Source organism: Pseudomonas sp. A (assembly GCF_056270345.1).
In genome coordinates this window covers 3,638,271-3,695,941 of the sequence record NZ_CM149873.1, presented here as the reverse complement: position 1 = coordinate 3,695,941, position 57,671 = coordinate 3,638,271, and the positions used below count along the sequence as shown (strand labels likewise).

The 57,671-nt window shown below is 62.1% G+C and carries 43 protein-coding genes and 1 pseudogene (1 of these 44 only partly in view); 23 read left to right on the top strand and 21 right to left on the bottom strand.

Annotation, left to right across the window (positions count from 1 at the left end; all coding sequences use genetic code 11):
* The first annotated feature begins 7 nt into the window (after nucleotides 1-7).
* The 4 genes from AC0MAZ_RS16525 (at nucleotide 8) to AC0MAZ_RS16510 (ending at nucleotide 2,948) form a co-directional block, all read left to right on the top strand.
* Entirely contained in the window at nucleotides 8-1,015 is a 1,008-nt protein-coding gene (locus AC0MAZ_RS16525; RefSeq protein ID WP_475858593.1) for a zinc-binding alcohol dehydrogenase family protein, read from the top strand.
* 409 nt (nucleotides 1,016-1,424) lie between these two features.
* Nucleotides 1,425-1,751 (top strand): putative quinol monooxygenase, encoded by a 327-nt coding sequence (locus AC0MAZ_RS16520; RefSeq protein WP_475858591.1) that lies wholly within the window; start codon nucleotides 1,425-1,427, stop codon nucleotides 1,749-1,751.
* 115 nt (nucleotides 1,752-1,866) lie between these two features.
* The gene (locus AC0MAZ_RS16515; protein ID WP_475858590.1) at nucleotides 1,867-2,409 is read left to right on the top strand and encodes a chalcone isomerase family protein; all 543 of its coding nucleotides are present in this window, start codon (nucleotides 1,867-1,869) and stop codon (nucleotides 2,407-2,409) included.
* Nucleotides 2,410-2,411: 2 nt separating this feature from the next.
* A complete protein-coding gene (locus tag AC0MAZ_RS16510; protein WP_475858588.1) occupies nucleotides 2,412-2,948 on the top strand; it encodes a DUF3833 domain-containing protein in 537 nt (178 codons plus the stop codon).
* A gap of 21 nt (nucleotides 2,949-2,969) precedes the next feature.
* Here AC0MAZ_RS16510 and AC0MAZ_RS16505 read toward each other — a convergent pair whose 3' ends face one another.
* Nucleotides 2,970-3,188 (bottom strand): hypothetical protein, encoded by a 219-nt coding sequence (locus AC0MAZ_RS16505; RefSeq protein WP_050705559.1) that lies wholly within the window; start codon nucleotides 3,186-3,188, stop codon nucleotides 2,970-2,972.
* Nucleotides 3,189-3,485: 297 nt separating this feature from the next.
* Here AC0MAZ_RS16505 and AC0MAZ_RS16500 point away from each other — a divergent pair, with 297 nt between their 5' ends.
* The 3 genes from AC0MAZ_RS16500 (at nucleotide 3,486) to AC0MAZ_RS16490 (ending at nucleotide 6,371) form a co-directional block, all read left to right on the top strand.
* A complete protein-coding gene (locus AC0MAZ_RS16500; RefSeq protein ID WP_475858586.1) occupies nucleotides 3,486-4,346 on the top strand; it encodes an RNA ligase family protein in 861 nt (286 codons plus the stop codon).
* Between the two features lie 14 nt (nucleotides 4,347-4,360).
* The gene (locus tag AC0MAZ_RS16495) at nucleotides 4,361-5,506 is read left to right on the top strand and encodes an AAA family ATPase (RefSeq protein WP_475858585.1); all 1,146 of its coding nucleotides are present in this window, start codon (nucleotides 4,361-4,363) and stop codon (nucleotides 5,504-5,506) included.
* Between the two features lie 115 nt (nucleotides 5,507-5,621).
* Nucleotides 5,622-6,371: a hypothetical protein gene (locus tag AC0MAZ_RS16490; protein ID WP_232856238.1), complete on the top strand. Its 750-nt coding sequence runs from the start codon at nucleotides 5,622-5,624 to the stop codon at nucleotides 6,369-6,371.
* A 155-nt stretch (nucleotides 6,372-6,526) separates the two neighbouring features.
* Here the strand turns inward: AC0MAZ_RS16490 and AC0MAZ_RS16485 are convergent, their stop codons facing one another.
* Entirely contained in the window at nucleotides 6,527-7,462 is a 936-nt protein-coding gene (locus AC0MAZ_RS16485; RefSeq protein WP_475858583.1) for a cyclase family protein, read from the bottom strand.
* 313 nt (nucleotides 7,463-7,775) lie between these two features.
* Here AC0MAZ_RS16485 and AC0MAZ_RS16480 point away from each other — a divergent pair, with 313 nt between their 5' ends.
* The 6 genes from AC0MAZ_RS16480 to AC0MAZ_RS16455 all read left to right on the top strand — a co-directional run bounded on the left by AC0MAZ_RS16480 (nucleotide 7,776) and on the right by AC0MAZ_RS16455 (nucleotide 18,693).
* The gene (locus AC0MAZ_RS16480) at nucleotides 7,776-14,402 is read left to right on the top strand and encodes a DUF3320 domain-containing protein (RefSeq protein ID WP_475858581.1); all 6,627 of its coding nucleotides are present in this window, start codon (nucleotides 7,776-7,778) and stop codon (nucleotides 14,400-14,402) included.
* 333 nt (nucleotides 14,403-14,735) lie between these two features.
* Nucleotides 14,736-15,740, top strand: coding sequence for a hypothetical protein (locus AC0MAZ_RS16475; protein WP_475858580.1), 1,005 nt, complete (start codon nucleotides 14,736-14,738; stop codon nucleotides 15,738-15,740).
* Between the two features lie 425 nt (nucleotides 15,741-16,165).
* The gene (locus AC0MAZ_RS16470) at nucleotides 16,166-17,299 is read left to right on the top strand and encodes a pyridoxal-phosphate-dependent aminotransferase family protein (RefSeq protein ID WP_475858578.1); all 1,134 of its coding nucleotides are present in this window, start codon (nucleotides 16,166-16,168) and stop codon (nucleotides 17,297-17,299) included.
* 22 nt (nucleotides 17,300-17,321) lie between these two features.
* Nucleotides 17,322-17,873, top strand: a complete 552-nt coding sequence (locus AC0MAZ_RS16465; RefSeq protein ID WP_475858577.1) for a YdeI/OmpD-associated family protein — start codon at nucleotides 17,322-17,324, stop codon at nucleotides 17,871-17,873.
* A gap of 378 nt (nucleotides 17,874-18,251) precedes the next feature.
* Entirely contained in the window at nucleotides 18,252-18,488 is a 237-nt protein-coding gene (locus AC0MAZ_RS16460) for a hypothetical protein (protein WP_110737103.1), read from the top strand.
* A 76-nt stretch (nucleotides 18,489-18,564) separates the two neighbouring features.
* A complete protein-coding gene (locus AC0MAZ_RS16455) occupies nucleotides 18,565-18,693 on the top strand; it encodes a hypothetical protein (protein ID WP_475858575.1) in 129 nt (42 codons plus the stop codon).
* 118 nt (nucleotides 18,694-18,811) lie between these two features.
* Here AC0MAZ_RS16455 and AC0MAZ_RS16450 read toward each other — a convergent pair whose 3' ends face one another.
* From AC0MAZ_RS16450 to AC0MAZ_RS16420, 7 genes and pseudogenes are all read right to left on the bottom strand, one after another.
* On the bottom strand, nucleotides 18,812-20,860 hold the full coding sequence (locus AC0MAZ_RS16450; protein ID WP_475858574.1) for a patatin-like phospholipase family protein: 2,049 nt from the start codon (nucleotides 20,858-20,860) through the stop codon (nucleotides 18,812-18,814).
* 169 nt (nucleotides 20,861-21,029) lie between these two features.
* A complete protein-coding gene (locus tag AC0MAZ_RS16445; RefSeq protein ID WP_475858572.1) occupies nucleotides 21,030-21,332 on the bottom strand; it encodes a hypothetical protein in 303 nt (100 codons plus the stop codon).
* Complete coding sequence (locus AC0MAZ_RS16440) at nucleotides 21,329-21,994, bottom strand: hypothetical protein (protein ID WP_475858571.1); 666 nt, start codon at nucleotides 21,992-21,994, stop codon at nucleotides 21,329-21,331. The genes AC0MAZ_RS16445 and AC0MAZ_RS16440 overlap by 4 nt, the downstream gene beginning before the upstream one ends.
* A gap of 349 nt (nucleotides 21,995-22,343) precedes the next feature.
* Nucleotides 22,344-22,595 (bottom strand): annotated as a pseudogene (locus tag AC0MAZ_RS16435) (hypothetical protein); the annotation flags it as partial.
* 133 nt (nucleotides 22,596-22,728) lie between these two features.
* The gene (tnpC, locus tag AC0MAZ_RS16430) at nucleotides 22,729-24,261 is read right to left on the bottom strand and encodes an IS66 family transposase (protein ID WP_475858570.1); all 1,533 of its coding nucleotides are present in this window, start codon (nucleotides 24,259-24,261) and stop codon (nucleotides 22,729-22,731) included.
* An 18-nt stretch (nucleotides 24,262-24,279) separates the two neighbouring features.
* Nucleotides 24,280-24,639: an IS66 family insertion sequence element accessory protein TnpB gene (tnpB, locus tag AC0MAZ_RS16425; RefSeq protein ID WP_009687920.1), complete on the bottom strand. Its 360-nt coding sequence runs from the start codon at nucleotides 24,637-24,639 to the stop codon at nucleotides 24,280-24,282.
* Between the two features lie 224 nt (nucleotides 24,640-24,863).
* On the bottom strand, nucleotides 24,864-25,601 hold the full coding sequence (locus AC0MAZ_RS16420; RefSeq protein ID WP_232856224.1) for a PA3715 family protein: 738 nt from the start codon (nucleotides 25,599-25,601) through the stop codon (nucleotides 24,864-24,866).
* A gap of 757 nt (nucleotides 25,602-26,358) precedes the next feature.
* Between AC0MAZ_RS16420 and AC0MAZ_RS16415 the strand changes: the two genes are divergently transcribed.
* The 6 genes from AC0MAZ_RS16415 (at nucleotide 26,359) to AC0MAZ_RS16390 (ending at nucleotide 34,830) form a co-directional block, all read left to right on the top strand.
* Complete coding sequence (locus AC0MAZ_RS16415; protein ID WP_232856223.1) at nucleotides 26,359-28,056, top strand: FliH/SctL family protein; 1,698 nt, start codon at nucleotides 26,359-26,361, stop codon at nucleotides 28,054-28,056.
* 63 nt (nucleotides 28,057-28,119) lie between these two features.
* Nucleotides 28,120-29,124 carry a hypothetical protein gene (locus AC0MAZ_RS16410; RefSeq protein WP_232856222.1) on the top strand — a complete coding sequence of 335 codons (1,005 nt, stop codon included), beginning with the start codon at nucleotides 28,120-28,122 and terminating at the stop codon, nucleotides 29,122-29,124.
* A gap of 71 nt (nucleotides 29,125-29,195) precedes the next feature.
* Nucleotides 29,196-31,955: a phage tail tape measure family protein gene (locus AC0MAZ_RS16405; RefSeq protein ID WP_232856221.1), complete on the top strand. Its 2,760-nt coding sequence runs from the start codon at nucleotides 29,196-29,198 to the stop codon at nucleotides 31,953-31,955.
* A gap of 17 nt (nucleotides 31,956-31,972) precedes the next feature.
* On the top strand, nucleotides 31,973-32,242 hold the full coding sequence (locus AC0MAZ_RS16400) for a hypothetical protein (protein WP_232856220.1): 270 nt from the start codon (nucleotides 31,973-31,975) through the stop codon (nucleotides 32,240-32,242).
* A 14-nt stretch (nucleotides 32,243-32,256) separates the two neighbouring features.
* Nucleotides 32,257-33,093: a hypothetical protein gene (locus AC0MAZ_RS16395; RefSeq protein ID WP_475858567.1), complete on the top strand. Its 837-nt coding sequence runs from the start codon at nucleotides 32,257-32,259 to the stop codon at nucleotides 33,091-33,093.
* A gap of 129 nt (nucleotides 33,094-33,222) precedes the next feature.
* Nucleotides 33,223-34,830 (top strand): methyl-accepting chemotaxis protein, encoded by a 1,608-nt coding sequence (locus AC0MAZ_RS16390; protein WP_475861450.1) that lies wholly within the window; start codon nucleotides 33,223-33,225, stop codon nucleotides 34,828-34,830.
* Between the two features lie 151 nt (nucleotides 34,831-34,981).
* On the opposite strand, the gene AC0MAZ_RS16385 is transcribed toward AC0MAZ_RS16390, so the two are convergent.
* The 10 genes from AC0MAZ_RS16385 to AC0MAZ_RS16340 all read right to left on the bottom strand — a co-directional run bounded on the left by AC0MAZ_RS16385 (nucleotide 34,982) and on the right by AC0MAZ_RS16340 (nucleotide 46,012).
* Complete coding sequence (locus tag AC0MAZ_RS16385) at nucleotides 34,982-35,257, bottom strand: type II toxin-antitoxin system RelE/ParE family toxin (RefSeq protein ID WP_050705773.1); 276 nt, start codon at nucleotides 35,255-35,257, stop codon at nucleotides 34,982-34,984.
* Nucleotides 35,257-35,529, bottom strand: a complete 273-nt coding sequence (locus AC0MAZ_RS16380) for a CopG family ribbon-helix-helix protein (RefSeq protein WP_110737084.1) — start codon at nucleotides 35,527-35,529, stop codon at nucleotides 35,257-35,259. The genes AC0MAZ_RS16385 and AC0MAZ_RS16380 overlap by 1 nt, the downstream gene beginning before the upstream one ends.
* 198 nt (nucleotides 35,530-35,727) lie before the next feature.
* Nucleotides 35,728-37,965 carry a TonB-dependent receptor gene (locus AC0MAZ_RS16375; RefSeq protein ID WP_475858566.1) on the bottom strand — a complete coding sequence of 746 codons (2,238 nt, stop codon included), beginning with the start codon at nucleotides 37,963-37,965 and terminating at the stop codon, nucleotides 35,728-35,730.
* Between the two features lie 240 nt (nucleotides 37,966-38,205).
* Entirely contained in the window at nucleotides 38,206-39,168 is a 963-nt protein-coding gene (locus AC0MAZ_RS16370; protein ID WP_475858564.1) for a siderophore ABC transporter substrate-binding protein, read from the bottom strand.
* Nucleotides 39,165-39,947, bottom strand: coding sequence for an iron ABC transporter ATP-binding protein (locus tag AC0MAZ_RS16365; RefSeq protein ID WP_475858562.1), 783 nt, complete (start codon nucleotides 39,945-39,947; stop codon nucleotides 39,165-39,167). The genes AC0MAZ_RS16370 and AC0MAZ_RS16365 overlap by 4 nt, the downstream gene beginning before the upstream one ends.
* Nucleotides 39,944-40,879 carry an iron chelate uptake ABC transporter family permease subunit gene (locus tag AC0MAZ_RS16360; protein ID WP_475861448.1) on the bottom strand — a complete coding sequence of 312 codons (936 nt, stop codon included), beginning with the start codon at nucleotides 40,877-40,879 and terminating at the stop codon, nucleotides 39,944-39,946. The genes AC0MAZ_RS16365 and AC0MAZ_RS16360 overlap by 4 nt, the downstream gene beginning before the upstream one ends.
* A complete protein-coding gene (locus AC0MAZ_RS16355) occupies nucleotides 40,879-41,769 on the bottom strand; it encodes an ABC transporter permease (protein WP_232856261.1) in 891 nt (296 codons plus the stop codon). Before AC0MAZ_RS16355 ends, AC0MAZ_RS16360 begins: the two co-directional genes overlap by 1 nt.
* Before the next feature lie 50 nt (nucleotides 41,770-41,819).
* Complete coding sequence (locus AC0MAZ_RS16350; protein ID WP_475858560.1) at nucleotides 41,820-43,589, bottom strand: ABC transporter ATP-binding protein; 1,770 nt, start codon at nucleotides 43,587-43,589, stop codon at nucleotides 41,820-41,822.
* A gap of 2 nt (nucleotides 43,590-43,591) precedes the next feature.
* Complete coding sequence (locus tag AC0MAZ_RS16345) at nucleotides 43,592-45,376, bottom strand: ABC transporter ATP-binding protein (RefSeq protein ID WP_475858558.1); 1,785 nt, start codon at nucleotides 45,374-45,376, stop codon at nucleotides 43,592-43,594.
* Between the two features lie 120 nt (nucleotides 45,377-45,496).
* The gene (locus AC0MAZ_RS16340; RefSeq protein ID WP_232856213.1) at nucleotides 45,497-46,012 is read right to left on the bottom strand and encodes a sigma-70 family RNA polymerase sigma factor; all 516 of its coding nucleotides are present in this window, start codon (nucleotides 46,010-46,012) and stop codon (nucleotides 45,497-45,499) included.
* Nucleotides 46,013-46,229: 217 nt separating this feature from the next.
* Here AC0MAZ_RS16340 and AC0MAZ_RS16335 point away from each other — a divergent pair, with 217 nt between their 5' ends.
* Entirely contained in the window at nucleotides 46,230-48,335 is a 2,106-nt protein-coding gene (locus tag AC0MAZ_RS16335; RefSeq protein ID WP_475858556.1) for a condensation domain-containing protein, read from the top strand.
* Between the two features lie 119 nt (nucleotides 48,336-48,454).
* Here AC0MAZ_RS16335 and basC read toward each other — a convergent pair whose 3' ends face one another.
* Together basC and AC0MAZ_RS16325 are read right to left on the bottom strand one after the other, a co-directional pair.
* Nucleotides 48,455-49,774, bottom strand: coding sequence for a putative histamine N-monooxygenase (gene basC, locus AC0MAZ_RS16330; RefSeq protein WP_234561656.1), 1,320 nt, complete (start codon nucleotides 49,772-49,774; stop codon nucleotides 48,455-48,457).
* 61 nt (nucleotides 49,775-49,835) lie between these two features.
* Complete coding sequence (locus tag AC0MAZ_RS16325) at nucleotides 49,836-54,122, bottom strand: amino acid adenylation domain-containing protein (RefSeq protein ID WP_475858554.1); 4,287 nt, start codon at nucleotides 54,120-54,122, stop codon at nucleotides 49,836-49,838.
* Between the two features lie 128 nt (nucleotides 54,123-54,250).
* Between AC0MAZ_RS16325 and AC0MAZ_RS16320 the strand changes: the two genes are divergently transcribed.
* The 3 genes in view from AC0MAZ_RS16320 to AC0MAZ_RS16310 are tightly spaced (at most 26 nt apart) and all read left to right on the top strand, a layout consistent with a single transcriptional unit that may run on beyond the window.
* Nucleotides 54,251-55,423 carry an isochorismate synthase gene (locus tag AC0MAZ_RS16320; RefSeq protein WP_475858553.1) on the top strand — a complete coding sequence of 391 codons (1,173 nt, stop codon included), beginning with the start codon at nucleotides 54,251-54,253 and terminating at the stop codon, nucleotides 55,421-55,423.
* 26 nt (nucleotides 55,424-55,449) lie between these two features.
* Nucleotides 55,450-57,051, top strand: a complete 1,602-nt coding sequence (locus tag AC0MAZ_RS16315; RefSeq protein WP_475858551.1) for a (2,3-dihydroxybenzoyl)adenylate synthase — start codon at nucleotides 55,450-55,452, stop codon at nucleotides 57,049-57,051.
* A gap of 17 nt (nucleotides 57,052-57,068) precedes the next feature.
* A protein-coding gene (locus AC0MAZ_RS16310) for an isochorismatase (RefSeq protein WP_232856207.1) crosses the window boundary here: on the top strand, nucleotides 57,069-57,671 show its 5' portion. It continues 264 nt past the right edge of the window; the window shows 603 of its 867 coding nt (coding positions 1-603); the start codon lies at nucleotides 57,069-57,071; the stop codon falls past the right edge of the window.

The following is a 57,671-nucleotide window of genomic DNA, read 5'->3' as shown; positions in this document are numbered from 1 at the left end:
AGTGCCTATGAAAGCGATCGGTTATACCCAGAACGGCCTGCCCATCGAAGACCCTGCGTCCCTTCAGGACATCGACATGCCCAGGCCGAGTCCAGGGCCCAGGGACATCCTGGTGGAGGTCAAGGCCGTGTCGGTCAACCCCGTCGATACCAAGGTGCGTGCCGGTACTTTCACGCGCGAGCCGAAAATACTCGGCTGGGACGCGGCCGGTATCGTCCGTGAAGTCGGCCCTCAGGTGACCCTGTTCAAGCCCGGCGACCAGGTGTACTACGCCGGCTCCATCGCCAGGCCCGGCAGCTACAGCGAATACCACCTGGTCGACGAACGCATCGTCGGGCACCAACCGCGCAGCCTGGGTGCGGCGCAAGCGGCAGCGCTGCCGCTGACGGCCATCACCGCCTGGGAGCTGCTGTTCGATCGCTTGGGAGTAGTCGAAGGCGGCGGCGAGGGCGATGCCCTGCTGATCGTCGGCGCCGCCGGCGGCGTCGGCTCGATGCTGGTGCAACTGGCCCGGCAACTGACCCGTCTGACGGTCATCGGCACCGCCTCCCGCGCCGAGACCGCCGACTGGGTGCGCGAACTGGGCGCCCATCATGTCATCGACCACAGCGCGCCACTGCACGGGCAACTGCAGGCCCTGGGGATCGAGTCGGTGAGCCATGTCGCCAGCCTCACCCATACCGAGCAGCACTTCGCGCAACTGGTCGAGGTGCTGCGGCCACAAGGTCGCCTGGGGGTGATCGACGACCCGCAGACCCTGGATGTCATCCCGCTCAAGCGCAAGTCGCTGTCGCTGCACTGGGAGCTGATGTTCACCCGCTCGCTGTACCAGACCGACGACATGGTGCGCCAGCACGAGCTGCTCGAGCGCGTAGCCGGGCTGATCGACCAGGGCATCCTGCGCACCACCCTGGGCGAGCATTTCGGTGCCATCAATGCCGCCAACATGCGCCGTGCCCATGCGCTGGTCGAGAGCGGCAAGTCGCGCGGCAAGATTGTTTTGGAAGGGTTCTGAAGCCCATCTTTTCAGGGCGTTCAACGTTGGATTTGCAGCGCTCTTGAGATCGAGCGCCGCCCGCGCGGCGCATCGCGGGACAAGCCCGCTCCTACATCTGTTTCGGGCCAATTTTTCCTGTGAATGAGGCGACGCCCGCCTTGGTGCATACCTAAAATCGTGCGGGGCGGCAGTGGTGCCCATGCAGAAATTTCGTCGGTCCAACAAGGCGGACCCGGTAATGGCACAGGATTGACTGGCCCGAAACAGATGTAGGAGCGGGCTTGTCCCGCGATGCGCCGCGCGGGCGGCGCTCGATCTCATAGGCGCTGCAAGAATCGCGGCGGACACCCAACGGCCCACACACGGTCAATAGCCCATGCACAAACAACCGCAGGCCAGTCGATCCGCAACTGACCAGGAGCCAGATATGAACCAACAAGACCATCCCCTCGTTTCCCTTGCCATCCTCAAGGCCAAGCCAGGCCACGCAGCCTCGCTGAAAGCCGCCTTGCTGGCCTTGATCGAACCAACCCGGGCGGAACCCGGCAACCGCGACTACATGCTCTTCGAGCGCAGCGATGAGCCCGGGACGTTCTACATGCGTGAGGCGTTCGACCACCAGCAGGCCCTGGACACGCACCTGGCCACCGGCCACTTCCAGCGCTTTGCCGAACAGGCCGACCTGCTGTTGGCGGAGCCGCTGCAACTGGTCTTCCTTGATCCGATATCCACTACCGTTGCGCCTCACCCGTGAGGCACAACGGGCAACCGGCATCGCGCAGTGGTGCACCCGCTGATCTATACATGATTTGATTTTATCTATACAAAATCCTAGTATTGTATAGGTTTTCTCTCCTTGCAGATTCGCCATGGCATTCCTTGCGCGCTGGGCCTGTCTCTGCCTGCTGCTGATGTCGATGCCAGTGGCCAATGCGGACTGGCGTGCAGCGCTGCCGGCGGCCCAGCAACTGGGCGGTGGCGACTTCACCTGGTTCGGCCTGCGGCTGTACAGCGCCCGCTTGTGGACCGAGGGTTCGCGCCATGACTGGAACCAACCTTTCGCCCTGGAACTGACCTACCACCGCTCATTGTCCCGGGACACGCTGGTGCAAGCCAGCCTTGAAGAGATGCGTCGACTAGGCGCCGGCCGTGTGACGCCGCAACAGCTTGCAGCCTGGGCCAAGGCACTGCAGGAGGCATTCGTGGATGTGCGCCCCGGCATGCGCATCACAGGCTTGTACCTGCCGGGGCAGGGCGGCCGCTTCTATGTCGATGACCAGCCCACCCGCACCCTTGCCGACCCGGCCTTTGCCCGGGCGTTCTTCGCCATCTGGCTGGACCCGCGGGCTCGGGACGCCCAGTTGCGCCTGCAACTGCTCGGCCTGGCCGGCAAGCCTCGAGGAGGATCCTGAACATGTACAGAATGCTGTTGCTGGCGGCCTGCCTGGTACTGGGCAGTTGCGGCAATGTCGAAGTCGAGCGCTACGCCGAGGAGCAACCCCGTTTCGACCTGGCGGCCTTCTTCTCGCGCCCGGTGCAGGCCTGGGGCATGTTCCAGAAGCGCTCCGGGGAAGTGGTAAAGCGCTTTCACGTTCGCATCGACAGCCGCCGGGAAGGCGAACGGCTGATCCTCGACGAGCAGTTTCTCTACAGCGATGGCACACGCCAGCGGCGCACCTGGACGCTGGTGCCGGACGGCCCCGATCGCTGGCGCGGCACGGCGGGGGATGTGATCGGCGAGGCGCGCGGTGAAGTGGCCGGTAACGCACTGCGCTGGCGCTACACGCTGGATCTGCCCGTGGACGGGCGGCACTGGCAGGTGGACCTGGACGACTGGATGTACCTGATGGACGAGGACACCCTGATCAACCGCTCGCGCATGAGCAAGCTGGGCGTGGAGGTTGGCCAGATCACCCTGTTCTTCCGACGCTTGCCGGAAGGCGCGCCATGAGCGCGCGTACCGAGCAGAGCGTCAGTCTTTGCTGGCGTTGAGCTTGCGCAGCTCTTCGTAGGTGGCGGACTGGACGAACCAGAAGCCGGAAACGATGCACCAGCCGAGGCTGCCGGCCACGAACACACCCAGGGCTGGCAGGAATCCGCCGGTGAACAGGGTGATGAGCGCGAAGAGCCAGATAACGGCCAGGGAGATGTAGAGGACGATGTTGTTGACGCTGATGACGAAGTCTTTCACGAAGCATGTTCCTTGCGGGGTTTCAAAAGATTGCCCCTCCAGGGGCACGCGGATGCTATCACATTGATGCTATTGAAGGCTTGACCCGCTACCGGTACCTGCTGTTGAATATGCGCCCTCGAATCCCCGCAACCTTTTGCCAAGTGGTGAAGCCAGTGCCCTGCGCCATCAAACACGCCTGATACCGACGACGGTCCATCGTGCCTGATGGCTGCCCGTGCTTGCGCGCGGCGGCGCTTCATCCTCGTACCTGCCTGATCCTGTCGTCGGTTTTTCCCTATTTCCAAGGAGAAACCCATGAACATGGATTTTCGTGCCGACGCGCATTCCCTCGAACTGCTCAAATACCCCCGCACACCCCATCTGCAAGGCTCGCGCCTGCAGGACGGCGACAGCGATGCTGGCCAGGTGGCCTATGGCTCGTTGGCCGGCCAATGGCTGGTGGTGGAAGAGAAACTCGACGGCGCCAACGCCGGCATCAGCTTTACCAACGGTGGCGAACTACGCCTGCAATCGCGCGGCCACTACCTCAGCGGCGGTGGCCGCGAGCGCCAGTTCAACCTGTTCAAGCAATGGGCCGTGGCCCACGAGCACTGGTTGCTGGAGCGTCTTGAAGACCGCTTCGTGCTGTATGGCGAGTGGCTGCACAAGAAGCACTCGGTGTTCTACGACCACCTGCCGCATTTCTTCTGCGAGTTCGACGTGTGGGACCGCGCCACGGGGCTGTTCCTGTCCACCGCGGCGCGTCGACGCCTGCTCGCCGACGGGCCGGTGCTGTCGGTGCCGGTGCTGTACGAAGGCCCGGCACCGCGTCGTTACACCGAGCTGATGGCGTTGCTCGGCGACTCGCTGGCCAAGACTGCGCGATGGCGTGAAGTGTTCGAGCAGGTGGTACGCCGCGAAGGCCTCGACCTGGCCCGTGCCTGGCGCCAGTGCGACCGCTCGAGCCGCATGGAGGGGCTGTACCTGAAGCTCGAAGACGAGCGCCAGACCCTGGGCCGGCTCAAGTGGGTGCGCCAGGACTTCGTCCAGGCCATCCTCGACGCCGACCAGCACCATGCCAACCAACCGTACATACCCAATCAACTGGCCGCCGGCGTCGATCTCTACGCACCGCGCCTGTCCCTGGACTGGCACGGCCAACGCCGCGGCGACTGAAGGAGCTTCCTGAAATGGATATTCGACAACTGCAACAACTGGTGCCCGACCCCGGGCACGACATGGACAGCGCCGCTTGCCTCGCGGCCATTCCGGCCCTGGCACGCCTGGCCGACACCCCGCAGGATCCGACCTATCACGCCGAGGGCGATGTATGGGTCCATACCCGCCTGGTGGTCGAGGCGCTGCTGGCGCAGCGCGCCTACCGCGACGCCAGCGCCGAGCAGCGCTTCGTGCTGTTCTTCGCTGCCTTGCTGCATGACATCGCCAAGCCCGACACCACGGTGATCGACCCGCAGACCGGGCGCATCGGCCAACCCGGCCACTCGCGCCGAGGCGCGGTGGATGCGCGCCTGCTGCTGTGGCGCGCCGGCGTGCCGTTCGCGCTGCGCGAACAGATCTGCCGGATCATCACTGTGCATCAACTGCCGTTCTTTGCCTTGCAGGGCGACCGCAGCGGGCGCAGCGCGGAGTTCCTGCTGCACAAGCTGTCCTGGGAGCTGCCGGTGTGGATGCTCTGCGCGGTGGCCGAGGCCGACATGCAGGGTCGCCACTATGCCGGCAAGGCCGATGTGCTGACCGCTATCGAACTGTGGCGCGAGCTGGCGGCAGAGGAGGGGTGCCTGTACGGCCCACGGGCGTTTGCCGACGAGTACACGCGCATTCAATACCTGCGTGGCGCCCGCGTGCATCCGGACTATGCGCTGCACGAGCCCCAGGGCTCCCAGGTGGTGATGCTCTCGGGCCTTCCGGCCAGCGGCAAGGACACCTGGACCGCCCTACAGCACCCGGACCTGCCGGTGGTGTCGTTCGACGACGCACGCCAGGCCCTGGGCCTGCGCCACGGCCAGAACGAAGGCGCCGCCGCCCACTACGCCATCGACCGGGCCAAGGCGCTGCTGCGCGAGCGCAGGCCCTTCGTGTGGAACTCGACGCACCTGTCGGCGCAGATGCGCAGCCGTACGCTGGACTTGCTGTATGGCTATGGTGCGCAGGTGGAGATCGTCTACCTGGAGCGGCCGGAGGGCGAGATCATGCGGCGTAACCAGCGACGCGACACGTCGCTGCGCAATGACGATATACGGCGGATGCTGTTCAAGTGGGAGGTGCCGCTGCCGACCGAGGCGCATCGGGTGAGGTATGAGGTGGTGACGGGGTGAAGCACCAAGGGCACTGTGCCAGTACGGCTGCTAGGCTCTGTAAATGCCTCTCCTGCCTATCGAGGAGGGCAAGGCCGAAGTAGCAGCGGTTCATACATGTTCCACGGAGGGTCACATGCTTATCCGACTCCTGTTCTCAATGCTGTTCCTCGTAGCGGCGGTGCCGGCCAGCCAGGCAGAGGTCAAAAAACTCACGATCTACGACGATGGGGTTTCTTGTCCCGCCAACTGCGACGCACATGTCGTCTTCTCCAAAGCCATGAATGGAACAGCGTTCGCTCACAAGGAAGGTACCAAGTACAGCAAGTGTGTGAAGGGAGAAGAGTGTCGCATCTGCTTCGAGTCCGGTGAAAAGCAGTGCTTGAAGGTCATGTATCGGGGGAGCGGCCCGCACCCTGATACGTTCGACTTCACCCCGGCGTTCTATCAGCAAGCCTGCGCCAGCACACCGGCGCAGCCTGTGCTGGCAAAGGAGTGCGTAAGCTTGAGGGAAAGAGCCAAGGCATTGAGTGGGCGAATCAACTGCCTCGCTACACCTGGTGACCCCAAATGCACCGCAATCATTGCAGAGGCGAAGGCCAAACGCGAACTGGATCTCCCCAAGTACAAGCAATGTCTCCAGCTGGGGGAAGCAGCCTATAACCAACAGGTGCCGAATGCAGAAAAGCGTAAGCATGACTGCACCTACGAGCTCAATGGCACGGGCAGAAACGACGCAGGGACTAAAACCTGGAGGAAGCTGCTGCCGGCAGCCTGTAGGGCGGAGACCTACGTGGGGCGTGACGGCTTGGACTGCTGCAGCGGCAACACTTTTGCAGACGGCCCCTTAGGACGTGAATGCAGAGGCTTCTACCCGGCTCCGTAAACAGTGCGGCCAGCGATTTACTCCGGCCGCAAGCTGTCTCCCACAGGATCGCCCAATTTCTGGAGTTGGCGCTATACCTGTGGGAGCGGGTTCACCCGCGAAGGGCTGCAAAGCAGCCCCAGGGAGGCGAGGTACAACACCTCAAGGCCTGATGATCAATAGATGGCCACCGGGTTGATATTTACCTGCGTCGAACCCTTGTACAGCGGCTGGCCCAGCACGAACAGGAACTCGAAGGCCTTGTCACGCGCCAGGGCGCGGGTGTCGATCAGCTCCAGGTTGTAGATGCCACGCTTGGCCAGCATGAACTGGTTGACCGGGAACTCCTCACCGGTAGGGTTCGGGTAGACCTCAGAGGCCCAGGTGTCGCCGCCAAAGGCGACGATGCCCTGGTCGGCCAGCCACTCGGCCGCCGGCAGGTCGATGCCTGGCTCGGTAGCGAGGAACTGTGCGTTGTCCTTGCCGATCAGCTCCAGCCAGCCGGTGTTGAACAGCACCACGTCGCCCTTGCGCAGGGTGATGCCTTGCCGCTTCAGCACCGCCTTGATGTCGTTGACGGTGAACGACGTCCCGCCCGGCACGATGGCCTTGCCGTAGTAGGCGGTCATGTCCAGCACCACGCCACGGGTGACCATCGGCGGCACTTTCTCCAAGCCAAGCTTGGTCACGCCTTCGACGGTGACGAAGTCGGCGGCCTTGTTGCCGTTGTAGTAGACGTTGTCGATACCGATATGGCCGATGCCGTTAAGCTGGGTGCCGACGCCGGTCCAGCCGTTGACCAGCTCGTCGTTGAAGCTGAACTTGTTCTTGCCCAGGGTCTGGCCGGCCTGTTCGCCGGGCTGGATGTTGTAGAGGTGGAAGCTGCGGTGGCGGAAGGCGGGCAGGTCCTTGCTGACGGGGACGGCGAGGGGATAGGTCTTGCCGGTCTTGACCAGGGTGACGGCTTGCTTGACCACCTCGGGGGTGAGGAGGTTGGCGGCGCCGATTTCGTCGTTTGGGCCGTAGGGGGAGGATTGCCAGTTGGCGGCCAGGGTGGATTGGGCGGTGGTGGCCAGGGCTAGGGTGAGTAGCAGGGGGTTGAAGTAGCGCAAGTTGCGGGCTCCTGAACGGGGAATGGTGTCAGGAGCGGATTCTGGGTGGAGGCGGGGATGGGAAAAAGGGGTTGGTGGGACAAGGAGTTTTGCGTGTGGGTCAAGGGAGAGAGTCGTTTCTCGGCATCTGCAGATTTCTCTCAGATGTTCAAGGAATGCAGATAACCCCAACAGTTTTTGCATGGTGTTCAACGACCAAAGGATCATTACTCCTGAACTTGGAAGCGCTATCATCCCGCCATCAGCTCAAGAGGAGCCCCTTGGCCGGCCGCATCCGGCACTCCCTTGGGTATAACGACAAGGAAGGTTGTGCATGGACGAGATCGTTCAGTCACTCACGTCACTAGAAGATATTCCGCCAAAAGAGGTGAAGATCCTCGCCACTTTGGTTGCCAAGCTGAACCTTGCGGATTTCCAGAACGCCATCCCGGTAATTCGAGAACTTCGAATCTCGAACGAGACCGATGATCGCTTTGTCAATGCGACGCTCACGCTGTCGTCAGAGCCCGAGGTCTTTAAATCCAAAATCTGGCGGATAGACGAAATAACAGCGGACAGTTTCCGAGTCATTCCGGGGCTAGACCTTGTCTTAGACGGCCCCTTGCTGAATCGCCTCACAGAGGCAGAGTTATCTACTTTCACCTTCGTGCTTGAGGCCGATGACAAAGCGTCCGAGAGTGGTCGGAAGGAAGTCGCTCGTTTGGAGCAGGTTGTTGACCTTCTGCCACGCAACCAGTGGGGAGGGCTTCATCATATCCCTGATATGACAGCCGCATTCGTACAGCCCAATGATCCAGCTGTTGACCGGTTGTTGAAGCAGACGGCTGAATTGCTACGACTCAGCGAGAAATCTTCGGCGCTCGATGGCTACGAGGGCGGCGCGAAGCGTGCCTGGCAACTGGCGTCGGCGGTCTGGGGCGCCGTGGCACGGATGAAGCTTGATTACGCTTTGCCGCCGGCGAGCTTCGAGCAGACAGGGCAAAAGGTGCGCAGTCCAAGCCAGATCGCCGACACCGGTTTGGCGACCTGTATGGATCTTACCCTGCTTTTCTGTGCTGCTCTTGAGCAAATTGGCCTGAACCCCGTGATCGTCTTCACCCGAGGGCATGCCTTTGTGGGCCTGTGGATGAAGCCAGAAGAGTTTACGACAGCGCTTGTGGATGATGTGACCGCGGTGCGCAAACGGGTGAAACTGCGTGAGCTGGTGCTTTTCGAGACCACACTGGTTACGCAGAACATAGCTCCGTCCTTCTCCTACGCCGTCGAGCGGGGCGCAAAGCAAATTGACGAAGGCGCGGACAGCGACTTTGAGATACTGCTCGACATTCGCCGCGCCCGCCTGCAGCGCATCAAACCACTAGCGAGCTCCGAGATTCAGATACCGCGAGTCGCTTCGGAGGTACCAGATGATGCACCACCGCTGCTGGTTGAAGACGGAGCAGACATTCCAGATGAAGTGCATGAAGTTGTTGTCGAGGATCTTTCCAAGCTTGACCCTGCTGATCGTCTAGGCCGTTGGCAGCGCAAATTGCTGGATCTTTCTCTTAGAAACAATTTGCTCAACTTCAAGATGGGCAAGCGGGCGTTGAAGCTTGAGTCGCCCGACCCGGGCGCGCTCGAGGATCTTCTGGCAAGCGGGCAGTCGCTGAAGCTGCTGACACGGCCTGATCTCATGGATGGGGCCGACCCGCGGGAACGCGCGCTCTATGAACAGCGTGAGCGAGAGGATGTTCGCCGCCGCCATGCCGAGGATGCACTCAAGCGAAGAGAAGTCTTCGTCGCGCTGACATCCAACGAGATGGACGCTCGACTCACTGAATTGTACCGAGGTGCTCGCACAGCCCTTCAAGAAGGTGGTTCCAATACGCTGTTCTTGGCCATTGGTTTCTTGAGCTGGACGCGAGAGGATAGGGTAGGGCAGAAGTACAAGGCGCCCCTTGTCCTGGTTCCGGTCACTCTGGAGCGCAAGAGCGCTCGCTCCGGATTCACCATGGTGCTCCACGACGATGAGCCGCGCTTCAACCCGACGCTGATTGAGATGCTTCGGCAGGATTTCGAGTTGGGCTTGGGTTCGCTGGAGCACGAGCTGCCTCGGGACGATTCAGGTCTGGATATCGCCGGCATCTGGAACAAAGTTGGTCATGCCATCAAGGACATTCCAGGCTGGGAGCTGAGCGAAGACGTTGTGCTGTCTATGTTCTCGTTTGCCAAGTACCTCATGTGGAAGGATCTAGCCGAGAACGCCGAGCACCTGCGGCAGAGCCCAGTGGTTCAGCACCTTCTGGATACACCGCGCGACTCGTTCGTTTCGGATACACCGTTCCCACTGGCGCAGTCGCTGGATCGTGATTACGGCCCGACCGATGTTTTCTGTCCGTTGCCTTCTGATTCGTCTCAGCTTGCGGCAGTGATGGCGGCTGCCAAGGGCAAAGATTTCGTACTCATCGGCCCGCCCGGTACTGGCAAGAGCCAGACGATCTCCAACATGATCGCTCAGTCGATTGCCCAAGGGCGTCGGGTCCTGTTTGTCTCGGAGAAGATAGCAGCGCTGGATGTTGTGTACCGTCGCCTACGTGAGATTGGACTGGGTGAGTTCTGCCTTGAGTTGCACTCGAGCAAGGCTCGAAAGACCGACGTCCTTGCCCAGCTGCAATCAGCATGGGAAGCCAAGGGGCAAGTGGATTCCGCGGCTTGGGAGATTGAGGCGCAGCGCCTTGCTACGCTGCGCGATAGCCTGAACATCTACGTCGAGCGCCTGCACCGGCGACATCGGAACGGTTACACCATCTACGATGCGATCGGCACAGTCACTTCTGGTGGTGATGAAGCTGTCGCGCCTGTTGGCTGGGTTTCACCAGACACGCACGACCAGAAGGCCATGCTAGAGCTTCGAGAGTTGGGCGATCGCCTCGAAGTTAACGCGCAAGCGGTTGATTATAGTCAGCTTGCTGGCAATGCGATGTCCGCTGTAGGCCAGGCAGAATGGTCACCCCATTGGCAACAACAGTTCGTGCAGGCCGCTCGTGATGTGTTGCCTGCTGTGCTGGAGGTTCAGCGGGCGGCTGATAGATTCGTTGAACTGGCTGGACTCCCAGCGTCGGAATACAGCCCGACTGCACTTGTGGGGCTATCAGTGCTTTCCCAGGCACTTCCCGCAGCAGCAGGACAAGATTGGCGATTCACGTTGCGGCCTGATGCCCGCTCCATTTCCCAACGGCTGAGTGAGGGTTGTGCATGGATTGAACAGCACCGAGAGCTCAACTCAAAGCTTTCGCCGCTCTGGCCTTCGCGCGTTGTGGCCGATGCGAAGCAGGGTATTGAACTGCTGCGGGAGCGTCGTACCACCTTCGGTGAGCTCAGCCCGGCATGGCCGGAGAGTGTTACCAATGTGCTTGCTCAGGCGGTATCACTACTTGGCCAAATAGCAGAGCACAAGCAGCAGCTCAGTGCGACCTATGGGGATACGATTGAGTCGCTCGACATCGATCTGTTGCTGCGTGAGTGGAAGGAAGCCGAGGAAGCGTTTTGGCCAAAGTCCTGGTTCGGAAAGCGCCGTATCGCAGGTCTATTGACTCCGTCTCAAACCGCTGCAGGCGAAGCCGATCACGGTAAAGATCTGGCCACCTGGGCAGAGATCCGCACCGTGCGCCGCGCTATAGATGAGCTCGAGCCCGGGCTTGAGTGCGTTGCCGTTTGGCAAGGTTCGAAATCTGACGTTGAGCAGCTATCGACGTCGATCAAGCTTCAAGAGGCCATTCGGCTTCAACAAACTGACTCGGACTGGATTGATGAGGGGTTTCAGTTGGTCGAACAGGGCCAGCTGGGTGACGCATTGAAGGAAGACCTCCGGCGGCTTCGCACGCTGACTCGCCTTGATGCAGAAATGTCGACATTGTCCGACCTTGGCACGAGCACTCAGCAGCTTTGGTGCGGCAGGGACACTAACATCGATCACCTTAGCGCGGCGATGCGCTTCCAGGCCGAGCGCCGGGATATCGAAGAGCGCGGTCGTCTCGTTGATGATCACCCCGAAGTGCAAGAGGGCCGCTGTGGATCGCTCCTCAAGGGTGACTTCGATCTGTTAAAGCAGCGGGCAGCGGTTGAGCGTGATCTTTCCGACCTGACTGACCTGCGAGAGTTGGTACCTGTCTGGAGTGACCTGAAGACCAAGCTTGAAATAGCGCGTCAGGCTGTGGAGTTCCAGGGGCAGGTAGCGACCGCTGTTGCAAAGCTCGCGCTGAACCCGGAGCAGATTGCTGCCTACAAAGCCCCTCTGCAAACACTCCTGGGCGATGGTAACGCGCTGCTGGAACCGGAAGGAGCGATAGCCCTTGCTGGTATTGCCCTCCGTGAAAAGCTTGGGCTGCTGCACGAGCGTTCATCAAATCTGACGTCGATTGGCCACTTCACTGAAGCCGGTGCTGATGAGACCGCTCACCTGTCGCTGAATGGCCTCAAGAAAAATTGTGAAACCGTAGTTGCTTCTGAGTCACGACTCAAGGCGTGGTGTGCATGGAGGAAGGTTCGCGATGAAGCCTTCGCCGTTGGACTCGCACCGATTGTTCAGGCAATGGAAAGCGGGGCGATCACCTCCGGAAAAGTCCGCCGCGTCCTCGAGGTAAATTACGCGCGCTGGTGGCTGAATACCACCGTAGACAACGAGGAGGTCATTCGGACGTTCGTCAGCGTAGAGCACGAACAGCGTATTCGCGACTTCCGCGCACTGGATGATAAATTTACCGAGCTGACGAAGGACTGGCTCCGTGCTCGGCTGTGCGCCGACTTGCCAAGTCAGGACAGCGTGAGTCGCACTTCTGAGTGGGGTTTGCTGCGCCATGAGATGGGCAAGAAAACCAAGCACATCCCATTACGAGATCTGATGACGCGAGCTCCAGAAGCGCTGACAAAGCTGACGCCGTGCTTGCTGATGAGCCCACTTTCCATTGCTCAGTACCTGCCGCCAGCTTCGACTCCGTTCGACCTGGTCATCTTCGACGAGGCCTCTCAGATTCCGGTCTGGGATGCGATTGGTGCGATGGCGCGAGGAAAGCAGGTTGTGATGGTGGGCGACCCGAAACAGCTCCCGCCGACCTCGTTCTTCGACCGTGCCGAGTCTACGGCTGATGATGAGGATGTCGAAGCCGATCTCGAGAGCATCCTGGATGAATGCATCAGTGCGAACCTGCCGATGCGCAACCTGAATTGGCACTACCGTAGCCGCCATGAGAGCCTGATTGCCTTCTCGAACCAGCGTTACTACGGCTCGAAGCTGGTGACCTTCCCATCGCCGTTCACGGCTGACAAAGCCGTTCGGTTGTACCCTGTGGCAGGCGTATACGACAAGGGCGGTTCACGTACCAACCTTATTGAAGCAAGAGCCCTGGTCGCTGACCTTGTCGCCCGTCTTCAGTCGCCGGCCTTCCGTGAGAGCCGTCGCACCGTGGGTGTCGTCACGTTCAACGGTGAGCAGCAGAAACTCATCATGGACATGCTGGATGAGGCATGCCGGAAAGATCCGTCGCTCGACTCGTATTTCGCTGAGTCAGAGCTTGAGCCTGTGTTCGTGAAGAACTTGGAAAGTGTTCAGGGTGATGAGCGAGACATTATCTACTTCTCGACTACCTATGGGAAAGATGCTGCCGGCGTGATGTCGATGAACTTTGGCCCGATGAACCGTCCGGGTGGCGAGCGCCGGCTCAACGTTGCCATCACGCGTGCCCGCCAGGAATTGGTGTTGTTTTCGACCTTGCGGCCAGAGCACATTGACCTTGCCCGGACGCAAGCGCTCGGGGTACGTGATCTGAAGCACTTCCTCGAGTTTGCCGAGCGGGGCCCACGGGCTTTGGCAGAGGCGAACTTTGGAAGCGTGGGTGGATTTGATAGTCCATTCGAAGAGGCGGTCGCTGCTGCCTTGGCCAAGAAGGGCTGGCAGGTCCACACTCAAATTGGTGTGTCTTCCTTCCGAGTCGACCTCGGTGTCGTGCACCCCGACGCTCCAGGGCGCTTCCTCGCCGGCGTCGAATGCGATGGTGCTACCTACCACCGCAGTGCGACTGCGCGTGATCGCGACAAGCTGCGGGAATTTGTACTACGAGGACTTGGCTGGGAAATCGTGCGGATCTGGTCGACCGACTGGTGGGTTGACGCTGTAGGGACCGCGGAAAAGGTTCATCAGCGCTTGAGTGAACTGCTTGCTGAGTCCCGAGCCAAGCAAGCCGTCATCGATGCTGCGCATGAGGCGGAGCGCCTGAAAGTCGATGCCGCGATGACTGAAGTAATTGAAGTGATGGATCAGGTTGCTGTTGTAGCTTCAACCTCTGTTGCCGAAGCCAATGATTCGTCCGGCGCATTGCCTGAGTTGAAATACGCCAGAGTTGCTGCGGCTCAAGTACTAGAAGTGGCCGTGGTTCCCTATGTGCCAGTCGAGTACCTGGTTTACAAGGAAGCAGACCCTACGGAGGCTGTGGAAGGAGTTGACCCAGACCGATTCTTCGAAGCGAGCTACACGGTTACTTTGGAGCAGATGATCGCCCACGTGGTGGCAGGAGAGGGGCCTGTGCTCGATACGGTGCTTGCACGGCGTATCGCGCGCGCTCATGGCTGGGTCAGAACCGGCTCACGTATTCGCGATCGTGTCGATCAAATTGCGCGGGCACGATTCCGCTCCCATGAAGAGGAGCAATCTGGAACCTTCTTCTGGCCCGCACATCTCGCATCGGATGCGAACGTCGTCTTCCGTAGACCAGGTGATGACGATTCAACTCGCCCACTCACTGAAATCTGCTTACCTGAATTGCGTGCCCTGGTAGTCGAAATGTCTAAAAATGGACACGTCGGAGAGGGACTGGTTTATGCGGTGGCCAAGGAAGCTGGGGTCGGTAAGCTCGCCCATGCGGGCCGTCAGCGCATCGAAAAAGCGATAGCCCGAAACGTTGAGTGATATCCGGAGGGGCGCTGTGATAGCGCCCCTTATTGTTTGAGCTTAAAGCAATGGTGCTTCTTGCTGCGCACGCACCACGATGCACTCACGGAGATCAATAAGGTCAGCAACGCATCTGTTCGCTGCTGACCTGCCCGTCATCATTTGGCGCGAGGTTTACCTGCATCACTTCACTTTTCGCGGATCTGACCGTCCTGGTTACGAGGCCGTGGTTGTTCACCAGTGCCCAGCAATGTGAGATATGTTTTTATTTTGGCGGCGCCCAAACCAACATGCCGAGGGTGCAATGGCATATGCTAATGTGCCATCACGCAATCGATATGGAGCATCGTGATGGGTTGGAAAGGGACTGTAAGATCACTGCAGGCATCGGCCAGACGAGCAGAGCGCAACGCTCATCGGCGGCAGCGTGAGCTTGAGAAGCGACAGAATGAGTTCGACAAGATGGAGGCTATGGAGCAAGCAGCGTATGAGGTAGAGGTCTATGAAAACCACATTGATCTCCTGCTCTCCATGCATAAAGAATGCGCTGAGCTGGTGCAATGGAAGAAGATCCTTTCGACGCCAGAGCCCCTAAAGCCCCTCAAGACCGGAGCGCTTGAGCTAGCCGCGCTGCATGCATCGGAAACCTATCGTCCCAACTTCTGGGCCCGGCTTTTCAAGCTGGAGCGTCGACAGCGCGAAGCGCTTTTGGCGAAAATCGCCATTGCCGCTGCCGAAGACGAAAAACTTTTCCAGACACAATTTGATGAATGGAAAACAATCCATACCGATTGGACTGAGGAGCGCGACATCGCCCTTCGAATTCTTGATGGCGATCACCAGGCGAAGCTCGATGCCATTGAAGCTTTTGAGTCCTTTGAGGAAATCTCACACCTGGGATCATCTATCCAGATGATCGTTCATGAAGGTGGTGTCTTTGAAGCAAAGCTGGCCATCCACGGCTCACACGTCATTCCCACGGAGATTAAATCGCTGCTCAAAAGCGGCAAGCTTTCAACCAAGGCGATGCCTGCGGGGCGGTTCAATGAGCTTCACCAAGATTATGTCAGTAGCTGTGCCTTGAGGGTTGGTCGCGAGCTACTGGCGATCCTCCCGGACGACTTGGTCATCGTGACTGCGGTGGATAACGTGCTCAACAGTTCGACAGGGCACATGGAAGATCAGCCCATCCTCAGCGTCGCGTTTTCCCGGTCAACAGTCGACGGCCTCAACCTTGAGACGATTGATCCTTCGGACGCGATGAAGAACTTTGTCCACAACATGAGCTTTAAGAAAGGGACCGGGTTCTCGGCGGTGTCTGCCTTGGACGCTCAACGGTTCGCTGTAGCGGTATAGATGGGCCTTAGCGGGAGCCAAGGCGATCTCCGTTTTGACCTCTTGCACGTGTGTCAAGCTCTTGTTCATCACGAGCGGTGAAGTCCGCAGATGGTGGGGACTGATCATCTGCCTGCGCTGCTGACGGCGGTGCATTACCTCAGTGGCATGGCCAAGGCGTTCGCCACAGGATGTGGATGATGAGTTGATGGTTGGCCGGAGGGCTGAGTAGGAATGCAGTGGCCGCTCTGGCTGGTGCCAGTCGGTTAAACCGTGAGGCCGCTTTGCGGCCCATCGCCGGTCCTGCCGGTTTTGCGTGTGGGTCGAGGGAATGGTTCTATGATGACAAAAACAGAAGTGGCAACTCAATCCAGCGCCATCTTGTCATTTGCAATAGCTTAGGGCAGGGTCGATGCCATGGACCTCTCTGCCAAAGGAACCGCACCATGTCGAAGATCTATCCCGGTATCGATCCCGAGGGGCTGGTCGAGTATTCGGTGGTCTACACGGACCGCTCGCTCAACCACATGTCCCAGTCGTTTCAAGGTGTGATGAAGAACATTTCAACCACCCTGAAACAGGTCTACAACGCCCAGGCGGTTGCGGTGGTTCCGGGCAGTGGCACATTCGGCATGGAAGCGGTGGCACGGCAGTTTGCCACCGGCCAGCAATGCCTGGTGATACGCAACGGCTGGTTCAGTTATCGCTGGAGCCAGATCCTTGAGATGGGCAATATCCCGGCGGCGACAGCGGTGCTGAAAGCCCGGCCGGTTGAAGCGGGGCGCCAGGCTGCCTACGCCCCGGCCCCTCTGGACGAAGTGTTGGCCGCCATCGAGTCGCAGAAACCGCAGATTGTCTTCGCCCCCCACGTTGAGACGTCATCAGGGATCATCCTCCCCGATGAGTACCTGCGGGCCGTGGGCGACGCCGTGCATGCGGTGGGTGGCCTGTTCGTGCTGGACTGCATCGCCTCAGGCGCGATCTGGGTTGATATGCACAAATGCGCGGTCGACCTGCTGATCAGCGCTCCGCAGAAAGGCTGGAGCGCCTCACCTTGCTGCGCCCTGGTGATGCTCAGCGCCTTGGCCCTGGAGCGGATCGAATCGACGCAAAGCACCAGCTTCGCCTGCGACTTGAAGAAGTGGCTCCAAATCATGCAGGCCTATGAGCAGGGCGGCCACGCCTATCATGCGACCATGCCCAGCGATGCCCTCGCGCGGTTCAACGAAGTGATGAAAGAGACCCAAGCCTACGGTTTCGACAAGGTCTGCGACGAACAACAGGCCCTGGGTGACCGGGTGCGCGCAATGATGACCCGCAAAGGGATCAAGAGCGTGGCTGCGGCAGGCTTTCAGGCCCCTGGCGTGGTGGTGAGTTACACCGATGATGCCGATATCAAGAATGGTAAGAAGTTCGCCAGCCACGGTCTGCAGATTGCCGCCGGCGTGCCGTTGCAATGTGACGAGCCGGCTGACTTCCAGACCTTCCGCATCGGGCTGTTCGGGCTCGAAAAGCTGCACAATATCGAGCGTACGGTCAGCACACTTGAGCAGGCGCTGGACGAGGTGATGGTCAACTGAACGTTCGGTTGGAGAACTTGCAATGACAACAGACGATGCGAGGTCTCGATTCGAAGCCAAGCTTCTTCGTCCGGCAAAGCCCGGGGAGGATAGGTCGTGGGCGTTCGCGGTACTTCCAAGGGACGCGAGTGAACGGCTTCCGAGGCGGGGAAGGACGAGCGTTGAAGGTACGATCAATGGGCATCCTTTCCGGGCAACCCTTGAGCCCGATGGTCAGTTGAGTCATTGGCTGAAGGTCAGTAGCGATTTGCTTGACGCGGCAGGTGTGGCTGTTGGCGATATCGTTACCCTCGAACTGATCCCGGTGAAGAAGGAGCCCGAGCCTGATATCCCAGTGGATTTCGAGGAAGCCCTGGCAAGCACACCTGAGGCTCAAAAGGTTTGGAACAGTACGACGACCCTTGCGCGGGTGGACTGGATCCACTGGATTACTTCAGCGAAGCAGCTCAAGACGCGTGAAAAGCGAATTGGGGATGCCTGCGATATGCTTGCGAGCGGCAAGAAGGCGGTTTGCTGCTTCGACTCGTCCGGCTATTACAGCAAAGCATTTCGGGCGCCCGAGGCGGAAAATTGACCCGTGGTGCAGCTCGGGAACATCCAGGGGCGCAACCAGCCTTATGTTGACGACAAGAGAACACTTTCTATGTGCTCCGAATCGGATTTTCCCTCTTCTCTGTAGTCCATTTCCGAAACATACTCCCACCGCCTTTCAGCCGTTGCAGCGGCCCCATCAGCCATCTAGTCTCGCCAAGTCGCCGCAAATTCGACGACACGGTTTTGACAGACCGTCCCCTGATATACGGATCATGCACAACGCTCTATGGCGGCTGTGCGTGGGGCACTTCGGTGCGCCGAGTTCCGATATCCTCGGTCTGTCAACCCACGTACCGCTGCCACCCATTTGTTTGACAGCAGAGATGTGGTAGCTCCAGTCAGATATCGGAGCTTTATCATGTTAAAGATCGTCCCCGATCCACCTCTACACGACAAATACACCACCCACACCCTCGAAGACCTCCTGGTCCAGATCTCCGAATACCTCGTCTGCGCCCTGACCGTCAGCCAGCAGACCGTCCTGCTCCACGCCAAACCCCCAGGCCAGGTCCTGACCCTCGCCGCCATGCACGAAATCGACAGTGCCCGCACCTTGGTGGAGGTGGCGCTGAGTCGCGTGCAATCCCAGCATTGATCCAGCGAGCCTGGGCTCGCACTTGAAGTTCACCGATCAGGCCCCGCGCCGTTCGCGGGGCCGCAGGAGGAATGGTATGGATAAGGAATTGCAAATCCCGCGCATCAGGAAACTCGCCACCACCGGCGTTGGGCATTTCGGCGAAGCTGCAGAGGAGGGCGGTCAAGACCCGCTGTTGCCGCTCTGGCTGGTGTCAGTCTGTTAGACCCCGGAGCCGCTTTGCGGCCCATCGCCGTGGTATTAAGCTCCGCGCCAGTCCTAGAGGGCTGGCGTGGTTCGCATTTATCGAGATAAGGATGCGGGATTGGATCTCAGAGGTCGAATCAGTTAAAACCTGGTTGGTTAGTGGAAAATTTCTCTATTTGATTCCACGGTATGAAAGGCTTTCCTACAGGGCCTTGATCTGAGAGGGAGACTCTGCGTCCGATGTCATAACCAAGACCGCGATGGCCGTTTACCTGTGTCCTAGGGTAATTGATGTCCTTAGTAGCTACCTGAGGAAAGCGGTCACATTCGCCGACCCAGTCACGCTTACAGGCAGATAACCCTTGCATGTAAAGCCAAACTGCCTCACAGGAAAAATCACTGTCACCGTCACAGCCAGTTAGCCTGGTACTCCACTGAGGGTTTGGAGGCATTGCGGCATAGTTTGTTGATAGCTTCACGTACAGAACGCGGATTCGATTCTCTGGAGTGCACCCTTCAATCGGGCAAATGTCAAAGCGGAAAAATGGGTTGGCATTGACAAAGTCAAACCCAATATCTTTTCTAGAGAAAGTTTCACAGGCATTTGAGTCTAGAAATTTATCAGGAATGGTTGCAGTGCCTACCACCTTGTAAAATTTCAGTCGTTCCTCCTTGCCCAAATGGCAGCGTAAGCGCTGTAAAGCATCGAAGACAGCCATTCGTTTATCGCCGACGCTAGTCGCTTCGTGTTCTGCGTCAATTGCGATGATATTTTTTACACGTCTCTTAACCAATGCGTACATGCCAAGATTTTCAGAATGCCCTCCATCACTTAGATAAACAGAGTCTCGTGTTTCATCGTATTTTTGATTGGCCGCCAAATAGAACGGGAATGGTAGAGCTTTATGCCAGGCTCTTGTAGTTGGTTCGACGCGCGGATTTGGAATGTACCGACCTAAAGATAAATTTAATGCGTCAGCTGCGGCATCTAGCCCAACGTAGGCCAATGGAAAGTCGGACAGTTTCAATGCGTCAACAGCAGCTCCCGACATCATTACTGCTTCAGCAAGTTCAGGAGCGCCAGCAGGGTAGCAGGGCACTCCATAACTCTCCCTGGTTTTTCTGTCTTGATAGTCACAGTATCCAAAAGCAGTATTTCCGTAGGCTAAGGGTGTGAACTCATATACTACACTCGCCAGGTCAGAGTTAAACCCAGCAAAATCTGAAGTTCGCAACCATTCAAGTTTTCCTCCGTAGGCTGCTGTTGTATTAACTACAAAGAAAGGAATTTCTCCGCGCTTTGCCGCACCGGCAAGCTCATGATAACTTGGCTGTGCATCCTTCGAAGCTGAATGCCAGTCGGTCGGGTATGTTCCAAACGTTCGCTCTATCCCGTGTCTGTATGCTGACTCCCATGGGTTGAGATTGGCCTGCCATCTGAAGACGCCGTTCGCTATGAGACTCAGTGGAACGGAGGGTATCCATAATGCAGTTCGAGCGGTCATCTCGCTTACATAGCTGGTATTGTCAATGAATTGACCGTAATAGGAGTCCTGTGATTTTGTTATTAAATAGCTGTTGTTCTCTATGTAGGTTTGAAATCGTCTACTGGTCTGATCAGCGTTTTTGGGTCTTGGCATTGGCTCAATGCCAGGACTGTCTCTGATCGCTTCATATACATAATAGCTTTTGAACAACTCGTCAGCTGAGGTATTTTGACTTGGGTAGTTTGCGAGGCCGTACAGTTGCTGGACAAGCCAAAGGTTGGCATAACTACCGCCGGACACCGAGGACACAATATCTATTTGGTTAAGTATGCCTTGCTTTTGCAGTCCGGCGAGGACTCCGATAGAAAAGGTAGCAGACCGCATTCCCCCACCGGATAAAGAAACTCCAAGTTCCGGTCGATACCCTGTGATTTCTTTACCTGTGCAGGTGCCGGTTTTGCCATTAGCGTTTTGGCTAAGTTTATCGCGATAAGACCTTAGATGACAGTTCTCAGCAGCTCTTAGGGCTGCGCTTCTTTCCTCATAGCGTGCCGGGTCTGGTATTTCTCCGTCGGTTCGACCGAGATCAGGCTTGTCGTCTATTGATGTGCAGCCAGACAGTAATGCAATGAAGATGGTTGCTAACTTAGGCCTGCCTAAAGTAAGTTTTTTATAGTAGGGCTCAGAGATCTGAAACATATTATGCTCCTGATGCGGACGTTGACCTCGATGCGCTGATCGTCCTTGCTCAACCCCCACGGCAGCTGCGTCTTTCGTGTAGGCAACCGCAGACTGATACAGTTGTGCAGGATCAGCTATTCCGCGCGCCGGAAATCTGCCCAGGTGAAGCGAGAGCTTATTCGTTGAGTCAATGCATTTTTTCAAGGTTGGTGTTGATTTCGCCTTTTTGGTTGTCAATAGCTAGAACTGAATCTTCAGGCACGAATACCCTGACAGTTTTCTTGTGCCCGAGAGATGCCCCTCCATCGTCAGGGGTTAAACTGAGGCTTGCGCCATAATAACTTTTCTCTATATAAACCATCTCGTCAGTGGTCTTTATTTTTTGGTGCACAAGGCCAAAGGAGTGCTCTACGCCATCGTTATCTCTATAAGTAAGAGAGCAGCCGCTCAGTAAAAGTGTAGCGGCGACGGCTATGATTATTCGGCTCATTCTGGCGTGCAGGCATCGGTTATTTTGTTTTTGGTTAAGGAAGCCACGTTATTCTTGGCCATATACACGGCTGCTATCCCGGTTGCGAAGACCTGTTTGAACCGTATTCCGTTTGTTCTCGTACCATCATCTTCATTGGTCGAGTGTGCAAGGGAATTGACTTTTGTATCTGCATACACAGATCGCAAATGACCGTTTTCCGTAAGCGGTATGACGGTTGCTGATTCACGCTTATACCCTATCGATGCACCTGCAAACGGGTTTGAAGAGCCAAAATTTATATCAAGAAATGACATGGAGAAATAAGATCCGAAAACCAGGTTTCCTTTCTTTGGGTCCTTACTGCTTTCGCTTACCAGTGCCATTTTTACCGATGACGAGGCGGCCGCAGCACAGTCTGCCGCTTGACCCGTGGCGAACTCCTCATTGACTACTATATCTGTAATCGATATGTCGACATCAGACCGTCCCAGCACGGAGTACTCGCCTCCGCCTTGCTTGGGTGGGATATAAGCGAATTGGGCGGCCTTGTACCCAAGCCCTACCGTAGTGGAAGACGCGTCAAGCGCAAAGCGTGTGGAAGTTCCAAAGTAGACGCGATTGGAACAGCCGACGCTGGCGACAAGCGGGAGCAGGATGAAAATAATTTTCCAAGGTGTCATTTAAACTGGCTCTTCCATGTGTTTAAAGGTTCTGCTGCTTGTTTTCGGCGCTGCGCAATCAATACGCTTCCCCAAAGAAGAGGAGGGCGAGTCTTGAGTTGCGTCTGTTCTGAGGGGACGACGTTGTAGTAGTTGATTCTAGATCACCCGTGAAGGCTGTCAATTTGCCACCTGCCCTTTGAAATGCAGCATCTGCCGATGCTCGTTCACGCGGGCACAGTCTAAGTTGGAGCCCTGGATATGGCTCATGATGGTTGGATGCCTGGTGGCCTATGGGTGTGCCTTAGGCTGAGTATGAAAAGCCTTGAGACTCGGTGATGCAGCGTTTACACAGCCTCGGAATGCTCATTAGAATCGCCTCAAAGTGGCAGGCCAAGATCGCCTCATCGATATCTAGGTTTCGACTTTCGGCATAGCTGTAGAAAGCCTGAATCGCGCGTAGATGAGCCGCAGCAGTGCTATAAGCGCGATGTCTGAGCTTGAGTTGGACGAAAATGAACGGAATGAGTTTGGGCAACGGTGCGGCGTTACCAGCCTGCACGAGCAGCGGTACACGCTGACCTGAAGAGAAACGACACTGATCAGCTTCATCGGCAGCCACCTGATTCAATGACTCGCCATGAACTCAAAGGACATGACCCGTTGAGAGAGTGGACGTCAGAAGCGGGTTTGTCGAATCAGTGTCTTACGTAACCGATCCATGAACCCCACCTACCGCAAGGTGGGAACCAAGGTTACCGTGGCACCTCTGGCGAACAGTTCCATGGCAGCAGCGCTTCGTAGTCTGCTACTGACGACGCATGGGGCAGTCGCTCAAATACGTGGCGCAGCCATGTATAGGGCTCTTGGCCGTTGGCTTTGGCGGTTTCGACCAAGCTGTAGATCCGAGCGCTGGCCGTGGCTCCCTTGGGCGTGTCACTGAACAGCCAAGCCTTGCGCCCGATCACAAACGGCTTTATGGCCCGCTCTGCCAGGTTGTTGTCGATCGGCAGGTGGCCCGCCTCGACGTAGCGCTCCAGGCGGTTCCAGTTGTTTGCCAGGTAATGCACCGCCTTGCCCAGTACGCTTTGCAGTGTCACTTGCGAGTGTGTCTTGTCGAGCCAACTTTTCAACTGCTCGAGGATCGGCAGGCTTCGTTCCTGACGACCAATGAATCGCTGTTCATCGCTGGCATCCTTGAGGTCGCGTTCGATGCCATACAATTTGTTGATCATCGCCAGCGCGACATCGGCGCGACCGGTCTTGCCCTTGGGCTGCACTTTCTGCGCCTCGACGAATTTACGGCGGGCGTGCGCCATACACGCCAGTCGTTCAACGCCTGGCTGTAACCCCAAAGCGTTATAACCGGCGTAATCATCGGTCATCACGTAGCCGCGATAGCCCTCCAGCAGGCGCAGCGGCACATCCTGCGCGCGGCTGGTGGTGTAATCGAACAGCACAACTTGTCGATCAGGCGGGCCACTGGCCTGCACCCACATCCAGGATTGAGTGGTCGGATCACGATCCGGCTCTTTGAGCACCTGCACTCGTGTTTCGTCGCAATGAATCACCGGGCTTTCCAGCAGGCGGTCACGCATCAGGTTCAGCAGTGGCTGGAAGTGTTCGCTGCACTGGATGACCCAGCGGGCCAGGGTTTGCCGAGGGATCTCGATGCCATGTCGGTTCAGCACCGTCTCGAAGCGGTGCAGTGGCAGACCATCAACGTACTTGGTGGTCAGCAACATGGCCAGCACGCTGGGACTGGCCATGCTCTTTTCGATCAACTGGGCCGGCTTGTCAGCAGTGACCGGCGCGGCTTCGCAACCATGGCAGCCATAGACTTTGCGCACGTGTTTGAGCACACGGATCTGCATCGGCACGATGTCGAGTTGTTCGCTGGTTTGCTCGCCAATCACATGCTTGCGGCAACCACAGGCGCAAGTCAGTTCGTGCTCAGGCAAGTCATGAATGACTTCAATACGTGGCAGGTCGGCCGACAGTGGTTTGCGTTTGCCGCGTTTTTTGGTTGGCGCAACAACTTCTTCGTCGGCATCATCAGCGGCAGGTACCCACTGGCTTTCGGGTTCGTTGAACAACGCCAGTTGGGGTGTGTTGGACTCGACGGTTTGCTCGGACTTGCGATTGAACAGTCGATCGCGCAGCAGCTTGACCTGTTCTTTAAGATCGACGATCTGGCCTTTATCGACCGTGCGCTCGGCCAACAACTGCGTAAGCAGTAGTTTGAGCGCGTCAGGGTCGTCAGGAAGGTCATCGGGTACTGAAATCATGTCCCGGATTATACCGGGTCAGGCGACGAAACGGGGTGTCAAAACCTGATGCGGACGGTTGCGCCAGAGATCGAAACCGTCGAGGAGCCAATTCAGTTCCTGGACGGTCAGAACGATGGCTTCGTCGGTGGCGTCGGGTGAGGTTTTGAAACGCTCGGCTTCGAGGCGCTTGAGCCAAAGGCAGAAGCCGTTGCGCTCCCAATACAACACCTTGATGCGGTTGCGGGCTTTATTGAGGAAGACGAAAAGTACGGGGTCGAATACCGCGACTTTGATATCCAGCTCGACCAGCGCGGTGAGGCCGTCGATGGACTTTCGAAAGTCCACGGGTTTGGGATAGAGGTAGACTTTTTCAACTTTGCTGTCGGGGCGCATCATGACTTGCGGGCTCCAGAAAGAAATCGGGAGCGCAGCATCGGGCGTCAGCTATTCAGTTGGAATGTGGGTTTCATGGAGCGGATACTGTCTTACGAGGCTCATGAGCATTTCTGCCATAATACCTGATTTAACATAATATACATTATGCGTATATTTGCATTGAGCACCACGCCCAGTGGGAGGCCAGATCTCAGCCTCCATCAAAGCCCTGATGCCAATCCAGCTCACTGGAACGTCAGTTCTTCCGGTACCCTATACCGACCACCGTCATAATCCAGATCGAACGTCTTCGTCGACGTACTGCTCTCGATTTCCTGACAGTCATCCTCGCCTTTGAGCACGCTCCGACTCCCAGTCGATATCTCGGTCACCCGCAGCCTGTTGAAGCCATCCTTGCCAGGTTTGCCAATCGCTAGCGTGCGTTTTGTCTCGCCGAACTCACCGGCGCAGGAACCATCCCATTCACCGTTGCCCTTGCTTACAACCAGGCCTCCCATGACCCGGCGCAACTGCGAGCCGTCGTTCACGTAGAGACTCAGTGTCTCGCTGCTGAACGGATTGACCCGCGACGAGCCTGTATGACGAATGCGCACGCCAAATGCCCGCTGCCCAGGCGCAACCTGATAACGCGCCGTGTCCAGCGTCAGGCCTGAAAACTGCACCGCGTCGGAGACGATCGCTGCCTCCTGGTAACTGCGAGCAATGATCTTGCCGCTGACAGCTTCGGCCACCAGGACATCCAGGCCATAATCGCCTTGCCCGTACTCATCGACGTTCATCATCACGGGCAAGGCTGCCAGGACCTGGCTGGCGTCTGCAGGATTGACCTTGCAGACCGCAAACTCGCTGGCGAGCTTCAAGGTTGGATGCAGGTGGTGGGCCCAGGTTTGCAGGTGCTGCGTGCAGTCGCCCCAGGCGATCATGGGGGCAAACAACAGCGGTAAGACGGTGAATCCACGCATGAAGGTGTCTCATTCCTTTGAAGGTTTTGCCAGGGTATGCGAGCTGGGCGAAAACTTCACATGATTGATGGGTAAAGGTGCCCTGCCCGTTTTTTTTGATGATCATTAATTATAACTCAACTAAATATTCATTTAGTTGAGTTATATATGAAGACGCCAGACAACGTCATGCTCATCCCCTCACCTATCGGCTCTTGCAGATTCCGTCGAGGTCATGACCAGCAATGTGTCAAGACACGGGGAACGAGAACTTCCAGGCAAAGGACATTCTCCGTTCGTCGCTTGTCATGGAAAGCCAGGGCAGGTCCGGCTAACGTCTGATTGCTGGCTTATTGCCACCCGTCATGTAGAACCTCGGTAAAAATATCTGTGAAACACCGTGAACACATTGAAGTGTTCATTTCAGTTTGGTTGCTCTTCACCCAGGGAAGGAAAAATGACCAAGCTCTCGAGTCGATCACGTCACGCAACGGGCTTGGCAATGTCTGCCGCCAGCGTGCCACCCTCACCCATCGCAGCCGCTTGCCTCCACGTTTCATCCGACATTATCGGCTCGCAACTGATCAACGCGCCGCCGTTCGGCGAAGTGCGCTTCTAAGTCCATTACTCGTTCATCACAACGCAAGCAACGATGCTGACTGACCGTCGGCAGGTGACGTGTTGCCCCGGAGACATCGCGCTGTATTCGTACCCGCTCGTCCCTGGCTGCAAATTACCCAGACAGGGTTTCACTTCCCATGGAATCAAGGAAGCCATCATGAACATCCAAGTCGCAACAACCGCCAATAGCAGCCAGTCCAGTGATTTCTCCGGCATCCCGGTACAGATCACCAACCAGCTCAAGGTTCCCATCGACATCTACGATGTGTTCAACCCCGCCGCCAGCGGCCTGAGCGCGCCTTATGTCTACACCAAGCTCGGCACCATCGCCGCGGGCGCGACCGGGACCGTGACGACCATTCGACAGGTCGCGCAACTGGAGGCGATGTACACCGGTCCGATCGATGAACTGCAAAGCTGGTACTACTACCAGTTCCCGCTCAAATTCATGTCCGGCACTCAGTTCACTTTCGGCAATCCCCCGCCACTGAGCTACACCGTGGGCGAGAGCGACCGGCAGTCGATGATCCAGTCGTTTCTGTTCCACAAGTACGCAATGGCCAACCCTGATTCAGCACTGACCAAGAACCTCAACATCGCGTTGAAAAGTGGCGATGCTAACGCGATTAATACCTTTTTCGCCGGCACCCTGAACTTCAAGAACTGCACCTTGAGTTCATGGAACGCCGTCATGACCTGGCTTTCCATGTTCACCTCAGGCTGGCAAGGCCCCTACTACCTGTACGAAGCCGCGCCAAACCCATTGCCGCAGGGCTATGTACCGGCGCTTGTGGGAACGCTCAACATCGCCTCAAGTACCAGCAGCAACGCGGCAACGCTGACCCTGTGCACCCAGGACAGTAGCGGCAACCTGCAGCCACTTAGCCCGAAACAGACCTCCAGTGCGGTAATGGCCGGTGACGGTACGCTGACCGACCAGAACCCCGGCCAGGATGTGAGCCTGTCGCTGACGCCAGTGTGGATGAATGTGATCCAGACCACCATGGTCGACAACACCCCAACCACGAGCTACATCGCTGGCCCTACGCTTACCGGTACTGTAGCCGGCAGAAAGGTGGTTTCGACGCAGACCCTGATCCCTCTGCCAAGCAAGAGCGCAGGACAAAAACCGGCGGCAGGCTCCTCCAGCCAGACCTTCGGCACCATCTGCCAGGTGGTGGGCCTGATCGTGGGTCTGGTCATGCTGTACGAGATCGCCGAGAAACGCCTGAAAGGCCAGCAGAGCCAGGAAGAGCAAGCCAAATCCGATGCCAAGAGCGAGTCGGACTACCAGGATAAGGTGCAAGAAATCGAGAAGACCACGGCCAGCGACAATGCCGAGACCTTCAATGATAGCGCCGAGATCATCAGCCAGGACAGCGCGGGAGTGGCTGATGGCTATGCACAAACTTCGCAGGTCCAGCAGAAGGATGTGCTCACCCAGACCATCGAGAACGAAACTCAGACGTTCAACGAAGAGATTAATCAACAGCTGGAAGACGGCATGACGCCGACGCAGGACTTCGAAAACGCCTACTCGAGTGCGCAGCAGTCATTCGAGACGGCACAGCAGCAGATCGAACAGGGCAACCTCACGGATGCCAGCGCAACCATGGCAAAAGCGTCCACCTCGATGCAGGCCACCATCGAGCAGAGCGCTCAGCAAATGCAGAAGTCGGAGGTCGATGCGCTGCAGCAATCATCCGATGCCATTGAAGAAGCCACCCGCCAGGCCGACGCTCTCAACGAGGCCCAGGACCAGTACGAAGAAAACATGAACAACGAGGAAAACGACTCGGGTTTCAACGAAGAAGACACCACGCCGGAAACCGAAGAAATCCCCGACGCTCTCTGACCCGTATACCGCAACCGCCTGAGCGGTTGCGGCCTGTTCCCCCAAACGCAAAAGGATACGCGTATGATCATTTCCTGGTTCACCCAGCCCACTGACGCCAATGCCTCCTACTACCAGTACGACAGCGTCACTCAGCAGTTCTCCCGCATTCGCCTGGAACTTGGTCGCACCAGCATGAGCGGCAACAACGGCACTTTCGCCACCTACAAATCGCAACGCACGTTCGGTTTCTCCGACCAGCGCTACTCCACCCAGAACCCCGCTGATCACTGGAGCGTCAACGAGGACGGTAAGCTCTGCTACGACAAGACCGTACTGCGTGGCGTCCCTCCCCAAGTCGGCGATAAGGTTTACGACAGCAGCAATACCAATGAATTCGTCCATCGGGGCAACCCGGTCACCGACACGCCGGAACTGCCGGAAGGTATTTTGCCCAAACACTTGGCGCTGCTTGCCAACGAGGCGATGGTACAAAAAGCCCAAATCGATCTGACGCTCGGCACAGCCACGCAGGAAGCGCTGATCGAGGCCATCCAGAACAAGGTCTGCGGCATTCTCAAGGTCGATAATTTCGAGCAGGTCACCGATGACCTGATCCTGGGGAAACTGACTTCACAGATCGCTCAGATCGGTCAATCCGCAGGCAAGCAACAAGCGCAGACCTTGAACGAGGCTTTGGCCAAGAGTGCGCAGGTCAACGAGTGGATCGCCTCGCAGATGAATGACGGCCTGCTGACTCCCACAACGGAGTTCGAGAACGCCTTCGAGCAACTGCAACAAGCGGTCATCGATGCGCAGAGCGCCACCGGCCAGGCCAATCTGCAACAGGCACTGACTGAGATCAGTACAGCCCAGCAGCGGGTGGAGACGCTGATCGGCACCCTCGACGCCGAACAACATGCCGCTGCCGTGCAAGAGTTGAAAAACGCCTCGCAAGCGTTGGCCGAAGCCCAGACAAGTGCCAGCGAATGGCAAGAGATCAATGCCGAGTACGAACCGCTTGCCGAAGCCGAAAGTATCGAAGCGTACGAGCAGGAAATCGGTATAGAGGTCGAAGCCGCCGTTTGAGCACTGCTTCGATCAGGCCCGCCGCCTGAACGGCGGTGGGCACACCAGCCCCTGTTTCGCGGAGATCGTCCATGGCCAGTTACCCGCAGATCACCATCGACAACAAGCTCGCCGGACCGGTCTCGGTCTACGATGCGTTTGTCGACAACACCAATGACACGAGCCTCGCCAACTATTTTGGCACCCTGACCAGCCTAGGCAGTGTGGGCGCGGCAAACGTTACTGCCTTTACGCCGATCCACGGTCCCATTTCCACCTACATCCTCTATGACAGCCAGAACACGCCGGTCAAGCGTGTGTTCACCCTGGGCACGGCCCCGCAGACCTTCGAGGTGAACCAGGCGGACCTCGATGTCATCGCCACCACGCAGAACTTCGTAAAACTGATGCAGGACAGCCCAACCCACCCGCTCGTGCAGCAATTCAACGTGTTGATCAAAGGTGGCAAGAGCAGCGCCCAGGACGTCGATGCCTTCTTCAGGAACAGCGCCGACTATAGCACCTGCTCCTACATCTCCTACATGCTGGTGATGGTTGCCCTGGCGCGCACCCCGGCCACACGCAACCTGCCTCCCGACCAACAGCGCTACAGCTTGTCGACGCTGCTTCAATACATGGGCATCGATTGGCCTTCTGGCCTGCCGGATATCATCCTCTCGAAGTTCTTTTGCTCGCAGGCCAACCAGCGCATTCAGCTCGGTGGCCAGCTCACGCTCAGTGACATTACGTTTGACAGCGGCGTGCTAGACCATGTGTTGGCCATCCTGCCTTCGCCAACCCTCCGTTTCACCGTGGTTGTCGACCTGGAGCCCGGTCTTGCCGTGGGCAGCACGCAACTGCAGTGCCTGTTCGATAACCTGTCCATTCCGATTGGGGGCAGCAGCACGATCGAACTGGACAAACCCACGGTAATGCTGTCGCTCCTCCCCCTGTTCAAGTTCGTGGTATTCGAGATCAAGGCCATTATGCCGTTCTCGCTGTTCAACAGCCCGACCTTCAACGCAATCGCCGCGATGACTATCGACAACGTCGAGGCGGAAATCGGCGTGACTCTAGATGGCAACGACCATACCCTACTCACACCGCCAGGTATAAAGGGGCTGCATTTCGATCAGTTCGGCGTCGGCATGGGGCTGTTCTTCGAGCCGCCTGGCTTTGCGCTGGGTGTCCAGGGCAAGTTCCATATCGGTGAAGGCAACCAGGTGGTGCAGCTTGATGACGACACCTTCGCGGTGGTGTGCGCATTGCAGGGTGAGGTGCCCAATCCGTTGTATCTTGCCTTCTACGTGCCACAGTTGAGCCTCATGCAGGTCATCACCCTGTTCACCGACCAGGCCTGCAACATCGATGTACCGGTCCAGTTCAGCGACCTGTCATTGCATTGGGCGGAAAACCCGATGGAGCCTGTCACCCTGCCGGATGGCAGCCTCGCGCCGATGGGGTACGGGTTCAGCGCCGCGATGGATCTGTTTGGGCTCGGCTTCTACGCCGACCTGTCGATAGACCTGAATAACGGCGTGCAAGGCAAGGCCGAACTTGCACCCTTCTCCTTTGGCCCGGTGTTTTCCCTCAGCGGCGATGGCAGCGGCGTTAGCATCAAGGTCGATGCCAGCGGTAACCCGATTGCCAACAATACCATTCCAAGGTCAGCAGCAGCCAAACAGGCTATCGACCAGGCGACCAGTAAGCAATTGGTAGCGCCCGGTGGCGCACAGTTGCAGATCAGCACGTCGAACTCGCCCTACTTCAAGCTCGATGCCCGCCTCGCGTTTCTCGGTTTCCATGACAGTATCGACGCCACCATCGACAAGAACGGCATCCGTTTCTCACTCGACTACGGCGCCATCATTTCCGGCACGATGGCCTGCGTGTTAAAGGACTTCCACAACTTCAGCGGCCAGTTCGCCTACGGCCCCAACTTCGACATTCCACTGCCGACGATTGCCGGCCTGAGCCTGGGCCATATCAACCTGACCGCGCAGATCGACACTACACTGGGGCTGTCCACCTCCACCAGCAACCTGGTGTTCAGCGCTGCGGGTGGTTTCGACTTCGAGGGGCTCACCTGCACCATCGGCCCATTCGACCTTGACATCGACATCAGCGGGCTCAGTGACGTACTCGCGGCAATCGAGCACTGGGTACTGAACAATGTACAGCAGCTGTTCGCCGGCCTGCTTGGCGATGCCGGCAGATGGGCGCAGGCGGTCTACAGCAATGCGATCCTGCCTGCCGTTCAAGGCGCCGAGTACGTAGTCAATGTGCTGAAGAATGCTTTCGGCAAGACGCTTGATGAAATCGGTTACTTGCTAAGAGGGTCGACGTACGCGCTGGATGAAGTTGCGAATGCTCTGAGGAGCACCTTCGGTGCCGCAGCCAGCGATGTCGCGGGCGCACTGACTACAGCGTACCAGGCGACCGACCAGGAGGTGGCCAAGGCCCTGCAGGCGGCCGGCTATGCTGCCGATCAGATCGCCAGTGCGCTCAAATCGGTCTTCGACCTCACGGGTAACGCGGCTGCAACCGTGCTCAATGGCCTGGGTTATGGCGCCGACCAGGTCGCCAGCGCGCTGTCCACGGCCTATGGCGCTTCTTCCCAGGCCGTGGCCTCCGCGCTGCGCGGGGTCGGCTACGGGGCCGAGGCGACCGCCCGTGCCTTGAGCGACGTCTTCAACCTTGCGCCCGATGCGGTCAATACCGTTCTGCAGGGCGCGGGCTATGCGGCGAGCGAAGTGGAGAGTGCCTTCAACACAATAGGAGGAGCGTTCGCCAGCTTTGCGCAAAGCACGTGGGATACCGTGACACATTACGCCGACCCATCGAACTGGTAGGGGAACAGGTTATGTTGATGAGCAATAGCGATGCCTTGAATTCGTTTGTCCGGAAACTCCAGGACCCGGCGTTCTTCGCCAAGGTCGGCCCCAGTTTCGCCTTGCTCGCCCCCGGCGACTGGCACGGGCTGCTGCGCTGGAGCGAAGCACTGGGCTACAGTTTCACGTTGGCGGAACTCCATGCATTGTGCTTGGACAACCCACAAATCCTAGAGCCGTTGGCAGGCTCGGAGCACTTGCGCAACTGGAGCCAGGTCAGCCTCACGCAGCTCGCCAAAGGTCTGTAATGGCGTCGCCGCACATGCCTCGACTACAGTTGCTGGGGCAGCACCTCGCTGCCCTGCCAGGTCTGCGCCTGGAATGTTCGTGGCGGCTGCTGGACGGTCGCCTGCAAACCCGCCCCAAGCCCATGTTCTGGCTCGGGGCGGCCCACCGTCACAGCCGCGTCGACTTCGACCGGCTGCACGGTCTACTGTCAGCCCTGGAGTGCCCGTCGGCTTGGCTCGAACTGCACCGACAGTACTCGGTCACTTCACGCTATCAAGGTGTCGCGGTCGACCTTGACGCTCGGCACAATCGCGGCACGCTATTCATGCACTACCGCGATGAAACCGGCGAGCGTCGCCTTGGCCTTGCCTGGGATGGCGACAACTTGCAGCGCAGCGAATACTGCAGTGCGCGCCTGAGCCAGTCGGGCGAGCATCACCGTTTGCTACATCAGGTGCATGCCGTTCATCGCGACCTTCTAGCAGCGCTGCTGCGCGATACGCGGTTGCTCGACCAGGGCGGCTATTGGGTACAGCACCGTCAGGGGCAAGCTATCGAAATCTACTTGACCTACCCTTGGCATCCATCGTCAGGTCAACTCTGGCAGCCGTTTGACGCCCGATTGCTGGCACGACTACCTGACGGTTGGCAACGCCACCAGGAAGTACTCATTCGCCATATCGGCTTCAGTTGCCAGTCCGTTGCCGAGCCGACGCTGACCTTCTATACACCGCTACCACGCCCTGACGTCTGGCCAAGCAGCCAAGCGATGCTGGAGCGTGGACTCTACACGCCAACGCAGGCGGACGCCGCTGGGGCCAACGGTCACTGCCCATTGACGGCTATCAAGGAAGACAGCTCCGGTCGATAGCCGCGCGACCGTAGCGCCAGAAGTTCGATCCGCTACACCGTTGCCTCGCATCATAGAAAAATCTGCAGCGACGGCGAAAAACACCCAGCAATCTATGCTCACCAGACCTACCTCATGGAGCCGTTCGAAATGGACATTCGCCAGAAAACCATCGGGTTCGGTCTGGTCAGCATCCTCGCCGCGCTGTTGCTCGGCGGCAGCGGCCTGCTCGCCGAGCATGACCAGAACCAGGCACTCAAGCGCAGCGAGGACAGCATGGCCGCCCTGCGCAATCACATGGAAGGCGACATGATGCACGACGCACTGCGTGCCGACGTGCTCGCCGCCCTGCTGGTCAAGCCGGACGACGTTGATACCGCCAACCAGGTGCTGGCCGACCTCGACGAGCACGCCAAGTGGTTCCGCAGTGTCGTGCAGAGCAATCTCGAGCTGCCCCTGGACACCGATCTGCACCAGGCGATCAGCGACCTGGGCCCGTTGCTGGAGCAGTACATCGCCAGCGCCACCTCGATCATCCAGCTGGCGTTGAAGTCGCCCGAGCAGGCACAGGCGCAGTTGCCGGCCTTCGTCGCGGCGTTCAAGGAGCTGGCGCAGCGCAACAGCACCCTCAGCGACCTGATCGCCGGCAACGCCGACAAGAGCCGCGAGCAGAGCACCGCCACCCTGCACCAGGGCATCGCCGTGCTGGTCGGCGGGATGATCCTGGCCACCCTGGTCCTGGCGCTGTGCACCGTCCTGCTGCTGCGCTCGATCCTGCGCCCCCTGAGCCAGACCATGGCGGTGGCCGAGCGCATCGCCCAGGGCGACCTGACTACTCAGATCCAGGTCCATGACCGCGACGAGACCGGGCACCTGCTGCGCTCGCTGGCCGACATGCGCGACAGCCTGGGCAACATGATCAAGGCGATCCACGAAGAAAACCTGCTGCTGCGCGAGGTAGCCGATGAACTGGGCCAGGCCTCCAGCAGCCTGGTGGAACGCACCAGCCAGCAGTCCGACAGCGCCGTGAGCATGGCCTCGGCTACCGAGCAGATGATCGCCAACCTGGCGCAGATCGCCGAACATGCCCGGGATGCGCAGTCCATTTCCGGTCAGTCCGAGCGCCTGGCCAGCGACGGTGGCGAAGTCATCCTCAGCGTAGTCGGCGGCATGCAGGGGATCGACGAGGCGGTCAATCGCTCCTCCGAAACCATCACTGTGCTGGGGCAAAGCTCCGAGGAAATCTACTCGATCATCCAGGTGATCAATACCATCGCTGAGCAGACCAACCTGCTGGCCCTCAACGCGGCCATCGAGGCGGCTCGCGCCGGCGACGCCGGACGCGGCTTCGCCGTGGTGGCCGACGAGGTGCGCGGCCTGGCCGGGCGCACGGCGCAGTCGACCCGGGAAATCGCCGACATGATCGAGCGCATCCGCCACAGCACTGGCAATGCCGTGGACAGCATGCAGACTGGCGTCACCCGGGTACGCGCCGGGGTGGAGCTGGCCACCCAGGCCGGGGCGTCGATCCAGCAGATTCGTGAAGGGGCGCGCCGCGCCGCCTCGGTGGTCGAGGAGATCTCGCAGACCATCGGCGAGCAGACCAAGGCCAGCCAGGAGGTGGCGCAGCAGGTCGAGCTGATTGCCCGCATGTCGCGGGACAGTACCGACACCACGCGGCAGCTGGCCTCGGCGGCGCAGCGGTTGGGGGAGATTGCCCAGGGTATGCAGACGAGTGTGTCGCGGTTTCGGGTGTGAGGGGGCTGCCTGCCCTCTTGGTTCAACACATAACTTGTTGATTTAGCAAGGACCTGTGGGAGCGGCTTTAGCCGCGAACACCGGCGAAGCCGGTGCCATCCACCGCGTTGCTTGCTTCGCGGGTAAACCCGCTCCCACAGGGTGCGTAGGGCTATCGATCCTCGCGGGTGTGCCAGAGCCGCAGCAGGAAGAGCGTGGAGTCCGCTATCTCGTAACGCATCTCGTAGTGGCCGATCTGGATCCGGCGCACATCCCGTGGTTCGAACTCTTCCAGACGCTCACCGATACGCGGATTGGCCAAAAGCATGGAGGCAGCGCCGGTAAGTTGCTGAACGGTTCTCACGGCAGCCGGCTTATTGACCGCCGCAAGAAACTCATACAGTCGGGCAATATCGGAGAGCGCCTTGCTGGTCCACTTCAAGTCCATCAGCGGGGCACGGGTAATGGTGTGTCCGTGCCGAGGCTATCGGCCCAGGCCTGAACGGCCTGATGGTCGATCACACGGTTGGCATCAACATCGGCCAATGCCTCGCGAGTCAGCCGGCTGCGCTCTTCTTCCTGGTCTATCCAGGCAATCAGGGCCTGCTTGACGATCCAGTTCTTCGAGCGCTCCAGGCGCTCGGCCAGCAAATCGACTTTTTCAGCGAGTTGCACCGGCACGTGAGCCGTGACAGAGCGGGTTTTGACGGTGGTCGCCATGATGGGCGCTCCTCACTTGCTTGGCTGAAAGCGAGCCTGCTGGTGATGAGCACCTTTATTGGCGATCTGAGCAGTCTTTCAGCGATTTGATTGAAAATCAATCATAGTGAATAGTTATCCTGCGTCAAGGGTTTGGATAGCCCGGCACCGGTGATCGCGGGACTAGCCCGCTCCCACCCAGCGCGGCCTGCGGATTGGCTAGAAATCCACCGAGGTAGAGAACAACAACGACCGCGGCGTCCCCAGCCCACCGGACAAACCACTGCCATCACCGCCATTCCACGAACCAATCCAGTAGGCCTTGTTGGCCACGTTCTGCACGGTAGCGCGCAAGGTCACCGGCTTGTCCGAGATCTTCAGGCTGTAGCGGGCGCCCAGGTCGAAGATCGTGTAGGACGGCAGCGACAGGTTGTTGGCATCGGTGGCGTAGCGCCGGCCGGCATAGTTGGCGTTGCCGGTCAGGGTCAGGCCGGGAAGCGCGCGCAAGTCGTACTCGACGCCGAGCTTGGCCAGCACCTTGGGCACGCCGGTGGCCTGGTTGCCTTCGTTTTCCTTGCGTATCGATTTCGTCAGCTCGGCCTTGGTGTAGGACGCACCGCCCAGCAGGCGCAGGCCCGGCTCGAGCTCGCCGAAGAACGACCATTCCAGGCCACGGTTGCGCTGCTCGCCGTACACGCCGTAGATCTGCGTGGCCGGGTCGGTATAGGCGCTTGGCTTCTTCACCTGGTAGACACTGACCGTGTGGGCGAAGGTGCCCAGGTCGAGCTTGGCGCCCAGCTCGTACTGCTTGGTCTGGTACGGCGCCATGATCGCGCCCGCGTTTCGCGCGTTGTCCGGCGCGATGCCGCCCTGGCTCAGGCCTTCGATGTAGTTGCCGTACAGCGACAGCTCGTCGGAGACCTTGACCAGCAGGGCCGTGGCCGGCGATACACGGCTTTCATCGTAGGCCTTGGAGGTGCGCTGGTGGTTGCCGTCGTAGTTCGACGCTCGCACGTTCTGGTGACGTGCGCCCACGGTCCACTGCACCTTGTCATCGAGGAACGACATCGTGTCGAGCAAGGCTTCGCTGCTCAGCCGGGCGCGCATGCGCGAGGTGACATTGCCGTACTCGCCGATCTCCGGGCGCGGGCCGTAGTCCAGGTTGTAGTAGTTGGTGAGGATGCGCGTCGGCAGGCGCTTGTCCTTGAAGCTGTTCTCGGAGTCGTAGCGGGTGGCCGCCAGCGACCAGGCGTGGTCCACGGGGCCGGTGGCGAAACGCCCGCGCAGGCCGACTTCGCCGGACTTCTGCTCGCCATCACGGGCCGAGCGGATCGGCGTGGCGGAGATGTCGCCGGCATCATTGAGCAGCATGCCGCTGGTCATCAGCGCGTTGTAGCCCCCTTCCCTATGGCCCCAGCCGGCAAAGGCGGTGAGCGAGTCGTTGAGGTCGTACTCGCCGCGCAGCACCACGGTGTCGGTGTCGTTGACGGTGTAGCCCCACTCCGGAGCCAGCGAGTGATCGCCCTTCTTGGCCTTGGGCAGGTGGGTCACCCCGGGGCTGATCGAAGAGATACCGAAATAGTTGACCCCGTCCATGCGCTCGCGCTGGTGGTAGTAGTCCAGCGACGCCCTCGCCCGCTCGCCGCGCCAGTCCAGGGCCAGCGACGACAACTGCATGCGGTGCTGCTGGTCGTCCACCGGGGTGTCGCCGTCGCGGTAGACGCCGTTGAAGCGCACGCCGAACTGCTTCTGGTCGCCGAAGCGGCGGCCGATATCGGCATGCATGCCGGCCAGACCGTCGGACTCGTAGGAGGCGGTCAGCCGGGCCAGGGGCTCGTCGCCGGCTCGCTTGGGCACGATATTGATGCTGCCGCCGACGCTGCCGTCGGGCGGCATGCCGTTGAGCAGCGCCGACGGGCCCTTGAGCACTTCGATGCGCTCGGCCAGCTCGGTGGAGCCGCGCATGTTCGGCGCCATGCTCGGCAGGCCGTTGAAGGTAATGTCGTTGCCGGTGCTGTAGAGGCCACGAATAAAGAAGGTTTCGAAGATGCCGCGCTTGCTCGGCACGTAGACCGACGGATCGGTGGCGCCGATCACCGAGCCGATGTCCTGGGCCTGGCGGTTCTCGATGTATTCCTTGGTGTAGCTGATGGCGTTGAACGGCGTTTCGCTGAAGTCCTTGTTGCCCATCAGGCCGAGCCGGCTGCCTGAGCCGACCTGGCCACCGGCATATTCCGGCGGCGGAGCGCCGAGGGCGTCGCGGGTGTCCTGTACCAGTGTTTCCGGCAGGGTCAGGCCCTCTTCCTTCACATCGGGGGTCTGTTGCTGCGCCGAGGAGGTGGGGCGTGGCGGTTGCGCGAAGGCATTGCCGGCAAGGGTGGCCATGCCCAGCAGCAGGGTTATGTGCAAGGCCCTGCGGGGCAGGTTTGGGGCCTTGGGGTATTGCAGTGGCGACATGAGGGGTTCCTTTGGGACGGAATGGTAATGTTTCTCATTAGTCATTCCGTACGAGGCGGTGAATCCCTCAACAGAAATTACAGTCATTTGGCCACTATCCGTGTAGGAGCGGCCTTGTGCCGCGAAAGGGCTGCGCAGCGGCCCCAGGATTTCAGCGTTGACGCAAAGATCGCCGGGGCCGCTTTGCGGCCCTTTCGCGGCACAAGGCCGCTCCTACAGGGAGTGTGTCAAATGGCAGGATCAGCCCTGATACCCCTTCACCACTTCGTCCGCTACCCGCTCCAGGCAGGTCACGCTGGCCGTGCACAGGTACCAGGTCTGCGGGTCGACGAACACCACATGGCCGTTTTTCCACGCCTTGGTCTGGCGCAGCAGCGGGTTGTCCAGGGTCTCGCGGTCCAGCGCGGCCCGGCGCTCCATTACTGCGGTGCGGTCGATCACGTAGAGGATGTCCGGGTCGGCCTGGTGAATGAACTCGTTGGAGATCGGCTGCCCGTGCAGGCCGGCCTGCATGTCGTCGCTGGCCGGTTTGACCCCGAGGGTGTCGAAGATGAAGCCATAGCGTGAGCGCACACCGTAGGCGGTGAACGCGCCGTTGTTGTGCAGCACCACCAGCGCCTTTTCCGGGCGCCCGTCGGTCACCTGGCGTACCTGGGCCACCTTGGCGTCGATGCGCGCGGCGGTTTCCCGGGCCCGTTCTTCCTTGCCGAGGATCCGCCCGACGGTCAGCAAGTGCTGCTTGGCGGTGTCGATGACGTTGCCCTGGCGGTTGTCCATGTCGATGTCATAGTGCACCGTCGGGGCGATCTGGCTCAGTTCCTGGTAGCTCTGCGCCTGCAACGGCGAAATCAGGATCAGGTCGGGCTTGAGCGCATGCAGGCGCTCGAGGTTGGGCTGGATGGTGGTGCCGACATCGGCCACCTGCGGGTCGTCGCGGTACTTGACCAGGAAGCCCGCCACATAGTCCTTGGCGATGCCGACCACCGGCGCGCCGAGTTGGTCGAGGGTGTCCAGCTCGCTCATGTCGAAGGCCACCACGCGCTGCGGCTGGTGTTCGACCAGCGTGGTGCCCAGGGCGTGCTCGACCTTCACCGGGGCGTAGTCGGCGCTGGCGGCGCGCGCCTGTGCCGGCGGGGCCTGGTCGCAGCCGGGCAACGCAGCCGCCACGGCGGCGGCCAGCAGTATCTTGCAGATTCCGTTCATACCAGCTCTCTCGATAGTGATGGGTTGAAGTAGTTGCAGACGAAACCGTGCGCGCTGGGCAGGATCTCGAAGGCCAGGCCGAACAGCGCGCGCAGGTTGGCCTGGGTGACCACCTCGGCGACCGTCCCGTGGCTGTGCACGGCGCCGCCCTTCATGGCGACGATGTGGTCGGAATAGTTGGCGGCGAAGTTGATGTCGTGCACCACCAGGATCACCGTGCGCCCCTGCTCGTCGCAGAGCCTGCGGATCGCCTGCATGATCTGCACCGCGTGCTTCATGTCGAGGTTGTTCAGCGGCTCGTCGAGCAGCAGCAGGTCGGTGCGCTGGGCGATGGTCATGGCCAGGAACGCCATCTGCCGCTGGCCGCCGCTGAGCTCGTCGAGGTAAGCCCCGCGCAGGGGTTGCAGCCCCAGGAAATCCAGCGACTCGTCGATCACCTGCTGGTCGTCGGCGGTCAGCAGGCCGCGGCTGTACGGGAAGCGGCCAAAGGCGATCAACTCCTCGACGGTCAGGCGCAGGTTGAAGTCCAGCACCTGGCGCAGGGTGGCCACGCGGCGGGCGTAGTCGGCGATGGCGATGCGGCCGATGTCCTGGCCGTCGAGCAGGATCCGCCCGCGATTGGCCGGCAGCAGCCGGGCGATGCACATCAGCAGGGTGCTCTTGCCGGCGCCGTTGGGGCCGATCAGCGAAGTGACCTGGCCTGCGGGAAACGCCAGGCTCACATCGTCGAGCACGGTCTTCTCGCCGTAGGCCTTGTGCAGGTGTTCGAGGGTGATCATGGGGTGCCTCGGGTGCGGACCATCAGCGCGAGGAAGTACGCGCCGCACACCAGGTTGACGAGGATGCTCACGCTGGTCCGGTAGTTGAACAGGTGCTCGACCAGCATCTGGGCGAGCAGGAACATGCCGATGGCCACTGCGCAGGCCAGTGGCAGGGTCACCTGGTGCCGGGCGCTGCGCGCCAGGGCGTAGGCGATGTTGGCGACGAATACGCCCATGAACGCGGTCGGCCCCACCAGGCTGGTGGACACCGCCACCAGCACGGCGATCAGCGCCATCTGCAGGCGCAGGCAGCGGCCATGGTCCAGGCCCAGGGCGATGGCCTGGTCGCGCCCCAGCGCCAGCACGTCGAGCACCCGCGTGCCGCGCGCCACCAGCAGCGCCACCGCCGCCACCAGCAGGCCCGAGTACAGCACCTGGGCCGGCTGGGCGCGGTTGAAGCTGGTGTAGCCCAGGCTCTGCAGGATGGAGAACTCTCCCGGGCTGGTCTTGAGCTGGATGAACTGGGTGAAGGTGCCCAGCACCATGGTCAGCACCAGGCCCAGCAGCAACAGGCGGTAGACATCACCCCGCCCCTCGCGCAGCAGCCAGCGTTGCAGCAGCCACGAGTAACCGAGCATCAGCGCGATCGACAGCAGCGCGTTGCCCTGGGCGCCCAGCAGCGCCACGCTGGCGGTGCCCAGCCACAGCACCAGCAGGGCCTGGAACAACAGGTAGATGCCTTCGTAGCCCATGATCGCCGGGGTCAGCACGCGGTTGCCGGCCAGGGTCTGGAAGATCACCGAGGACAAGGCGATGCACACCCCGGCCACGACGATCGCGCCCAGGCGCACCAGGCGCTTGGGGATCACGTAGCTGAAGTCCAGGCCCGAGCCCAGCAGCAGGAACGCCAGCGCCAGGGCCGGCAACAACAACCAGGCGGCGCGGCGCATCATTTGCACTTCCACAGGATCAGCAACAGGAACAGCACGCCACCGACACTGCCGGCGGTCAGGCCAATGGGTACTTCGTAGGGGTGGATCAGCAGCCGGCCGAGGATGTCGCAGGCCAGCAGCAGCGCCGCGCCGCACATGGCGACGATGGGCAGGGTGCGCTTGAGGTTCTCGCCGTAGCGCAGCGCCACCAGGTTAGGCACCACCAGGCCGACGAAGGGAATCGCGCCCACGGTGATCACCGTGGCCGACACGGTCACCGCCACCAGCACCAGGCCGAGGATGGCGGTGGCCGCGTAGTTGAGCCCGAGGCTGGTGGCCATGCCCTCGCCCATGCCGAGCACGGTGAAGCGCTGGGCGTACAGGTAGGTGAGCACGACAATCGGCAGGATCAGGTAGATGATCTCGTAGTTGCCCTCGATCACCCGCGAGAAGTCGCCCAGCAGCCAGCCCTGCATGCTCTGCAGGATGTTGTGGCGATAGGCGTAGAACTCGGCGATGGCGCTTAGCAGGCTGCCGTACATCAGGCCGATCACCGGCACCAGCACCAGGTTGGTGAAGCGGATGCGGCGGATGATCGCCACATACACCAGACTCGCCAGCAGGCAGAACACCAGGGCGAACAGCATGCGCCCGCTGGCCCCGGCCCCGGGCAGCACGGTCAGGGCCACCAGGATGCCCAGTTTGGCCGCGTCGAGTCCGCCGCAGGTGGCCGGCTCGACGAAGCGGTTGCGCACGATCTGCTGCAGGATCACCCCGCAGATCGACAGGCCGACACCGGTCAGCACCAGCGCCGCCAGGCGTGGCAGGCGGCTGGCGGTGAGGGTCAGCCAGGCATCGTCGCTGGCCGACCACAAGGCCGACCAGGACATCTGGCTGGCCCCGACCATCAGTGAAACGCCACACAGCAGCAACAACAGCGTTGGCAGCAGCACCCGACTCAAGCGGTCACTCCATCACCCGCCGCCTCGCCGATACGCCAGCCCTTGGCGGCCCGGCGCTGCTCAAGGAAGTGCGCGTACAGCCCACCTTCGGCAGCCAGCTGGGCATGGGCACCCTGCTCGCGGATGCGCCCTTGGTCCAGCACCACGATCTGGTCGGCCATGGCCACCGTCGACAGCTGGTGGGCGATGACGATCAGCGTGCGCTTGCCGCGCAGCCGTGCCAGCGCCTCGGCGATGGCCGCCTGGTTCTCGGCATCCAGCGCCGCGGTGGCCTCGTCGATCAGCAGGATCGGCGCGTCCTTGATCAAGGCACGGGCAATCGAAATGCGCTGGCGCTCCCCGCCGGACAGCCGCGCCCCGCCCTCGCCCACCGGCGTGTGCAAGCCTTCGGGAAGGCGCTCGAGGATCTCCTGCACCCCGGCCAGCCGCGCTGCCTCCAGTACCTCGGCCTCGCTGGCATCGGGTTTGCCGAGGCGGATGTTGTCGGCGATGCTGCCCTGGAACAGGTAGGCGTCCTGGAAGATCTGGCTGATCTGCCCGGCCAGCTGTTCGGCGGACATCTGCCGCACATCCACGCCGCCGACCTTGACCCGGCCCTGGGTGACATCGAAGAACCGGGCGATCAGGCGCACCAGGGTGGTCTTGCCCGACCCCGACGCGCCGACCAGTGCGGTCATGCTGCCGGGCGCGATATCCAGGCTGACTTCGTGCAGCACCTCGGGTTGGTCATCGCCGTAGCGGAAACCGACCTGTTCCAGTTGCACCGAACCGTCGGCCGGCGCCTGCGGCGCAGCGGGTTCGGGCAGCGGTTCGACGGCCAGCAGCTCGGCCACCGCCTGCAACTGGCCACGGGTGCCACGCAGTACCTCGCTGTAGCCGGCCACGTCCAGCAGCGGATCGATGAAGCGGGTCGCCAGCACCAGCGCGACCAGGGTAGCGATCACCGTCGCGCTGTCGAAGGCAGCGCCGGCCTGCTCGCCGAGCCACAGCGTGGCGACCACCAGCAAGGCGGCGAAGCTGGCCTGCACTGCCCAGACATTGAGCACCGACGACAGCGCCGAGAGCTGGATCAGCTTGCGCGCCGCCTGCTGTTGCTGGGCCACGGCCTGCTCCAGGAAGCGCGTGCCGCCCTGCTCGCCATTGAAGGCGCGCAGCACCGACTGCGCCTGGGCGAACTCGACCATGCGCTGGCTGGTCTGCGCGGTGTCGCGCTGGTAGCGCTGGTCGGCACGCTGGCCCAGGCGCATGGTCGCCAGCATCACCAGGGCCAGCAGCGGCAGGCTGACCAGGGCCACCAGGCCCAGGCGCAGGTCGACCAGCAACAGCGCGACGAGGATCACCAGCGGCGTCACCACCCCAGTGAACAGCGGCGTGAACACGTGGGCTGGCAGTTGCGCGATCTCCATCATGCCCTGGGTGGTGACATGGCTAAGGCGCGCGGTATTGGCGGCGCTGAACCAACCCACCGGCAGCGTGCCGACATGCTCGCCCAGGCGCTGGCGGCCGCCGCGCAGCACCGCGATGCCCACGGCGATGCCGGCCTTCTCCACCCGCCGGCGCAGGTACCAGCACACCACCACGCCCACGGCCAGCAGCGCCAGCCATTGGCCGGCGGCTTCCAGCTGGTTGCCCAGCAGGTGACGCAGGATCGGCACCAGGGTGACGATGGTCAGCCCGCACAGCACGCCATACACCAGTGCCAGGCGCAGGTAGCGGCGCAGGAACACGGCGTCGGCGCCGAGCAGTCGAACGAAAATCCCCAGCATGATCAGTGCTCCTCCACCTGTGCGGTCGCCCGCGCCTTCGCATAACCCCCGGCAGCCCACAAGCGGGCGTACAGGCCACGCCGGGCCAGCAGTTCGTCATGATTGCCGCGCTCGGCAACCGTGCCTTGGTCCAGCACCAGGATCTGGTCGGCGTGCATCACCGTGTCCAGGCGGTGGGCGATCACCAGCAGCGTGCGCCCCTGGGCGAAGCGCGACAGCGCCTGTTGCAGCTTGACTTCGTTCTCGGCGTCGGCCGCCGCGGTGGCTTCGTCGAGCACCAGCACCGGCGGGTCGAGCAGCACGGCGCGGGCGATGCTCAGCCGTTGCAGCTCGCCGCCGGAGAACTGCACGTCCTCGCCGATCACCGCGTCGTAGCCGCGTGGCTGGGCGAGGATGCGCTCGTGGATGTTGGCGATCCGTGCCGCCGCCTCGATCTGCTCCTGGCTCGCCGAAGGCCGGCCCAGGGCGATGTTCTCGCGCACACTGGCATGGATCAGGCGCACGTCCTGCAGGACGAAGCCGATGCGTCGGTACAGCTGGGCGCTGTCGATCTGGCGCAGGTCGACGCCGCCCAGGGTGATGCGTCCGGCGCTGGGGTCGAAGAAACGCAGCAGCAGGCGCGCCAGGGTCGACTTGCCGGCCCCCGAGGCACCGACCACCGCCGTCACCGTGCCGGGCTCGAGGTTGAACGACACCTCGCTCAGCACCGGATTGCGCGGGTCATAGTGATAGCCCAGGCCCTGCACTTCGATCCGAGCATTGGCCGGCAGCTTGCCGGCGCCCTGGTCGTCGGTCTCCAGCACCGGCGTGCGCAGCAGCGCCTGCACGCGCTGGGCGGCGCCGGTGGCGTTGTTCAGGTCGTGGGTGATGTAGGCCAGCAACAGCAACGGTGCGCAGATGCCCGGCGCCACCAGGGCGAACGGCAGCACCTGAACCGGGGTGATCCAACCCAGGCCGACGAACAGGGTGCCGAACGCCAGCACCACGCCAAGCACCGACACCGGGGCGATCATTGCGTTGGCGTTGGCCATGGCGCTGACCAGCGGCCGGGTGAAGTCAGTGAAGGCCGCGGCGAAGGCGTCCACCGCCTCGCGGTAGCTGCCATGGGCCTTGCGCTGGCCACCGAAGGCCTTGACCACCGGGATGCCGTTGACGAACTCGACCACCGCCTGGTTGATCCGCCCCATGCCGGCGCCGAAGGCCTGCATGTTGCGGGCGCTGGCCTGGTGGGCGCGGGCGAAGAACAGGAAGAACAGCGGGAACGGCAGCATCGACACGATCGCCATGCGCCAGTCCATGGCGAACAGGTAGACGATCGAGGCCAGCACCGCCCCGGCGCTGCGTCCGAGAGTGGTATAGAAGTGCGCGGTGAGGCTGTGCAAGATGCCGATGTCGTCCTGCATGGCCTGCTTGACCTCGCCCGAGGCGCGGCTGGTGAACCAGCCCAGCGGCACCCGCGCCAGGCGGCGGATGATCGCCAGGCGCAGCGTGCCGGTGATGTGGTTGTCGGCCAGGTGCGCCACCAGGTCGCCCAGCGAGATCAGCGCCATGCCGGCAAACAGGCAACCCAGCCCCACGGCGATGACCGGCCAGGCCTGGTCGAGGCCCTGCCCGCCGGCGAAGGCCAGCCGGGCGACTTCGGCGATCGCCGCCAGGGGCGCCAGGGTCAGCATGGCGCCCAGGGCGGCAAGCAGCCCGGCGACGATCAATCGGCCGCGTATCGGCGCAAGCACTGCGGCGACCGGCCCACGGGCGGACGATTCCGCCACCCCTTGTTCAACACTCATGAATGCTCCTTTTCAGCACGAGGGGCGGGCCGGGCCGTCCCAGGGGCGCCCTGCCCGCGTGTCCTTCTCAACCTGTATTCCGCACGAGGCGGTCAAACCCGCAAGAAAATCTGCGCACGCTCAGGCGCCGCCCAGCCGGTAGCGCCTGCAGGTGCGCAGGCCGGCGGCGATGTATTTTTCCACCGAGGACACCGAAACCCGCAGCTCGGCGGCGATGGCGCGATGGGCCATGCCGTCGAGGCGGCACAGCAACAGGGCCTGGCGCGCCTTGGGCGAGTGCCGCTGCAGGGCGCTGTCGATTGCCCCCAGGGCCTCGACCACCAACGCCCGCGCCTCCTCCGACGGCACCCGTGGCTCGGGCAGCAGGCCATGGTCTTCGAGGTAGCGGGTTTCGCGCTGACGACGGCGGTACAGGTCAATGACCTTGCCGTTGGCGATCTGCGTGAGGTGGCAGCGCGACTGCTCGGCGCTGGGCACCTGGCCCTTGTTCATCAGGTGCAGGTAGATGTCGTGGGCCAGGTCCGCCGCGTCCACCGAGTTGCCGAGCTTGCGCCGCAGCAGGTCGCACAGCCAGCCGTGATGATCCTGATACAGCTGGTGCAGCTGCTGACGAAGCGCGAACGTTCCGTTGTCCACGGTACCTCTCCCTGAGCGTGGTGCATTCCAGACGGCTTGCTTTGACGTGCGCCAATCTAGATGATAATTATTTGCATCTTTCACACCATAACGAATCCCCGGGATTCACGCAATGCACCCCGGTGGTGCAACCCCTCTGCGCGGCCACTCACCGCGATCCATGGATGGCAGTGAGGCCGACGCGGGCCTTGAACGATCGAACAGCAGGAAGCTAGCTATGTTGGAACGCAACACCACCCCACCCTCGCCCCAGGTCCTTGACGAACACGAGGAACTCGCCTGGTTCGCCCAGCAGCAGCAACCCGAGCGGTTGCACCGGCAACTGGGCGCCTGGCGCCTTGGCCCCCGGGCCGACCTGTCGCTGCTGGCCCTGGCCGTGCAGGCGGTGGTCGAAGCCACGCCGGGCCTGAACAGCCGCTACCACTTCAGCGACGACGGCGACCTGTACAAGACCCAGGAACCCGGCTGGTACCCGTGCCTGCGCATCGAGCGGAGCGCGGCCGAGGGCATGGACGCCCTGCTGCGGGCGCGCCAGGTGGCGCCCTGGGATTCCACCAGGCAGCCGCCGTTCGAGGCCCTGCTGCTGGCCGGCGAACAGCAGGCCGCGCTCGGCCTGCTCTGCCATGCGGTGCTGCGCCAGTCGCCACAAGCCTTGCTCGAACGCATCCGCGCCGAATACGACGCCCAGGCCGGCGACCAGCCACTGCTGCTCGAACCGCTGTCGCAGGCGCCCTCGACGGACATCGCGCAACGCATCCTCGACGCGTTCCGCCAGGCACTGGCGGAGCCTGGCATGACCCTGCACGACGACTTCTTCGACATGGGCGGCCACTCGCTGCTGGCCACGCGGATCATCGGTCGCCTGCAGGGCGAGCACGGTATCGAACTGCGCTTCAGCGACTTTTTCGCCTCGCCCAGCGCGTCGGCGCTGGCCACCCGCGCCAAGCTGAGCCAAGGGCAAGCCAACCAGGCCAGCGATCAGGCCGGGGATATCCAGCAGGCGCCAATGGCCCTGGCCCAGGCATCGTTGTGGCGCGCCTGCGCGGCCTTCGACTACGGCACCATTTTCAACTTGCCCTTTGCCCTGGACTTCCACGACCCGGTGGACGAAGTGCTGCTGCAACAGGCCTTCACTGACCTGCTGGAGCGCCACGCCAGCCTGCGCACCACCTACCATGGCGAAGGCGACAGCGCCTGCCAGCGCATCGTGCCGCTGGCCGAACTGGGCCGCTACAAGTGGTTCTGGAGCAGCGCCGAGAGCACCGGGGCAAGCCTTGCCAGCGAGGCCAAGCACCGCTTCGACCTGGCCCGCGAGCTGCCGCTGAGGCTGCGTCTGCTGCGTGACCCGCACAGCGGCCACCAGGTGCTGTCGTTCCTGGTCCATCACATGGCCATCGACGAGTGGTCGCTGAACGTGATCATGGCCGAACTGGCCGAGGCCTACCTGGCCCGTGCCCAGGACCGGGCGCCGCAATGGCCGGCGCCGGCGCGCACCTTCCACGAATTCGCCCTCGCCCAGAGTGTCCAGGGCCCGAACCCGCGCCACCTGGCGTACTGGACCGAGCTGCTGCGCGACGCCACCCGTGGCCTTGCCCTGCCCGCCTGCGCCGACGCCCCGAGCGTTCCCGCCGAACAAGCCACCACACGCGCACGCTGGTTGGAACTGCGCCCCGAACCCGGCGTGCTGGAGCAACTCGGCGCCAGTGCCCGGCAGCACCAATCATCGCTGTTCAGCGTGATCTATACCGCCATCGCCCTGTCGCTGCACAAGCTCGGCAACCTCTCGGACCTGGTGATCGGCACCTCGGCCTCGGGGCGTACGGATCCGGCGTTCTTCGACACCGTCGGCTACTTCACCACCATGGTCGCCCACCGTGTGCAGTTCGCCCCCGAGCAGTCGCTGGGTGAGCTGCTGGGCGATGTGACGCGGATGATCAACGACTCGATGGCCTATGCCGACGTGCCCATGGAGACCATCCAGCAGGCACTGGGCATGACGCCCGCCGAGGGCCTGATGTTCGATGTGTACGTGCAGATCCACGCCAACAACGCCCTCAATGGCGCCCTGCGCACGCCCGAGGGCCAGGCGATCCGCTACAAGCAGATCGACCCGGACAAGAGCGAGTCGATGTTCGGCCTGCAGTTCGAGATCATGGAGGATGTGTTCGACGGCCAGCGCTCGCTGCGACTGGTGGTCACCTACCGCAGTGATCGCTACAGCGCTGTCCAGGTCGAGCGCCTGTGCGCGATGATTTCGGCGGCGTTCGGGGTATTTGCCGAGGTGGATGCCGGCCGGCGGGCGCTGGGCGACGTGGTGTTGTAGCACCCCGGGGGCGCTTTGCGCCCCTTTCGCGGCGCAAGGCCGCTCCTACAGAGAGAGGTACGCGTTCCCCTGTAGGAGCGGCCTTGTGCCGCGAAAGGGCTGCGAAGCAGCCCCATGGCTCAGTCCTGCGGCAACCCGTAGAGCTGGAACGACGACCGCTGCGGCACCCGGTACTGCGCCCGGCCCAGCAACTGGTTGAGGATCACCGCATTGCGCACCGGCCCCAGACCCAGGTCCGGCGAGCCGACGCCATGCTGGAAGATCTCCGCGTTCTGCACGAACACCCGGCCACTGCCGCCATCGCAACGCTGTGCGGTGAAATCCTCACCGACGATGCAGTCACCGTGCGCGTCGGTGGCCAGCACCGTGCCCTTGAGCTGCTCGAACCACTGCGGCCAGGCATGGGCATAGCCGGTCGCCGCGACGATCGCATCGGTTTCCAGCGTCGCCCGCTGGTCCAGTTGGCGGTGGCGGAAGGTCATGCGCAGGCCCGCCGAGGCCAGGTCCTCGACCGTCTCCACGTCGCAGTTGGACAACAACGTCAGCCCCGGCTCGCGCCCGCCGATGGAACGCTCGTAGATCAGGTCGTAGATTGCGCCGATGGTGGAGAAACTGATGCCCTTGTACAGCAGGCCCTGCTCCGCGACGATCTCGCGGCGCTTGTCGCGGTCCAGGGTGTGGAAGTAGTTCATGTAGGCCGGGGTGAAGCACTCCTGGCCAAGCTTGGAGTACTCCATGGGATGGAAGCCCCCCGACCGAGTAATCCAGTGGATCGACGCCCCCGCCTCCACCTGCTCCGGCGTCAACGCATTGAACAGGGCCAGCACGCACTCCGCCGCGCTCTGCCCGGAGCCGACCACCACCACGCGCCGGCACTGCTCCAGTTCGGCCTGGCGCTTGCCGAACTCCGCAGAGTGCAGCACCGGTGCCTGGCTGCGCGCGCGCGCCCAGGCCGGCAGCCACGGCCGGGTGCCGAGGCCGATGGCCAGGTCGCGGCTGCTGTAGCGCCGCTCCAGGCCCGACACCGACACACTGTCGATGACGAAGCGCTCGCTGCCGCCATCGTAGCGCACCCCGGTGACCTCTTCGCCGAAGTGGCAGGCTGGCAGCTGGCGCGCGGCCCAGCGGCAATAGTGATCGTATTCGCGCCGGGGCACCTGGAAGTGGTCGTAGTAGTAGAACTGGAACAACCGGTCGTGCTGGTGCAAGTAGTTGAGATAGCTCAACGGGTGGCAAGGGTCGGCCAGGGTCACCAGGTCGGCGAGGAACGGCACCTGCAAGGTGGTGCCCGGCAGCAGCAGCCCCTCGTGCCAGCGAAATTCCGCCTTGCGCTCGAGGAACGCGCAGCGCAGGTCCGGGTGGCGCGACAGCAGCGCGGCCAGGCCCAGGTTGAACGGTCCGACGCCGATGCCGGCGATGTCTACGGTTGCTATGTCCATATGCTCGATGATTTCCCAAAAACTACGGATGGCGCCCTGGGTGCGACCCAGGGCGGTTGATTCAGGCAGGCGTGGCGGCGAGCAGGCGTTCGACGTCTTCGACCGTGCGGCACGCCAGCAACTGTGCGGGCGACAAGCGCACCGCAAAGGCCTCGCCCAGGCGTGCCGCCAGGGGCTTGAGGTGCTGCGGGCGCAGGCCCATGGCGAGGAAGTCCAAGGCCGGCTGCGTGGCACCGAGCACCTGCTGGTAGATCGCCAGCACCTTGGCGCAACGCTGCGGGTCACTGGGCGTCGCTGCCGGCGCCTGCTCGGTTTCGCCTTCCAGCAACGTGCGGGCGCGGCGGCGGTCCGGCTTGCCGTTGGCCGTCAACGGCAACTCGGCCACCTCGATGAAGCGCGTGGGCACGTGGGACTGCGCCAGCAGCGCCCGGGCATGCTCGCGTAGCGCCACGGCGCCGGGCGGCGCGCCGTTGCGCCGCACATAGAGCGCGCCGATGCAGGCCTCGCCCTGTTGCGTGTCGCCATAGTCCACCACCAGCACCTGCTGCACCGCCGGATGGCGGATCAGCTCGATCTCGATGTCCGGCAGCGACACGCGCACGCCGCGCACCTTCACATAGCCATTGACCCGGCTGTCGAACAGCAGCACGCCGTCCTCGCGATAGCGGCCACGGTCGCCGGTACGGAAAGCCCGCACCGGCGCACCGTGCTCGTCGCGCACGCTGACGAAGTCGTTCTGCACCAGTTCGCCGTCCTGCAGGTAGCCCAGGGCCAGGCCCACCCCACTGGTGTGGATACGCCCGGCGACGCCCTGCGGGCAATGCTCGCCGTGCTCGTCCAGCAGCCAGTAGCGGTTGCCCGGCAGTGGTCGGCCATAGGGCACCCTGGCGCGGTCCTGGTCGCCGATCTCGTGCCAGATGCTCCAGATGGTGGTCTCGGTCGGCCCGCCAAGGGACACCAGCCGTGCCGCCGGCAACTGCTCGCGCAGCTCAGCGATCACCGCCGGCTTGATGTAGTCGCCGCCCTGGGCCAGCAGGCGCAGGCTGCGCAAGCCATCGCCCTGGCGGCAGGCCAGGAGCATTTCGAGGATGGCCGGCACCGAACACCACAGGCTCACGCCGTGCTGCGTGACCAGCTGGTTCCAGCGCAGCGCGTCCTTTTCCTCGCCGGGCTCGGGCAGTACCAGCGTCGCCCCGGCGCAGAGGCTGCCGAACACGTCGAACACCGACATGTCGTGGTGCAGCGGTGTCACCGAGATGAACACATCGTCGCGACTGACCTGCCACTGTGCCAGGGTGCTGCCGATGACGTTGGCGGTGGCGCGGTTGTTCAGCACCACGCACTTGGGCTTGCCGGTGGTGCCAGAGGTATAGAGGTAGTAGGCCGGCGCGCTGCTGGCCGACAAGGCCGCCAGGCCACCCAGGTCCAGGGTTGCCGGCGGACTCGCCAGCAGTGGACCGACTGCGTCGACCACCAGCGCCGGCTGGCAGTTGTCCAGCAGGTAGCGCAGGCGCTCCTCGGGCGCCGCCGCGTCGATCGGCACCCAGACCAGCCCGCTCAGGGCGCAGGCCAGGGTCGTCATGCTGTGCTCGGGGCCGCGCGGCAGGCAGATCGCGACCACTTGGCCAGGCTGCAGGCCCCGGGCCTTGAAAGCCTGGGCGATACGGGCGACGCCCTCGCCCAGTTCGGCGTAGCTGATCCGCCGCTCGCCGTGCAGCAAGGCAATGCGCCCATTGTCCGGGCCGAACAGGTTGTGGGCGATGCGCCCGAGGATGTCGACAGGTTCGGCCTGCGCCTCGGTGCTGTTCAGGCGGTAGTGACCAAGGTCGATGAACTGCCGTGCATGAATTTCGAAGGCAGCCTGCCCGGCCAACTGCTCCACCGCCTGGCCAAGGGCCGCGAGCAACTGTACGACCCAGCGGCCATCGACCGCTTCGCGGGCATAGTCGATCTCGAACGCCAGGCCTCCCTCGGCGGTGTTGCAGAAGCGGATGTCCATGGCCACCTGGGGCGTCTGGGTCAGGCCCGCGCTCAAGGTCATCGGACCATCGACCGCGCCCACCGGCCAGGACAGGCCATTGGTCAACACCACCGGCAGTGCCGGGCCCGGGCCGTTGCTGTCGTACAGCAGGCGGGCCAGGTCCACGCCGGAGAACGCCAGGTGCTGCAGCCCCTCCAGCACATCGGCCTGCAGGCGCTTGGCGCGCTCGGCGAGCGTGGGCAGGCGGTGTTGCCAATCGAGGGCGATAAAGCTGGAACGGTTGGCGAACGCGCCGTCCTGGGGCGGCGCCACCGGCACCGCCACGCACAGGCTGCCCTCATCGAGCCAGTGGCCGAGCACTTCCAGTACCACGGCCATGATCGTCGAGTTCTTGAACAGCCCCTCGCGCGCACCGGCGCGGCTCAGCGCCTTGAACGCCGGGGCCGGGATCACCTGACGCTGGCGTGCGTACCGGGCCACGCCGACCTTGTCCAGAGCGCAGCGCCACGGTAGCCGTGGCGCGCCATCAACCTCGGCCAGCTTTGACTTCCAATACTCGGCATCGGCTTTGCGCACCTCGCTTTGGTCGTTAACAGCCGCCGTCGGCTCGCTGGCGGTCAGCGGCTGGCAGTGCCCGTCGAACAGTTCGACCATCAGGGTAGCGATGGAGCGTCCATCGAGGATCAGCGCATCGAAGCGCACGAACACCACCAGCTCGCCCTGCGGCAGCTGGAAGGCGGTAACATTCCAGGGCGGCCCGGCAAGGTCGGACAGCGCATGGGCGTAGACCTCACGACGAACGTCGAGCTGTGCCTGGGCCTGCTCGGCCGTCAAGGCGTGCAGGTCGATCACCTCCAGGTTGACCTGCACCTGGTCGCTTACCGACTGGGTCAGCGCCTGGGCGTCGATGCGGGTGCGCAGGCTGTCGTGGCGGCGCACCATGTCCGTAAGGCGGCTGCGCAGCAGCGCCAGGTCCATGCGCCCGCGATACTCGCGAAACTCCTGCATGGCCACGCCGCCCAGCGGCAGATGTTCGCCTCGCCCCAGCAGGTAGGCCTGCTGCAAGGCGTTCAAGGGACAATCCCGGCTGGCCGCGATCGCCAAAGGCTGTTGCAGCGCGCCCGTGTCGGCAGCCACCGCCACGGCCAAGGCAATGAAGCGCTCGAACAGCGCCTGGACCCAATCCGCCGGCAGTGCGTCCAGGCGCACATCCCAGTTGACCAGCAGACCGCCATCGACCTGGACCACCTGCGCGTCCAGTGCCACCTGCGGACCTTGGGAGATCACCCAGTCCATCGGCCCGAACACCCGGCCCACGCGCTCGGAGAACAGCTCGCCACCGGGCAGGTCCAGCCCTGCGGTAAAGACTACCGGCGCCAATTGCGGCGTGCCGTGATGGCGCGACAGGTCGCGCATCAGGTCCACGCCCGGATAGGCGCTGTGCGCCAGGCGCTCGACCAATTGCCGGTGCAGGTCCTGGCACAGCGCGGCAAGGCTGGTGACGCCGGTGAAGTCGACATCGACCAGCACCAGGTTGGCGAACTCGCCGACGATCCGTTGCACCGGCTCCAGCACCGGCTCGCGCCAGAACACCGGTACGTTCAGGCGCAGGCGGCGGTCCCCGGTGTGTTCGCCCAAGGCGCTGGCGAACAGCCCGAGCAGCAACGCCGACGAAGTGATCCGCTGCGCCCGCGCCGCCTGCTGCAAGGCGCGGTACTGGGCAGGTTCGAGCCGGGCGGCAAGGCGCTCGCTGCGCGCCGGCCCTGGCGGGAGCAAGGGTAATGAGGGCGCCGGGGCGATATGCGCCAGGCGTGCTCGCCACCAGCCGCGGTCACGGCTGCGGGCGGCGCGCAGGTCGGCATCGGCACGCACCTGGTCCAGCCAGTCGAAGTAGCTCGGCGTGGTCGGCAGCACGGTTCCAGGGGTGTCGTACAGCCGGGCCAGGTCTTCCATCAGTACCCGGAAGCTCGACGGGTCCACCGCGATCATGTCGGTGTCCACATGCAGCCGGCTGGCATTGCCCGGCAGCAGGCTGAGGCCGAAGCGTGCGCCCTGGCCGACATTCAGGTCCAGGCGCTGGTGGCTCCACTGGCGACGTTTCTCCAGCAGGCGCCGCTCCACGGCCGACCCGTCCAGGTGGCTGAAATCCTCCAGCTCCAGCTGGGCGCACAGCGCCTCGTTGATGCTCTGCCGCCCCTGACCGTCGATGCGCAGCCTGAGCATCGGATGCGCCCGGTACAGCCCCTCAAGTGCGCCCGTCAGGCGCGCCACATCGATGGCCTGGCCATCGAACTCGGCATACAGGTGAGCGCTGACGCCACCCAGTGCCGCATGTGCATCCCGCCCGATCCAACAGGCGGCCTGCATCGAAGTTAACTCTCTCATCGCTTACCCGCGTGGTTGACAAATCCATGTGTTTCGCGTCCTCATATTTACTAACGAGAATGATTATATTTCAAGGTTTTCTTTCTCACCCATCGCCAAGGAGGCTACCCATGAAGACAGGCACCCTGCGTTTGCAAGACAGGGACACCGTGCCGCTCAGCCAAGAGGACTCGAGCTTTTCATTCACATCCGGCGACCGCGAACTAAGCGTCAGCGGTCTGCGCGAGCGTATCGACACCCCGGCGCAAGGAAGCCATCTGGCCGGCGGCGCACTGCGGCGCAGCATCGACCAGGCCTTCGAACGCGCCCGCCAGGCGGGGCAGGACAACCCGATCGTGGTCGGCGCCATCCCCTTCGACACCACCCAGGCTTGCAGCCTGTACGTCCCCCAGGCCTATGCCTGGCAGGCGCGCACCGCGGCTCCCGCCCAGGCCGGCGCACTGCCGGCGTTGCTCAGCCAGGCCAACATCCCCGACGAACACGGCTTCAAGCGCGCCGTGCGCCACGCCATCGTCAACTTCCAGCACAGCGATGTGCGCAAGGCCGTGCTCTCGGTGCAGCGTGAACTGCACTTTGCCGCACCCGTGGACCCGGCACAGGTGCAGGCCAACCTGAAAGCACTGAACCGCGAGGGCTACCACTTCCGCGTGCCCCTGGCCGATGGCGCCACCCTGCTGGGTGTGAGCCCGGAGCTGCTGGTGCACAAGCAAGGCACGGCGTTCGTCAGCAACCCGCTGGCCGGCTCGGTGCGGCGCATGGCCGACCCTGAGGCCGACCGCGCCAATGCGCAATGGCTGGAGGCGTCGGAGAAGGACCACTACGAGCACCGTCTGGTCACCGAGGACATCGCCCAGCGCGTCGGCGAACTGTGCAGCCGCCTGCAGGTCCCCGAGCGGCCGTCGCTGATCAGCACTGCCGCGCTGTGGCACCTGTCCACCCGCATCGAGGGCGAACTGGCCACGGCCGATATCGACGCCCTGCAACTGGCCTGCCGCCTGCACCCGACCCCCGCCGTGTGCGGCTATCCCACCGAGCGGGCCCGCCAGTTGATCCGTTTCGTCGAACCCTTCGAGCGCGGCCTGTTCACCGGCATGGTCGGTTGGTGCGACGCCCAGGGCAACGGCGAGTGGGTAGTGACCATCCGCTGCGGCACCTTCAACGGCCAGCGCGTGCGCCTGTTCGCCGGCGCCGGCATCGTCGAGGCCTCCAGCCCCGACACCGAATGGAACGAAGTACAGACCAAGCTCGGCACCATGCTGCGTGCCTGCGGCCTGGACCATTGACCTCAAATCCGTTTTCCGAGACCTTCATGACTATCGAATTCACCCCCTGGCCCGCGGACCGGGCGCAGCGCTATCGCGCCGCCGGCTACTGGAACGACCAGCCGCTCAGCCAATTGCTGATCGAGCGCGCCGCCGCGCAGCCACAAGCACCGGCGATCCTCTGCGGTGAGCGCCGCATCAGCTACGGCGAACTGGACCGGCGCGCCTCCAACCTGGCCTCGCGCCTGGCCGCCCACGGCCTGGGCCAGGGCGACACGGCGCTGGTGCAGCTGCCCAACGTCGCCGAGTTCTACATCGTGCTGTTCGCCCTGTTCAAGGCCGGCATCGCCCCGGTCAACGCGCTCTACAGCCACCGCCAGCACGAGCTGGGCGCCTTTGCCCGGCAGATCCACCCCGCCCTGCTGATCGCCTCGGCCGAGCACGAAGTGTTCCGCAACGACGCGTTCCTCGACGACCTGGCCAAGGAAGGCCTGCGCCCGAAGCTGACGCTGATGCTCGATGCCCTCGACGACTGGAGCGCCAGCGCCGATGTGCGCGGCACCCACTACGCGCCCAGCCCAGCCGGCGCAGTGGCGCTGTTCCAGCTGTCCGGCGGCAGCACCGGCACTCCCAAGCTGATTCCGCGCACCCACAACGACTACGCCTACAGCGTGCGCGCCAGCGCGCAGATCTGCGCCCTGGACAGCGACACACGCTTTCTCTGTGCCCTGCCCGCGGCGCACAACTACACCCTCAGTTCCCCCGGTGGCCTGGGCGTGCTGCACGCCGGCGGCTGCATCGTCATGGCGACCAACCCGGAGCCGCTCAACTGCTTCGCCCTGATCGAGCGCCATGCCGTGACCATGGCCGCCCTGGTGCCCAGCGCCGTGGCCCTGTGGCTGCAGGCCGCCCCCGGGCACGCCGCCAAGCTGCGCAGCCTGCGCCTGCTGCAGGTCGGCGGCGCCAGTTTCGCCGAGGCCCTGGCCCGGCAGGTCCCCGAGGTGCTGGGCTGCAGGCTGCAACAGGTGTTCGGCATGGCCGAGGGCCTGGTCAACTACACCCGCCTGGATGACAGCGACGAGCAGGTGTTCACCACCCAGGGCCGGCCGATAAGCGAGCTGGACGAAGTGCGCATCCTCGACGAACAGGGCCAGCCGGTCGCCGACGGCGAGCCGGGCATGCTCGCCACCCGCGGCCCCTACACCTTCTGCGGCTACTATAAAAGCCCCGAGCACAACGCCCAGGTGTTCGACCAGGACGGCTTCTACCACTCCGGCGACATCGTCCAGCGCAGCGCCGACGGCAACCTGCGGGTGGTTGGCCGGGTCAAGGACCAGATCAACCGCGGCGGCGAAAAGGTCGCCTCGGAAGAGATCGAGAACCTGATCGTCATGCACCCGGACGTGACCCACGCCGCCCTGGTGGCGCTGCCCGACGACCTGCTCGGCGAAAAGAGCTGCGCCTTCATCGTCTCGCGCAATCCGCAGCTCAAGCCGATTGCCCTGCGCCGTCACCTGATGGGCCTGGGCATCGCCGAGTACAAGCTCCCGGACCGGATCCGGCTGATCGACGCCATGCCGCTGACCGCAGTGGGCAAGATCGACAAGAAGCAACTGCGCGCGCTGCTCGCCGTTGCCCCGACCGCCTGACCGTCCAAGGACCCGACATGACCATTCCAACCATCCACGACTATGCCATGCCACAGCGGGCCAGCTACCCGGCCAACAAGACCCAGTGGCAGCCCGACCCGGCCCGCGCCGTGCTGCTGATCCACGACATGCAGCGCTACTTCCTGCGTTTCTACCAGCCCGACGGCGCCCTGCTCACCGCCCTGGTGGACAACCTGTCGCGGCTGATCCAGTGGGCCCGCGAGCAGGGCATCCCGGTGGTCTACACCGCCCAGCCCCATGAACAGCCGCCCGAGGACCGCGCCCTGCTCAACGCCATGTGGGGCCCGGGCCTGCCGGCGGCCAGCCCCGAGCAGCAACCGATCATCGACGCCCTGGCGCCGCAGCCGGGCGATACCGTGCTGACCAAGTGGCGCTACAGCGCCTTCCAGCGCTCCGACCTGCTCGAGCGCATGCGCGGTTGGCAGCGTGACCAGCTGCTGATCGGCGGCGTGTACGCCCATATCGGCTGCATGATCACCGCCGCCGACGCCTTCATGAACGATATCCAGGCCTTCCTGGTGGGCGATGCGGTGGCCGACTTCTCCGAGGAGGAGCACCGCCTGGCCCTGAAGTACGTCGCCACCCGTTGCGGCCATGTG

What these genes read in the sequence shown, in the direction of transcription:
- basC (WP_234561656.1), bottom strand. Translation starts at nt 49,774, where the DNA reads ATGGACATAGCAACCGTAGACATCGCCGGCATCGGCGTCGGACCGTTC.
- AC0MAZ_RS16400 (WP_232856220.1), top strand. Translation starts at nt 31,973, where the DNA reads ATGAGCAATAGCGATGCCTTGAATTCGTTTGTCCGGAAACTCCAGGAC.
- AC0MAZ_RS16335 (WP_475858556.1), top strand. Translation starts at nt 46,230, where the DNA reads ATGTTGGAACGCAACACCACCCCACCCTCGCCCCAGGTCCTTGACGAA.
- tnpB (WP_009687920.1), bottom strand. Translation starts at nt 24,639, where the DNA reads ATGATGCGCCCCGACAGCAAAGTTGAAAAAGTCTACCTCTATCCCAAA.
- AC0MAZ_RS16495 (WP_475858585.1), top strand. Translation starts at nt 4,361, where the DNA reads ATGGATATTCGACAACTGCAACAACTGGTGCCCGACCCCGGGCACGAC.
- AC0MAZ_RS16460 (WP_110737103.1), top strand. Translation starts at nt 18,252, where the DNA reads ATGTTAAAGATCGTCCCCGATCCACCTCTACACGACAAATACACCACC.
- AC0MAZ_RS16420 (WP_232856224.1), bottom strand. Translation starts at nt 25,601, where the DNA reads ATGCGTGGATTCACCGTCTTACCGCTGTTGTTTGCCCCCATGATCGCC.
- AC0MAZ_RS16475 (WP_475858580.1), top strand. Translation starts at nt 14,736, where the DNA reads ATGGGTTGGAAAGGGACTGTAAGATCACTGCAGGCATCGGCCAGACGA.
- AC0MAZ_RS16385 (WP_050705773.1), bottom strand. Translation starts at nt 35,257, where the DNA reads ATGGACTTGAAGTGGACCAGCAAGGCGCTCTCCGATATTGCCCGACTG.
- tnpC (WP_475858570.1), bottom strand. Translation starts at nt 24,261, where the DNA reads ATGATTTCAGTACCCGATGACCTTCCTGACGACCCTGACGCGCTCAAA.
- AC0MAZ_RS16365 (WP_475858562.1), bottom strand. Translation starts at nt 39,947, where the DNA reads ATGATCACCCTCGAACACCTGCACAAGGCCTACGGCGAGAAGACCGTG.
- AC0MAZ_RS16465 (WP_475858577.1), top strand. Translation starts at nt 17,322, where the DNA reads ATGACAACAGACGATGCGAGGTCTCGATTCGAAGCCAAGCTTCTTCGT.
- AC0MAZ_RS16490 (WP_232856238.1), top strand. Translation starts at nt 5,622, where the DNA reads ATGCTTATCCGACTCCTGTTCTCAATGCTGTTCCTCGTAGCGGCGGTG.
- AC0MAZ_RS16515 (WP_475858590.1), top strand. Translation starts at nt 1,867, where the DNA reads ATGGCATTCCTTGCGCGCTGGGCCTGTCTCTGCCTGCTGCTGATGTCG.
- AC0MAZ_RS16520 (WP_475858591.1), top strand. Translation starts at nt 1,425, where the DNA reads ATGAACCAACAAGACCATCCCCTCGTTTCCCTTGCCATCCTCAAGGCC.
- AC0MAZ_RS16415 (WP_232856223.1), top strand. Translation starts at nt 26,359, where the DNA reads ATGAACATCCAAGTCGCAACAACCGCCAATAGCAGCCAGTCCAGTGAT.
- AC0MAZ_RS16450 (WP_475858574.1), bottom strand. Translation starts at nt 20,860, where the DNA reads ATGTTTCAGATCTCTGAGCCCTACTATAAAAAACTTACTTTAGGCAGG.
- AC0MAZ_RS16455 (WP_475858575.1), top strand. Translation starts at nt 18,565, where the DNA reads ATGGATAAGGAATTGCAAATCCCGCGCATCAGGAAACTCGCCACCACC.
- AC0MAZ_RS16325 (WP_475858554.1), bottom strand. Translation starts at nt 54,122, where the DNA reads ATGCAGGCCGCCTGTTGGATCGGGCGGGATGCACATGCGGCACTGGGT.
- AC0MAZ_RS16445 (WP_475858572.1), bottom strand. Translation starts at nt 21,332, where the DNA reads ATGAGCCGAATAATCATAGCCGTCGCCGCTACACTTTTACTGAGCGGC.
- AC0MAZ_RS16370 (WP_475858564.1), bottom strand. Translation starts at nt 39,168, where the DNA reads ATGAACGGAATCTGCAAGATACTGCTGGCCGCCGCCGTGGCGGCTGCG.
- AC0MAZ_RS16470 (WP_475858578.1), top strand. Translation starts at nt 16,166, where the DNA reads ATGTCGAAGATCTATCCCGGTATCGATCCCGAGGGGCTGGTCGAGTAT.
- AC0MAZ_RS16320 (WP_475858553.1), top strand. Translation starts at nt 54,251, where the DNA reads ATGAAGACAGGCACCCTGCGTTTGCAAGACAGGGACACCGTGCCGCTC.
- AC0MAZ_RS16440 (WP_475858571.1), bottom strand. Translation starts at nt 21,994, where the DNA reads ATGACACCTTGGAAAATTATTTTCATCCTGCTCCCGCTTGTCGCCAGC.
- AC0MAZ_RS16405 (WP_232856221.1), top strand. Translation starts at nt 29,196, where the DNA reads ATGGCCAGTTACCCGCAGATCACCATCGACAACAAGCTCGCCGGACCG.
- AC0MAZ_RS16500 (WP_475858586.1), top strand. Translation starts at nt 3,486, where the DNA reads ATGAACATGGATTTTCGTGCCGACGCGCATTCCCTCGAACTGCTCAAA.
- AC0MAZ_RS16380 (WP_110737084.1), bottom strand. Translation starts at nt 35,529, where the DNA reads ATGGCGACCACCGTCAAAACCCGCTCTGTCACGGCTCACGTGCCGGTG.
- AC0MAZ_RS16525 (WP_475858593.1), top strand. Translation starts at nt 8, where the DNA reads ATGAAAGCGATCGGTTATACCCAGAACGGCCTGCCCATCGAAGACCCT.
- AC0MAZ_RS16345 (WP_475858558.1), bottom strand. Translation starts at nt 45,376, where the DNA reads ATGAGTGTTGAACAAGGGGTGGCGGAATCGTCCGCCCGTGGGCCGGTC.
- AC0MAZ_RS16350 (WP_475858560.1), bottom strand. Translation starts at nt 43,589, where the DNA reads ATGCTGGGGATTTTCGTTCGACTGCTCGGCGCCGACGCCGTGTTCCTG.
- AC0MAZ_RS16480 (WP_475858581.1), top strand. Translation starts at nt 7,776, where the DNA reads ATGGACGAGATCGTTCAGTCACTCACGTCACTAGAAGATATTCCGCCA.
- AC0MAZ_RS16355 (WP_232856261.1), bottom strand. Translation starts at nt 41,769, where the DNA reads ATGGTCGGGGCCAGCCAGATGTCCTGGTCGGCCTTGTGGTCGGCCAGC.
- AC0MAZ_RS16315 (WP_475858551.1), top strand. Translation starts at nt 55,450, where the DNA reads ATGACTATCGAATTCACCCCCTGGCCCGCGGACCGGGCGCAGCGCTAT.
- AC0MAZ_RS16395 (WP_475858567.1), top strand. Translation starts at nt 32,257, where the DNA reads ATGCCTCGACTACAGTTGCTGGGGCAGCACCTCGCTGCCCTGCCAGGT.
- AC0MAZ_RS16360 (WP_475861448.1), bottom strand. Translation starts at nt 40,879, where the DNA reads ATGCGCCGCGCCGCCTGGTTGTTGTTGCCGGCCCTGGCGCTGGCGTTC.
- AC0MAZ_RS16375 (WP_475858566.1), bottom strand. Translation starts at nt 37,965, where the DNA reads ATGTCGCCACTGCAATACCCCAAGGCCCCAAACCTGCCCCGCAGGGCC.
- AC0MAZ_RS16410 (WP_232856222.1), top strand. Translation starts at nt 28,120, where the DNA reads ATGATCATTTCCTGGTTCACCCAGCCCACTGACGCCAATGCCTCCTAC.
- AC0MAZ_RS16390 (WP_475861450.1), top strand. Translation starts at nt 33,223, where the DNA reads ATGGACATTCGCCAGAAAACCATCGGGTTCGGTCTGGTCAGCATCCTC.
- AC0MAZ_RS16510 (WP_475858588.1), top strand. Translation starts at nt 2,412, where the DNA reads ATGTACAGAATGCTGTTGCTGGCGGCCTGCCTGGTACTGGGCAGTTGC.